At 68.0% G+C, this 52,429-nt stretch carries 67 protein-coding genes and 1 tRNA gene (1 of these 68 cut by a window edge); 50 read left to right on the plus strand and 18 right to left on the minus strand.

Features of this window, described 5'->3' with window-relative positions; translation table 11 throughout:
- The 33 genes from MWN33_RS18210 to MWN33_RS18370 form a co-directional block, all read left to right on the plus strand.
- A partial coding sequence (locus MWN33_RS18210) for an EF-Tu C-terminal domain-related protein (protein ID WP_343313588.1) occupies nt 1-411 on the plus strand: 411 nt, incomplete at its 5' end.
- A 98-nt stretch (nt 412-509) separates the two neighbouring features.
- Nucleotides 510-818 (plus strand): 30S ribosomal protein S10, encoded by a 309-nt coding sequence (gene rpsJ / locus MWN33_RS18215; protein ID WP_013166261.1) that lies wholly within the window; start codon nt 510-512, stop codon nt 816-818.
- 22 nt (nt 819-840) lie between these two features.
- Nucleotides 841-1,578, plus strand: a complete 738-nt coding sequence (gene rplC, locus MWN33_RS18220) for a 50S ribosomal protein L3 (RefSeq protein WP_247202487.1) — start codon at nt 841-843, stop codon at nt 1,576-1,578.
- On the plus strand, nt 1,578-2,201 hold the full coding sequence (gene rplD / locus MWN33_RS18225) for a 50S ribosomal protein L4 (protein ID WP_247202488.1): 624 nt from the start codon (nt 1,578-1,580) through the stop codon (nt 2,199-2,201). Before rplC ends, rplD begins: the two co-directional genes overlap by 1 nt.
- A complete protein-coding gene (locus tag MWN33_RS18230) occupies nt 2,198-2,494 on the plus strand; it encodes a 50S ribosomal protein L23 (RefSeq protein ID WP_247202489.1) in 297 nt (98 codons plus the stop codon). The genes rplD and MWN33_RS18230 overlap by 4 nt, the downstream gene beginning before the upstream one ends.
- 23 nt (nt 2,495-2,517) lie before the next feature.
- The gene (gene rplB / locus MWN33_RS18235; RefSeq protein WP_247202490.1) at nt 2,518-3,351 is read left to right on the plus strand and encodes a 50S ribosomal protein L2; all 834 of its coding nucleotides are present in this window, start codon (nt 2,518-2,520) and stop codon (nt 3,349-3,351) included.
- Nucleotides 3,352-3,368: 17 nt separating this feature from the next.
- Complete coding sequence (gene rpsS, locus MWN33_RS18240) at nt 3,369-3,647, plus strand: 30S ribosomal protein S19 (protein WP_247202491.1); 279 nt, start codon at nt 3,369-3,371, stop codon at nt 3,645-3,647.
- 9 nt (nt 3,648-3,656) lie between these two features.
- Nucleotides 3,657-4,037: a 50S ribosomal protein L22 gene (rplV, locus tag MWN33_RS18245; RefSeq protein WP_247202492.1), complete on the plus strand. Its 381-nt coding sequence runs from the start codon at nt 3,657-3,659 to the stop codon at nt 4,035-4,037.
- Entirely contained in the window at nt 4,037-4,744 is a 708-nt protein-coding gene (gene rpsC / locus MWN33_RS18250; RefSeq protein WP_247202493.1) for a 30S ribosomal protein S3, read from the plus strand. Before rplV ends, rpsC begins: the two co-directional genes overlap by 1 nt.
- Nucleotides 4,745-4,773: 29 nt before the next feature.
- Complete coding sequence (gene rplP / locus MWN33_RS18255; protein ID WP_247202494.1) at nt 4,774-5,187, plus strand: 50S ribosomal protein L16; 414 nt, start codon at nt 4,774-4,776, stop codon at nt 5,185-5,187.
- Between the two features lie 11 nt (nt 5,188-5,198).
- On the plus strand, nt 5,199-5,408 hold the full coding sequence (gene rpmC / locus MWN33_RS18260) for a 50S ribosomal protein L29 (protein ID WP_247202495.1): 210 nt from the start codon (nt 5,199-5,201) through the stop codon (nt 5,406-5,408).
- A 10-nt stretch (nt 5,409-5,418) separates the two neighbouring features.
- On the plus strand, nt 5,419-5,667 hold the full coding sequence (rpsQ, locus tag MWN33_RS18265) for a 30S ribosomal protein S17 (protein WP_152301889.1): 249 nt from the start codon (nt 5,419-5,421) through the stop codon (nt 5,665-5,667).
- A 73-nt stretch (nt 5,668-5,740) separates the two neighbouring features.
- Nucleotides 5,741-6,109 carry a 50S ribosomal protein L14 gene (gene rplN, locus MWN33_RS18270; RefSeq protein ID WP_018390610.1) on the plus strand — a complete coding sequence of 123 codons (369 nt, stop codon included), beginning with the start codon at nt 5,741-5,743 and terminating at the stop codon, nt 6,107-6,109.
- A complete protein-coding gene (gene rplX, locus MWN33_RS18275; protein WP_013166273.1) occupies nt 6,109-6,426 on the plus strand; it encodes a 50S ribosomal protein L24 in 318 nt (105 codons plus the stop codon). The genes rplN and rplX overlap by 1 nt, the downstream gene beginning before the upstream one ends.
- Nucleotides 6,419-6,976, plus strand: coding sequence for a 50S ribosomal protein L5 (rplE, locus tag MWN33_RS18280; protein ID WP_247202496.1), 558 nt, complete (start codon nt 6,419-6,421; stop codon nt 6,974-6,976). Before rplX ends, rplE begins: the two co-directional genes overlap by 8 nt.
- Nucleotides 6,977-7,035: 59 nt before the next feature.
- Nucleotides 7,036-7,341: a 30S ribosomal protein S14 gene (gene rpsN / locus MWN33_RS18285; RefSeq protein WP_247202497.1), complete on the plus strand. Its 306-nt coding sequence runs from the start codon at nt 7,036-7,038 to the stop codon at nt 7,339-7,341.
- 13 nt (nt 7,342-7,354) lie between these two features.
- Entirely contained in the window at nt 7,355-7,753 is a 399-nt protein-coding gene (gene rpsH, locus MWN33_RS18290) for a 30S ribosomal protein S8 (RefSeq protein WP_247202498.1), read from the plus strand.
- 20 nt (nt 7,754-7,773) lie between these two features.
- Complete coding sequence (gene rplF, locus MWN33_RS18295) at nt 7,774-8,307, plus strand: 50S ribosomal protein L6 (protein ID WP_247202499.1); 534 nt, start codon at nt 7,774-7,776, stop codon at nt 8,305-8,307.
- A 12-nt stretch (nt 8,308-8,319) separates the two neighbouring features.
- Complete coding sequence (gene rplR / locus MWN33_RS18300) at nt 8,320-8,682, plus strand: 50S ribosomal protein L18 (RefSeq protein ID WP_247202500.1); 363 nt, start codon at nt 8,320-8,322, stop codon at nt 8,680-8,682.
- A 42-nt stretch (nt 8,683-8,724) separates the two neighbouring features.
- The gene (gene rpsE / locus MWN33_RS18305; RefSeq protein ID WP_152301896.1) at nt 8,725-9,276 is read left to right on the plus strand and encodes a 30S ribosomal protein S5; all 552 of its coding nucleotides are present in this window, start codon (nt 8,725-8,727) and stop codon (nt 9,274-9,276) included.
- Between the two features lie 26 nt (nt 9,277-9,302).
- A complete protein-coding gene (rpmD, locus tag MWN33_RS18310; RefSeq protein ID WP_247202501.1) occupies nt 9,303-9,512 on the plus strand; it encodes a 50S ribosomal protein L30 in 210 nt (69 codons plus the stop codon).
- Nucleotides 9,513-9,529: 17 nt separating this feature from the next.
- Nucleotides 9,530-10,018 carry a 50S ribosomal protein L15 gene (rplO, locus tag MWN33_RS18315; protein ID WP_247202502.1) on the plus strand — a complete coding sequence of 163 codons (489 nt, stop codon included), beginning with the start codon at nt 9,530-9,532 and terminating at the stop codon, nt 10,016-10,018.
- Between the two features lie 55 nt (nt 10,019-10,073).
- A complete protein-coding gene (secY, locus tag MWN33_RS18320; RefSeq protein ID WP_247202503.1) occupies nt 10,074-11,405 on the plus strand; it encodes a preprotein translocase subunit SecY in 1,332 nt (443 codons plus the stop codon).
- The gene (locus tag MWN33_RS18325; protein ID WP_247202504.1) at nt 11,402-11,986 is read left to right on the plus strand and encodes an adenylate kinase; all 585 of its coding nucleotides are present in this window, start codon (nt 11,402-11,404) and stop codon (nt 11,984-11,986) included. The genes secY and MWN33_RS18325 overlap by 4 nt, the downstream gene beginning before the upstream one ends.
- Before the next feature lie 188 nt (nt 11,987-12,174).
- Nucleotides 12,175-12,543, plus strand: a complete 369-nt coding sequence (gene rpsM, locus MWN33_RS18330; RefSeq protein WP_247202505.1) for a 30S ribosomal protein S13 — start codon at nt 12,175-12,177, stop codon at nt 12,541-12,543.
- A 117-nt stretch (nt 12,544-12,660) separates the two neighbouring features.
- On the plus strand, nt 12,661-13,050 hold the full coding sequence (rpsK, locus tag MWN33_RS18335) for a 30S ribosomal protein S11 (RefSeq protein WP_152301902.1): 390 nt from the start codon (nt 12,661-12,663) through the stop codon (nt 13,048-13,050).
- Between the two features lie 129 nt (nt 13,051-13,179).
- The gene (locus tag MWN33_RS18340; protein ID WP_247202506.1) at nt 13,180-14,196 is read left to right on the plus strand and encodes a DNA-directed RNA polymerase subunit alpha; all 1,017 of its coding nucleotides are present in this window, start codon (nt 13,180-13,182) and stop codon (nt 14,194-14,196) included.
- Nucleotides 14,197-14,267: 71 nt separating this feature from the next.
- On the plus strand, nt 14,268-14,696 hold the full coding sequence (gene rplQ / locus MWN33_RS18345; RefSeq protein ID WP_247202507.1) for a 50S ribosomal protein L17: 429 nt from the start codon (nt 14,268-14,270) through the stop codon (nt 14,694-14,696).
- A gap of 148 nt (nt 14,697-14,844) precedes the next feature.
- On the plus strand, nt 14,845-16,281 hold the full coding sequence (locus MWN33_RS18350; protein WP_247202508.1) for a DegQ family serine endoprotease: 1,437 nt from the start codon (nt 14,845-14,847) through the stop codon (nt 16,279-16,281).
- 7 nt (nt 16,282-16,288) lie between these two features.
- A complete protein-coding gene (locus MWN33_RS18355; RefSeq protein ID WP_247202509.1) occupies nt 16,289-17,608 on the plus strand; it encodes a replication-associated recombination protein A in 1,320 nt (439 codons plus the stop codon).
- 32 nt (nt 17,609-17,640) lie between these two features.
- Nucleotides 17,641-18,024, plus strand: coding sequence for a fluoride efflux transporter CrcB (crcB, locus tag MWN33_RS18360; RefSeq protein ID WP_247202510.1), 384 nt, complete (start codon nt 17,641-17,643; stop codon nt 18,022-18,024).
- A 48-nt stretch (nt 18,025-18,072) separates the two neighbouring features.
- A complete protein-coding gene (locus MWN33_RS18365) occupies nt 18,073-19,158 on the plus strand; it encodes an RluA family pseudouridine synthase (protein WP_247202511.1) in 1,086 nt (361 codons plus the stop codon).
- A gap of 154 nt (nt 19,159-19,312) precedes the next feature.
- On the plus strand, nt 19,313-20,107 hold the full coding sequence (locus MWN33_RS18370) for a polysaccharide deacetylase family protein (RefSeq protein ID WP_247202512.1): 795 nt from the start codon (nt 19,313-19,315) through the stop codon (nt 20,105-20,107).
- Between the two features lie 45 nt (nt 20,108-20,152).
- Here MWN33_RS18370 and MWN33_RS18375 read toward each other — a convergent pair whose 3' ends face one another.
- Together MWN33_RS18375 and MWN33_RS18380 are read right to left on the minus strand one after the other, a co-directional pair.
- Complete coding sequence (locus MWN33_RS18375; RefSeq protein WP_247202513.1) at nt 20,153-21,496, minus strand: hypothetical protein; 1,344 nt, start codon at nt 21,494-21,496, stop codon at nt 20,153-20,155.
- Nucleotides 21,497-21,788: 292 nt separating this feature from the next.
- Nucleotides 21,789-21,873, minus strand: a tRNA-Leu gene (locus tag MWN33_RS18380).
- A gap of 195 nt (nt 21,874-22,068) precedes the next feature.
- On the opposite strand from MWN33_RS18380, the gene lipB reads away from it, so the two are divergent.
- A complete protein-coding gene (lipB, locus tag MWN33_RS18385) occupies nt 22,069-22,797 on the plus strand; it encodes a lipoyl(octanoyl) transferase LipB (protein WP_247202514.1) in 729 nt (242 codons plus the stop codon).
- Here the strand turns inward: lipB and MWN33_RS18390 are convergent.
- Nucleotides 22,794-23,096 carry an acylphosphatase gene (locus MWN33_RS18390; protein WP_247202515.1) on the minus strand — a complete coding sequence of 101 codons (303 nt, stop codon included), beginning with the start codon at nt 23,094-23,096 and terminating at the stop codon, nt 22,794-22,796. The two genes, lipB and MWN33_RS18390, sit on opposite strands and share 4 nt — an antisense overlap.
- A gap of 176 nt (nt 23,097-23,272) precedes the next feature.
- Here MWN33_RS18390 and mgtE point away from each other — a divergent pair, with 176 nt between their 5' ends.
- From mgtE to MWN33_RS18405, 3 genes are all read left to right on the plus strand, one after another.
- Nucleotides 23,273-24,667: a magnesium transporter gene (mgtE, locus tag MWN33_RS18395; protein ID WP_247202516.1), complete on the plus strand. Its 1,395-nt coding sequence runs from the start codon at nt 23,273-23,275 to the stop codon at nt 24,665-24,667.
- 96 nt (nt 24,668-24,763) lie between these two features.
- Entirely contained in the window at nt 24,764-27,070 is a 2,307-nt protein-coding gene (locus tag MWN33_RS18400; protein ID WP_247202517.1) for a bifunctional diguanylate cyclase/phosphodiesterase, read from the plus strand.
- A gap of 14 nt (nt 27,071-27,084) precedes the next feature.
- Nucleotides 27,085-27,882 (plus strand): YdcF family protein, encoded by a 798-nt coding sequence (locus MWN33_RS18405; RefSeq protein WP_247202518.1) that lies wholly within the window; start codon nt 27,085-27,087, stop codon nt 27,880-27,882.
- Here the strand turns inward: MWN33_RS18405 and MWN33_RS18410 are convergent.
- A complete protein-coding gene (locus MWN33_RS18410; RefSeq protein ID WP_247202519.1) occupies nt 27,879-28,169 on the minus strand; it encodes a DUF3253 domain-containing protein in 291 nt (96 codons plus the stop codon). The genes MWN33_RS18405 and MWN33_RS18410 overlap by 4 nt on opposite strands.
- Nucleotides 28,162-28,842 carry a DUF599 domain-containing protein gene (locus MWN33_RS18415; protein ID WP_425532029.1) on the minus strand — a complete coding sequence of 227 codons (681 nt, stop codon included), beginning with the start codon at nt 28,840-28,842 and terminating at the stop codon, nt 28,162-28,164. The genes MWN33_RS18410 and MWN33_RS18415 overlap by 8 nt, the downstream gene beginning before the upstream one ends.
- A 606-nt stretch (nt 28,843-29,448) precedes the next feature.
- Here MWN33_RS18415 and MWN33_RS18420 point away from each other — a divergent pair.
- From MWN33_RS18420 to MWN33_RS18430, 3 genes are all read left to right on the plus strand, one after another.
- Nucleotides 29,449-30,123, plus strand: coding sequence for a glutathione S-transferase family protein (locus MWN33_RS18420; RefSeq protein WP_247202521.1), 675 nt, complete (start codon nt 29,449-29,451; stop codon nt 30,121-30,123).
- Between the two features lie 27 nt (nt 30,124-30,150).
- The gene (locus tag MWN33_RS18425) at nt 30,151-30,585 is read left to right on the plus strand and encodes a DUF1489 family protein (RefSeq protein ID WP_247202522.1); all 435 of its coding nucleotides are present in this window, start codon (nt 30,151-30,153) and stop codon (nt 30,583-30,585) included.
- 62 nt (nt 30,586-30,647) lie between these two features.
- Nucleotides 30,648-30,818 carry a hypothetical protein gene (locus tag MWN33_RS18430; protein WP_247202523.1) on the plus strand — a complete coding sequence of 57 codons (171 nt, stop codon included), beginning with the start codon at nt 30,648-30,650 and terminating at the stop codon, nt 30,816-30,818.
- 14 nt (nt 30,819-30,832) lie between these two features.
- On the opposite strand, the gene panC is transcribed toward MWN33_RS18430, so the two are convergent.
- Nucleotides 30,833-31,693: a pantoate--beta-alanine ligase gene (gene panC / locus MWN33_RS18435; RefSeq protein ID WP_247202524.1), complete on the minus strand. Its 861-nt coding sequence runs from the start codon at nt 31,691-31,693 to the stop codon at nt 30,833-30,835.
- A gap of 130 nt (nt 31,694-31,823) precedes the next feature.
- On the opposite strand from panC, the gene MWN33_RS18440 reads away from it, so the two are divergent.
- A complete protein-coding gene (locus tag MWN33_RS18440; protein WP_247202525.1) occupies nt 31,824-32,534 on the plus strand; it encodes a VWA domain-containing protein in 711 nt (236 codons plus the stop codon).
- Nucleotides 32,531-33,229 (plus strand): DnaJ domain-containing protein, encoded by a 699-nt coding sequence (locus MWN33_RS18445; RefSeq protein WP_247202526.1) that lies wholly within the window; start codon nt 32,531-32,533, stop codon nt 33,227-33,229. The genes MWN33_RS18440 and MWN33_RS18445 overlap by 4 nt, the downstream gene beginning before the upstream one ends.
- 9 nt (nt 33,230-33,238) lie before the next feature.
- Here MWN33_RS18445 and MWN33_RS18450 read toward each other — a convergent pair whose 3' ends face one another.
- Nucleotides 33,239-34,912: a D-alanyl-D-alanine carboxypeptidase gene (locus MWN33_RS18450; RefSeq protein ID WP_247202527.1), complete on the minus strand. Its 1,674-nt coding sequence runs from the start codon at nt 34,910-34,912 to the stop codon at nt 33,239-33,241.
- 369 nt (nt 34,913-35,281) lie between these two features.
- On the opposite strand from MWN33_RS18450, the gene MWN33_RS18455 reads away from it, so the two are divergent.
- The 5 genes from MWN33_RS18455 to MWN33_RS18475 all read left to right on the plus strand — a co-directional run bounded on the left by MWN33_RS18455 (nt 35,282) and on the right by MWN33_RS18475 (nt 39,962).
- Complete coding sequence (locus MWN33_RS18455) at nt 35,282-35,620, plus strand: phasin family protein (protein ID WP_247202528.1); 339 nt, start codon at nt 35,282-35,284, stop codon at nt 35,618-35,620.
- A 242-nt stretch (nt 35,621-35,862) separates the two neighbouring features.
- A complete protein-coding gene (gene clpS / locus MWN33_RS18460) occupies nt 35,863-36,234 on the plus strand; it encodes an ATP-dependent Clp protease adapter ClpS (RefSeq protein WP_425532027.1) in 372 nt (123 codons plus the stop codon).
- Between the two features lie 31 nt (nt 36,235-36,265).
- On the plus strand, nt 36,266-38,704 hold the full coding sequence (clpA, locus tag MWN33_RS18465) for an ATP-dependent Clp protease ATP-binding subunit ClpA (protein ID WP_247202529.1): 2,439 nt from the start codon (nt 36,266-36,268) through the stop codon (nt 38,702-38,704).
- Nucleotides 38,705-38,871: 167 nt separating this feature from the next.
- Entirely contained in the window at nt 38,872-39,618 is a 747-nt protein-coding gene (locus MWN33_RS18470; protein WP_247202530.1) for an AzlC family ABC transporter permease, read from the plus strand.
- The gene (locus MWN33_RS18475) at nt 39,615-39,962 is read left to right on the plus strand and encodes an AzlD domain-containing protein (protein WP_247202531.1); all 348 of its coding nucleotides are present in this window, start codon (nt 39,615-39,617) and stop codon (nt 39,960-39,962) included. The genes MWN33_RS18470 and MWN33_RS18475 overlap by 4 nt, the downstream gene beginning before the upstream one ends.
- 21 nt (nt 39,963-39,983) lie before the next feature.
- On the opposite strand, the gene MWN33_RS18480 is transcribed toward MWN33_RS18475, so the two are convergent.
- The 4 genes from MWN33_RS18480 to MWN33_RS18495 form a co-directional block, all read right to left on the minus strand.
- Complete coding sequence (locus tag MWN33_RS18480; RefSeq protein WP_247202532.1) at nt 39,984-40,406, minus strand: HIT domain-containing protein; 423 nt, start codon at nt 40,404-40,406, stop codon at nt 39,984-39,986.
- Between the two features lie 80 nt (nt 40,407-40,486).
- A complete protein-coding gene (locus MWN33_RS18485; RefSeq protein WP_247202533.1) occupies nt 40,487-41,782 on the minus strand; it encodes a GNAT family N-acetyltransferase in 1,296 nt (431 codons plus the stop codon).
- Nucleotides 41,783-41,891: 109 nt separating this feature from the next.
- Complete coding sequence (locus MWN33_RS18490; RefSeq protein WP_247202534.1) at nt 41,892-42,650, minus strand: glycerophosphodiester phosphodiesterase family protein; 759 nt, start codon at nt 42,648-42,650, stop codon at nt 41,892-41,894.
- Nucleotides 42,651-42,661: 11 nt separating this feature from the next.
- On the minus strand, nt 42,662-43,123 hold the full coding sequence (locus MWN33_RS18495) for a RidA family protein (RefSeq protein WP_247202535.1): 462 nt from the start codon (nt 43,121-43,123) through the stop codon (nt 42,662-42,664).
- 176 nt (nt 43,124-43,299) lie between these two features.
- On the opposite strand from MWN33_RS18495, the gene MWN33_RS18500 reads away from it, so the two are divergent.
- On the plus strand, nt 43,300-44,121 hold the full coding sequence (locus tag MWN33_RS18500; protein ID WP_247202536.1) for a cell envelope integrity EipB family protein: 822 nt from the start codon (nt 43,300-43,302) through the stop codon (nt 44,119-44,121).
- Here MWN33_RS18500 and MWN33_RS18505 read toward each other — a convergent pair.
- Both MWN33_RS18505 and MWN33_RS18510 read right to left on the minus strand, forming a co-directional pair.
- Nucleotides 44,075-45,451 carry a DNA polymerase IV gene (locus tag MWN33_RS18505; protein ID WP_247202537.1) on the minus strand — a complete coding sequence of 459 codons (1,377 nt, stop codon included), beginning with the start codon at nt 45,449-45,451 and terminating at the stop codon, nt 44,075-44,077. The genes MWN33_RS18500 and MWN33_RS18505 overlap by 47 nt on opposite strands.
- A 22-nt stretch (nt 45,452-45,473) precedes the next feature.
- On the minus strand, nt 45,474-45,776 hold the full coding sequence (locus tag MWN33_RS18510; protein WP_247202538.1) for a DUF3572 domain-containing protein: 303 nt from the start codon (nt 45,774-45,776) through the stop codon (nt 45,474-45,476).
- Between the two features lie 107 nt (nt 45,777-45,883).
- On the opposite strand from MWN33_RS18510, the gene MWN33_RS18515 reads away from it, so the two are divergent.
- Nucleotides 45,884-46,255, plus strand: coding sequence for a response regulator (locus tag MWN33_RS18515; protein WP_247202539.1), 372 nt, complete (start codon nt 45,884-45,886; stop codon nt 46,253-46,255).
- A gap of 295 nt (nt 46,256-46,550) precedes the next feature.
- Here the strand turns inward: MWN33_RS18515 and rpmG are convergent, their stop codons facing one another.
- From rpmG to rnr, 5 genes are all read right to left on the minus strand, one after another.
- Nucleotides 46,551-46,718: a 50S ribosomal protein L33 gene (gene rpmG, locus MWN33_RS18520; RefSeq protein ID WP_018390658.1), complete on the minus strand. Its 168-nt coding sequence runs from the start codon at nt 46,716-46,718 to the stop codon at nt 46,551-46,553.
- A 130-nt stretch (nt 46,719-46,848) separates the two neighbouring features.
- Nucleotides 46,849-48,006 (minus strand): MFS transporter, encoded by a 1,158-nt coding sequence (locus MWN33_RS18525; protein WP_247202540.1) that lies wholly within the window; start codon nt 48,004-48,006, stop codon nt 46,849-46,851.
- A 135-nt stretch (nt 48,007-48,141) separates the two neighbouring features.
- The gene (locus MWN33_RS18530; protein WP_247202541.1) at nt 48,142-48,882 is read right to left on the minus strand and encodes an NUDIX hydrolase; all 741 of its coding nucleotides are present in this window, start codon (nt 48,880-48,882) and stop codon (nt 48,142-48,144) included.
- Nucleotides 48,883-48,892: 10 nt separating this feature from the next.
- The gene (locus MWN33_RS18535; RefSeq protein WP_247202542.1) at nt 48,893-49,342 is read right to left on the minus strand and encodes a DUF983 domain-containing protein; all 450 of its coding nucleotides are present in this window, start codon (nt 49,340-49,342) and stop codon (nt 48,893-48,895) included.
- Between the two features lie 19 nt (nt 49,343-49,361).
- Complete coding sequence (gene rnr / locus MWN33_RS18540; RefSeq protein ID WP_247202543.1) at nt 49,362-51,605, minus strand: ribonuclease R; 2,244 nt, start codon at nt 51,603-51,605, stop codon at nt 49,362-49,364.
- 267 nt (nt 51,606-51,872) lie between these two features.
- On the opposite strand from rnr, the gene MWN33_RS18545 reads away from it, so the two are divergent.
- Nucleotides 51,873-52,429, plus strand: partial view of an MDR family MFS transporter gene (locus MWN33_RS18545; RefSeq protein ID WP_247202544.1) — the beginning only. Its footprint extends 922 nt past the window's final position; 557 of the gene's 1,479 nt are visible here — the first part of the coding sequence; it begins with the start codon at nt 51,873-51,875; its stop codon lies beyond the right edge, outside the window.

Raw genomic sequence — 52,429 nt, forward strand, 5'->3', positions numbered from 1 at the left:
GTCGAGATGTTCCGCAAGCTTCTGGACCAGGGCCAGGCGGGCGACAATGTCGGCATCCTGGTGCGCGGCACCAAGCGCGAGGACGTGGAGCGCGGCCAGGTCGTGTGCAAGCCGGGTTCGGTGAAGCCGCACACGAAGTTCAAGGCCGAGGCGTACATCCTGACGAAGGAAGAGGGCGGCCGCCACACGCCGTTCTTCACCAACTACCGCCCGCAGTTCTACTTCCGCACGACGGACGTGACGGGCGTGGTGACGCTGCCGGAAGGCACGGAAATGGTGATGCCGGGCGACAACATCTCGGTGGACGTGCAGCTGATCGTGCCGATCGCGATGGAAGACAAGCTGCGCTTCGCCATCCGTGAAGGCGGCCGCACCGTCGGCGCCGGCGTGGTGGCCGCGATCATCGAGTAAGACCCAACAATCCCGAGGGGCGCGGGATCGCTTGCGCCCCTTTTTCGTGGAGCTCGTTACAGAGCCCGACTGACGAGCCCTCTGGGAGCCTGAAGTCAATGAACGGCCAGAACATTCGGATCCGCCTCAAGGCGTTCGATCACCGCATCCTGGATGCCTCGACGCGCGAAATCGTCTCAACGGCGAAGCGCACGGGCGCCCAGGTCCGCGGGCCCATTCCGCTGCCGACGCGGATCGAGAAATTCACGGTCAATCGTTCTCCCCACGTGGACAAGAAGTCCCGTGAGCAGTTCGAGATGCGGACGCACAAGCGTCTGCTGGACATAGTCGACCCGACCCCCCAGACGGTGGACGCGCTGATGAAGCTCGACCTCGCCGCGGGTGTCGACGTCGAGATCAAGCTCTGAGAGAAGGCGAAGGGACACGGCCATGCGGTCAGGCGTCATCGCCCAGAAGGTCGGCATGACCCGCATCTTTAACGATGCAGGTGAACATGTTCCGGTCACTGTGCTGAAAGTCGATAATTGCCAGGTGGTTGCCCACCGTACGCTCGAGAAGAACGGCTACACCGCCGTCCAGCTCGGCGTCGGTAAGGCGAAGCCGCAGAACACCACCCGCGCCATGCGCGGCCACTTCGCCGTGGCCAGTGTGGAGCCCAAGCGCCGCCTCGCGGAGTTCCGCGTGGAGGAGGCCGAGATGATCCCGGTCGGCGCCGAACTGACGGTCGACCACTTCGTGGTGGGCCAGTTCGTCGACGTCACCGGTACTTCGATCGGCAAGGGCTTCGCCGGTGGCATGAAGCGCCACAATTTCGGCGGTCTGCGTGCCACCCACGGCGTGTCGGTCTCGCATCGTTCGATCGGTTCGACCGGCGGTCGTCAGGACCCCGGAAAGACCTTCAAGAACAAGAAGATGCCGGGTCACATGGGCGCCGAGACGGTGACCACCCAGAACCTCAAGGTCGTGCTGACCGACGTCGAGCGCGGTCTGATCGCGGTCGAGGGCGCGGTTCCCGGCAACAAGGGCGGCTGGATCCTGGTCGCCGACGCCGTGAAGAAGAAGCTGCCGGCCGAGGCGCCGAAGCCGGGCAAGTTCCGGCTGCCGGGCTCAGAGACCGTCGCCAGCGACGCGCCGGCTGCCGAGGCTCCGGTCGAGGAGAACGTGTGATGGTCGAGATCGCCGTTAAGACGCTCGACGGGGCCGAAGCCGGTTCCGTCACCCTGTCGGACGAGATCTTCGGTCTCGAGCCGCGCCAGGACATCCTGCACCGCATGGTGGTGTGGCAGCTCGCCCGCCGCCAGGCCGGCACGCATCAGACGCTGACGCGCTCGGAAGTCGATCGCACCAAGCGCAAGATGTACAAGCAGAAGGGCACCGGCGGCGCCCGCCACGGTGCGGCTTCCGCTCCGCAGTTCCGCGGCGGCGCCAAGGCCTTCGGTCCGGTTGCCCGCAGCCATGCGAGCGATCTGCCCAAGAAGGTCCGCGCACTGGCCCTGAAGCACGCGCTCTCGTCCAAGGCCAAGGATCAGCAGATCGTCGTCCTCGATGATGCCGTGCTGTCCGAGCCGAAGACCAAGCTGCTCAAGGAGCGGCTGGCGGGTCTCGGCCTGTCGAACGCGCTGGTCGTTTCCGGTGCCGAGGTGGACGCCAATTTCGGCCTCGCCTCGCGCAATGTCATCCATCTCGACGTGCTGCCCGTCCAGGGCATCAACGTCTACGACATCCTGCGCCGTCAGACCCTGGTCCTGACGAAGGCGGCTGTCGACGCTCTGGAGGCGCGCTTCAAATGAGTCTCGATCCGCGCCACTACGACGTGATCGTGTCCCCGGTCATCACCGAGAAGGCCACGGCGGCGTCCGAGCACAACAAGGTCGTCTTCAAGGTTGCTCTGTCGGCTACCAAGCCGCAGATCAAGGAGGCGGTCGAGAAGCTTTTCGACGTGAAGGTCGAGAGCGTCAACACGCTGGTCCGCAAGGGGAAGACGAAGTTCTTCAAGGGCCGCAAGGGCGTGCAGAACGACGTGAAGAAGGCGGTCGTGACCCTCGCCGAGGGGCACTCCATCGACATCACGACGGGTCTGTGAGCCGGAATTAAGGGACCAGAGACATGGCGCTCAAAACCTTCAAGCCGGTAACGCCGAGCCTTCGCCAGCTCGTCATCGTCGACCGCTCGGGCCTGTACAAGGGCAAGCCGGTCAAGACGCTGACCGAGGGCAAGTCCGAGGCGGGCGGCCGCAACAATACGGGCCGTGTCACCGTCCGCTTCCGCGGCGGCGGCCACAAGCAGGCCTATCGCCTCGTGGACTTCAAGCGCGCCAAGCGTGACGTTGCCGCGACGGTCGAGCGTATCGAGTACGATCCGAACCGTACGGCGTTCATCGCCCTCATCAAGTATGAGGACGGCGAGCTCGGCTACATCCTTGCACCGCAGCGCCTCGCCGTCGGCGACAAGGTGATCGCGTCGAAGAGCGTCGACGTGAAGCCGGGCAATGCGGCGCCGCTGGGCAACCTGCCGGTCGGCACGATCGTGCACAATGTCGAGCTGAAGATCGGCAAGGGCGGCCAGATCGCCCGTTCCGCCGGCTCCTACGCGCAGATCGTCGGCCGCGACCAGGGCTATGTGATCATCCGCCTCAACTCGGGTGAGCAGCGCCTGGTGCATGGCGAGTGCCTCGGCACGGTGGGCGCGGTCTCGAACCCCGACCACATGAACACCAATCTCGGCAAGGCCGGCCGCAAGCGCTGGCTCGGCCGTCGCCCGCACAACCGCGGTGTCACGATGAACCCGGTCGATCACCCGCACGGCGGCGGCGAAGGCCGCACCTCCGGCGGCCGTCATCCGGTCACCCCGTGGGGTCTCCCCACCAAGGGCAAGAAGACCCGGAAGAACAAGTCGACCACGAAGTTCATCGTGTCGAGCCGGCACGCCCGCAAGAAGTGAGCGAGGGAATCTGAACTATGTCTCGATCGGTCTGGAAAGGTCCGTTCGTCGACGGCTACCTCCTCAAGAAGGCGGAAGCCGCTCGTTCTTCGGGCCGTCACGACGTCATCAAGATCTGGAGCCGCCGCTCCACGATCCTCCCGCAGTTCGTGGGGATCACCTTCGGCGTCTACAACGGAAACAAGCATGTCCCGGTGTCGGTCTCCGAGGACATGGTTGGCCACAAGTTCGGCGAGTTCGCCCCGACCCGTACCTATTACGGGCATGCGGCGGACAAGAAAGCCAAGCGGAAGTGAGGCAGGGTCATGGGTAAGGCAGCTCGTCCGCGCACGCTCGCGGATACGGAAGCCAAGGCGGTCGCTCGCAATCTTCGCGTGAGCCCCCAGAAGCTCAACCTCGTCGCGGGCCTGATCCGCGGCAAGAAGGTTTCGGTCGCTCTCGCGGACCTGCAGTTCTCGCGCAAGCGGATTGCCGGCGATGTGAGGAAGTGCCTGGAATCGGCCATCGCCAATGCCGAGAACAACCATGAGCTGGACGTCGACGATCTCGTCGTCGCCGAGGCCCATGTCGGCAAGGGCCTGGTGATGAAGCGCTTCGCGGCGCGCGCCCGCGGTCGGGCGAGCCGTATCGAGAAGCCGTTCTCGCATATCACGATCGTGGTGCGTGAAGTCGAGGAGAAGGCCTGATGGGTCAGAAGGTCAACCCGGTCGGGCTGCGGCTCGGCATCAACCGCACCTGGGACTCGCGCTGGTTCGCCGGCAAGGGCGAGTACGGCCAGCTGCTGCACGAGGACATCAAGATCCGCGAAGTGCTTCAGAAGATGCTGAAGCAGGCTGCGGTGTCGAAGATCGTCATCGAGCGCCCGCACAAGAAGTGCCGCGTCACCATCCACTCGGCTCGTCCGGGCGTGGTGATCGGCAAGAAGGGCGCGGACATCGACAAGCTGCGCAAGAAGGTCTCCGAGATGACCAACTCGGAAGTCTTCATCAACATCGTCGAGATTCGGAAGCCGGAAATCGACGCGCGCCTCGTGGCCGAATCGATCGCCCAGCAGCTTGAGCGCCGTGTGGCGTTCCGTCGCGCCATGAAGCGCGCCGTGCAGTCGGCGATGCGTCTGGGCGCCGAAGGCATCCGTATCAACTGCTCGGGCCGCCTCGGCGGCGCGGAGATCGCCCGCCTCGAATGGTATCGTGAAGGGCGCGTGCCGCTTCACACCTTGCGCGCGGACGTGGATTACGGTACGGCCACCGCCTTCACGACCTACGGCACCTGCGGTGTCAAGGTCTGGATCTTCAAGGGCGAGATCCTGGAGCACGATCCGATGGCGCAGGACAAGCGCCTTTCGGAAGGTGAGCCGTCGGGTGGTCGCTCCTCGCGCCGCGACGCGGCGTGAGTTGAGACAGAAGGAATAAGAGGCGCGATATGCTGCAACCAAAGCGCACGAAGTTTCGCAAGCAGTTCAAGGGCCGCATCCACGGCGCTGCGAAGGGCGGAACTGACCTCAATTTCGGCCAGTTCGGGCTGAAGGCCGTCGAGCCGGAGCGCGTGACCGCGCGCCAGATCGAGGCCGCTCGCCGCGCGCTGACCCGCCACATGAAGCGTGCGGGCCGCGTGTGGATCCGGGTGTTCCCGGACGTGCCGGTCTCCTCCAAGCCGACCGAAGTCCGCATGGGCAAGGGCAAGGGCGCGCCGGATTACTGGGCCGCCAAGATCAAGCCCGGCCGCATCATGTTCGAGATCGACGGCGTGAGCCAGGACATCGCCCGCGAGGCCCTGCGCCTGGCGGCTGCCAAGCTGCCGATCAAGACCCGCTTCGTCGAACGTATCGCCGAGTGATGGAGGGAAGTATGACCAAGATTTCCGACATTCGGACGAAGACCGTCGACGAGCTGCAGGACAACCTGCTGGGCCTGAAGAAGGAGCAGTTCAACCTGCGCTTCCAGAAGGCGACGGGCCAGCTCGAGAACACGGCGCGGGTGCGTCAGGTCCGCCGCGACATCGCGCGGGTCAAGACCGTCCAGGCGCAGAAGGCCGCGTCTGCGGCCAAGGCTAAGTGAGGAGAGGGCGATGCCGAAGCGTATGCTGCAGGGCGTCGTGGTGAGCGACAAGCAGGACAAGACCGTCGTGGTCCGCGTCGAGCGCCGTTTCACCCATCCGCTGCTGAAGAAGACCGTCCGCCGGTCCAAGAAGTACCATGCCCATGATGAGGGCAATGTGTGGAAGGAAGGCGACACCGTCTGGATCGAGGAGCACCGCCCCTTGTCCAAGCTCAAGAACTGGATCGTGGTCCAGGGCGAGAAGCGGGCTGAAGTCTGAGCGCCCGGAAACGGGATTGAGGGGCGCGCACCGGTGACGGTTGCGCGCGGTTTTTGCGAGAAATAGGTGCGTCATGATCCAGATGCAGACCAATCTCGACGTGGCGGACAATTCCGGTGCGCGTCGCGTCATGTGCATCAAGGTGCTTGGCGGTTCGAAGCGCAAGTATGCCCATGTCGGTGACATCATCGTGGTGTCGGTGAAGGAAGCTATTCCGCGCGGCCGCGTGAAGAAGGGCGACGTGATGAAGGCGGTCGTGGTTCGCACGGCCAAGGACATCCGCCGCGTCGACGGTTCGGTGATCCGCTTCGACCGCAATGCGGCCGTGCTGATCAACAACAACAAGGAGCCGGTCGGCACGCGTATCTTCGGGCCGGTTCCGCGCGAGCTTCGCGCGAAGAACCACATGAAGATCATCTCGCTGGCGCCGGAGGTGCTGTGATGGCCGCCAAGATTAAGAAGGGCGACAAGGTCGTCGTTCTCGCCGGTCGCGACAAGGGTCGCTCGGGCGAGGTGTTCGAGGTGCTTCCGAAGGAGGGGACCGCCCGCGTGCGCGGCGTCAACCTCGTGAAGCGCCACCAGCGGCAGAGCGCGAACCAGGAAGGCGGGATCATCTCCAAGGAGGCCCCGATCGACCTGTCGAACATCGCGATCGCCGATCCGAAAGACGGCAAGCCGACGCGCGTCGGTTTCCTTGTGCAGGCGGACGGCACCAAGGTGCGCGTCGCCAAGCGCTCGGGGGAGAAGATCGATGGCTGAGGCCAATTACACGCCGCGACTGAAGTCCTTCTATGAGGACGTGGTCCGCAAGAAGTTGATCGAGGAGTTCGGTTACGCGAACCCCATGGAAGTGCCGACCATCGAGAAGGTCGTCATCAACATGGGCGTGGGCGAAGCCACCGCCGACACCAAGAAGGTCCAGAACGCTGCAGGCGACCTGGCGCTGATCGCCGGCCAGAAGCCGGTTGTCACCCGGGCCCGCCAGGCGATCTCGAACTTCCGTCTGCGCGAGAACCAGCCGGTCGGCGCGAAGGTCACCCTTCGCAAGGTGCGTATGTACGAGTTCGTCGATCGGCTCGTGAACATCGCGCTGCCCCGCGTGCGTGACTTCCGTGGCCTGAATCCGAAGAGCTTCGACGGCCGCGGCAACTATGCCCTCGGCATCAAGGAGCACATCGTGTTCCCCGAGATCAACTACGACAAGGTTGATCAGGCGTGGGGCATGGACATCATCGTCGTGACGACGGCAAAGACGGACGACGAGGCGCGCGCGCTTCTGAAGGCCCTCAATTTCCCGTTCCGTCAGTAAGCATCCCCTTCCGGCAGTGGGGCGAAGGCCCCAAACGCGGAGACTAGGAGCAAGATCATATGGCGAAGAAGAGCGCGGTCGAGAAGAACGAACACCGCCGGAAGCTCGCGAAGAACTATTCCGGCAAGCGTTCGCGTCTCAAGGCCCTGGTGAGCAACAAGGAGCTGCCGATCGAGGAGCGCTTCGCGGCGGTCCTCAAGCTCGCGGAGCTGCCCCGTAATTCGGCGAAGGTGCGCATCCGCAACCGGTGCGAAGTCACCGGTCGTCCGCGTGCGTATTATCGCAAGCTTAAGATGAGCCGCATTGCGCTCCGCGAACTCGGTTCGCAGGGCCAGGTGCCCGGCCTCGTCAAGTCGAGCTGGTGAGGAGGGTCGACCCATGTCCACGTCTGATCCCATCGGCGATCTCATCACCCGTATCCGCAACGCCCAGATGCGTCGCAAGGAAAAGATCAGCACTCCCGGCTCGCGCTTGCGCGCCAGCGTGCTGGACGTCCTGACGTCCGAGGGCTTCATCCGCGGCTACACCGCCGGCGAGCCCGTCAACGGGCGTACGGAGTTCGAGATCGAGCTCAAGTACTATGACGGCGAGCCGGTGATCCGCGAGATCTCCCGCGTGTCGAAGCCGGGCCGCCGCGTCTACTCGTCGGTCAAGACCCTTCCCCGCGTCGCCAACGGCCTTGGCGTCGCTGTCGTCTCCACGCCGCAGGGCGTGATGGCGGACCACGAAGCCCGCGATAAGAACGTGGGCGGCGAGGTCCTCTTCACGGTCTTCTGATCGGGGAGGAGAGAGAGCACATGTCCAAGATCGGTAAAGCACCCGTCTCTATTCCCGCCGGCGTCACCGCGACGGTCGACGGCCAGACGGTGAAGGTCAAGGGCCCCAAGGGCGCCCTGGAAGTGAAGGTCGTCGACGAGATCGGCGTGAAGCTCGAGGACGGGGCCATCCTGTTCTCGCTCAACGGCGAGACCAACCGCCACAAGGCGATGTGGGGTCTTTCCCGCACGCTGGTGTCGAACCTTGTCGAAGGCGTCACCAAGGGCTTCGAGAAGAAGCTCGAGATCAACGGCGTCGGTTATCGCGCCGCGGTGCAGGGCAAGAATCTGAGCCTGGCGCTCGGCTTCAGCCACGACGTGAACTACCCGATCCCGGAAGGGATCCAGATCGTCACCCCGAAGCCGACCGAGATCGTCATCTCCGGCATCGACCGGCAGAAGGTCGGTCAGGTTGCCGCCGAGATCCGCGATTACCGTGGCCCCGAGCCCTACAAGGGCAAGGGCGTCAAGTACGCCGGCGAGTTCATCTTCCGCAAGGAAGGCAAGAAGAAGTAACGGACCCGAACCATGGCTCAGTATCAGGACGCTACCGAGCGCCGCAAGGCGCGTGTCCGTCGTGCACTCCGCTCGACGGCGAACGGGCGGCCGCGCCTCTCGGTGCATCGCTCGTCGAAGCACATCTATGCGCAGATCATCGACGACGCGCGCGGCGTGACCCTCGCGGCCGCCTCGACGCTCGAGAAGACCCTGCGGGACAGCCTCAAGACCGGCGCGGACATCGCGGCGGCCGAGGCGATCGGCAAGCTCGTGGCGGAACGCGCCGTCGCGGCCGGTGTGAAGGACGTGGTGTTCGACCGCGGCGCCTTCATCTATCACGGCCGCGTCAAGGCGCTCGCCGAAGCCGCCCGCGAGGGCGGTCTCAACTTCTGAGATCACGAGCGGGATCCCCCGCAGAACGACGAGGATAAGATCATGGCTCGTGAACGTGAGCGTGAACGCGAAGATCGCGACAACACGTTCGTGGACAAGCTGGTCCACATCAACCGTGTCGCGAAGGTTGTGAAGGGTGGCCGTCGCTTCGGCTTCGCGGCGCTGGTCGTCGTGGGCGACCAGAAGGGCCGCGTCGGCTTCGGCCACGGCAAGGCCCGTGAAGTGCCGGAAGCCATCCGCAAGGCCACGGAAGCCGCCAAGCGCGCGCTGATCCGCGTGCCGCTGCGCGAGGGCCGCACGCTGCATCATGACGTGCACGGCCATCACGGCGCCGGCAAGGTCATCCTGCGCGCCGCCCCGGCCGGTACCGGCATCATCGCTGGCGGCCCGATGCGCGCCGTCTTCGAGACGCTCGGCATGCAGGACGTGGTGGCGAAGTCGTTTGGCTCGTCCAACCCGTACAACATGGTCCGCGCGACCTTCGATGCGCTGAAGAACCAGGACAGCCCCCGCCTCGTGGCTGCCCGCCGCAGCCTGAAGGTGTCGCAGCTTCAGTCCCGCCGCCGCGTCGATGACGCGGAAGCGACCGACTGAGCCGCCTGAGAGGTAGGAAGCTAATCATGGCGAAGAGCACCCAGAAGGCCGCTGCGAAGACCACCGTCACGGTGGAGCAGACCGGCAGCCCGATCCGCCGTCCCGACGATCAGCGCGCGACGCTGATCGGCCTCGGCCTCAACAAGCTCGGGCGTCGTTCGACGCTCGAAGACACCCCGGCGGTGCGTGGCATGATCTATAAGGTCCGCCACCTCGTCCGCGTCGTCGAAGCGTGACGGCAAGGAGACTGGCGATGAGCCTGAACGAGATCAAGGACAACGAAGGCGCCCGCAAGAAGCGGATGCGCGTCGGCCGCGGCATCGGCTCCGGCAAGGGCAAGACCGCCGGCCGTGGCGTGAAGGGTCAGACCTCGCGCACCGGCGTGGCGATCAAGGGCTTCGAGGGCGGCCAGATGCCGATCCATCGTCGCCTGCCCAAGCGCGGCTTCCACAACATCTTCGCGCTGGACTGGAACGAGGTCACCCTCGGTCGCATCCAGGCCGCCGTCGATGCCGGCAAGCTGGACGCCAAGGCGGTCGTGACCCAGGCGACGCTCGTCGAGGCGGGCGTGCTGCGCCGCGCCAAGGACGGCGTGCGCGTGCTGGGCGGCGGCGAGCTGACCGCGAAGGTCAAGCTCGAAGTCGCGCATGCCACCAAGTCGGTCGTCGAGGCGGTCGAGAAGGCCGGCGGCACCGTGACGCTGCTCGTCTCGAAGGCCGAGACTGGCGAAACGGCGGCCTGACGCTTAAGTCAGGCCTTACCGAACTTACAGGGCACAGACGAGGAGCGGAGCCACCATGGCCTCGGCAGCAGAACAGCTCGCGGCAAACCTCAACTTCGGTGCTCTGGCAAAAGCCGACGAACTGAAGAAGCGCATCTGGTTCACCCTGGGTGCGCTTCTCGTTTATCGGCTGGGCACCTACATCCCGATGCCGGGAATCAATCCCGACGCGCTCGCCGACGTGTTCCGCACGGCGCAGCAGGGCATCATCGGCCTGTTCAACATGTTCTCGGGCGGCGCGGTCTCGCGCATGGCGATCTTCGCCCTGAACATCATGCCGTACATCTCGGCCTCCATCATCATTCAGCTCCTGACCACCGTCTCCCCGACGCTGGAAGCGCTGAAGAAGGAAGGCGAGTCCGGCCGCAAGCAGATCAACCAGTACACGCGCTACCTCACCGTGGTGCTCGCCGTGTTCCAGTCCTACGGCATCGCCGTGGGCCTCCAGGGCTCGGGCGCCGTGGTCTCGGATCCCGGCTGGTTCTTCATCATCTCGACGGTCATCACCCTGACCGGCGGCACCATGTTCCTGATGTGGCTCGGCGAGCAGATCACCTCGCGTGGCATCGGCAACGGCATCTCGCTGATCATCTTCGCCGGCATCGTGGCGGAGCTGCCCTCGGCGATTGCCAACACGCTGGAGCTCGGCCGTCAGGGCGCGCTGTCGACCGGCATCATCCTGGCGGTGATCCTGATGGCCGTCGCGGTCATCATGTTCATCGTGTTCATGGAGCGCGCGCAGCGCCGACTGCTGATCCAGTATCCGAAGCGCCAGGTCGGCAACAAGGTGTATGAGGGCCAGTCCTCGCACCTGCCGCTGAAGCTGAACACGTCGGGCGTCATCCCGCCGATCTTCGCCTCCTCGCTGCTGCTCATCCCGACCACGGTCGCGAGCTTCATGCAGGGGCAGGGGCCGGGCTGGCTGACCACCGTCACCACGCTCATCGGCCACGGCCAGCCGCTGTTCATGCTGCTCTACGTGCTGCTGATCGTGTTCTTCTGCTTCTTCTACACCGCCATCGTATTCAACCCGACCGAGACGGCGGACAACCTGAAGAAGCACGGCGGCTTCATCCCCGGCATCCGGCCCGGCGAGCGCACCGCCGACTACATCGACTATGTGCTGACTCGCATCACCGTCATCGGTGCGGCTTACCTTGCGATTGTGTGCCTGTTCCCCGAGATCCTGATCTCGTATGCGGCGGTCCCCTTCTACTTCGGCGGCACCTCGCTGCTGATCGTGGTGAGCGTGACCATGGATACGGTGGCTCAGGTCCAGGGGCATCTGCTGGCGCATCAATATGAGGGGCTGGTCAAGAAGGCCAAGCTCAGGGGGAAGCGCCGATGAGGCTCATACTGCTCGGCCCGCCGGGGGCGGGGAAGGGCACGCAGGCGCAGCGGCTGGTGGCGCGGCACGGCATCGTGCAGCTCTCGACCGGCGACATGCTGCGGGAGGCGGTTCGCAACGGCACGCCGGTCGGCCTCAAGGCCAAGGCGGTGATGGATGCGGGCCAGCTCGTCTCCGACGACATCGTGATCGGCATCATCTCCGATCGCATCGACGAGCCGGACGCCGCCAAGGGCTTCATCCTCGACGGCTTCCCGCGCACGGTGGCCCAGGCCGAGGCTCTCGACGCCATCCTGACCGAGAAGGGCCTGAAGCTCGACGCCGTGATCGAGCTCAAGGTCGATCAGGACAAGCTGGTCCATCGCATCATGCAGCGTGCCAAGGAGACCGCCGCGCGCGGCGAGCCGGTGCGCAAGGATGACGACCCGGAAGTCTTCAAGACGCGTCTGGAAGCCTTCAACCGGGACACCGCCGTGGTCGCGCCCTACTACTCCGGGCGAGGGCTGCTGGTGGCCATCGACGGCATGCAGCCGATCGACGACGTGACGAAGGCGATCTCGGACGTTCTCGAAACCGTCTGAGTCTCGCTACTGCGGCTTGACATGTGGGCGGAATCGCTCTATGTGCCGCGCTTCACTCAAGCGGGTGCCGCGCATCGACATCATGTGCTGATGTCGCGCGGCCTCGTGCGTATCTCCGCAAGGGCCGGCCTCCACCGGACGCGGGGTTTCAAACTTCCGGCTCTGCCGGAGCAGATGGAGAAGACGACGTGGCTCGTATTGCAGGCGTTAACATCCCGACCAACAAGCGCGTCATCATCGCGCTTCAGTACATTCACGGCATTGGCGCGAAGAACGCGGCTGATATCGTCGAGAAGGTCGGCATTCCGCTCGAGCGTCGCGTGAACCAGCTCACCGACCAGGAAGTGCTGCAGATTCGCGAGACCATCGACCGCGACTATCTGGTCGAGGGCGACCTGCGCCGCGAAGTCTCGATGAACATCAAGCGCCTGATGGACCTGGGCTGCTATCGCGGCCTGCGTCACCGTCGCGGCCTGCCGGTGCGCGGCCAGCGCACCCACACGAATGCCCGCACCCGCAAGGGTCCGGCCAAGCCGATCGCCGGCAAGAAGAAGTAATTCGCGGCGGGCTTCGGCCCGCCGGACAGCGCCGGCGCCCCGTGCGGCCGGCGCATTCGCTGCGAGTATCGTCCCGAGCGCCTGGAATGACGGGCGCGCCTGAAGGATCAAGGGTCTATGGCTAAAGAAGTTGCCCGCATCAAGCGCCGCGAGCGCAAGAACATTGCCTCCGGCGTCGCGCATGTGAATGCGTCGTTCAACAACACCATGATCACCATCACCGACGCGCAGGGCAACACCATCGCCTGGTCTTCGGCCGGCGCCATGGGTTTCAAGGGTTCGCGCAAGTCGACCCCTTACGCCGCGCAGGTCGCCGCCGAGGATTGCGCCCGCAAGGCCGCCGATCACGGCATGCGCACCATCGAGGTCGAGGTGTCGGGTCCGGGTTCCGGCCGCGAGTCGGCGCTGCGCGCCTTCCAGGCCGCGGGCTTCACCGTGACGTCGATCCGCGACGTTACGCCGATCCCGCACAATGGCTGCCGTCCGCGCAAGCGTCGGCGCGTCTGACGCTATTCATCCAGCGGCGCTCCGTGCGCCGCAGGGGCCACTGCGTTTGGCATTACCTAACCGGCCGAGGCCGGGGACGGAGCTGCCGGCCAGGGTGTCCGGGGCACCGTCGAAACCAAGGGTGACGTCGTGATTCAGAAGAACTGGCAAGAGCTGATCAAGCCCGAGAAGCTTGAGGTCGCGGTCGGCAGCGATCCGAAGCGCCTTGCGACCGTGGTCGCCGAGCCGCTTGAGCGTGGCTTCGGCCAGACGCTCGGCAACGCGCTACGCCGCATCCTGCTGTCCTCGCTCCAGGGCGCGGCGGTGACGTCGGTGCACATCGACGGCGTGCTGCACGAGTTCTCCTCGATCCCGGGCGTGCGCGAGGATGTGACCGACATCATCCTCAACATCAAGGACATCGCCATCAAGATGGCCGGCGACGGCCCCAAGCGCATGGTGGTGAAGAAGCAGGGTCCGGGCGTCGTCACCGCCGGTGACATCCAGACCGTGGGCGACGTGCAGGTGCTGAACCCCGAGCTCGTGCTCTGCACGCTCGACGACGGCGCCGAGATTCGCATGGAGTTCACCGTCGACACCGGCAAGGGCTATGTCGCGGCCGACCGTAACCGTCCCGAGGACGCGCCGATCGGCCTCATCCCGGTCGATAGCCTCTACTCGCCGGTCAAGAAGGTCTCCTACAAGGTCGAGAACACCCGCGAGGGACAGATCCTCGATTATGACAAGCTGACCCTCACCATCGAGACCAACGGCTCGGTGAGCCCCGAGGATGCGCTGGCCTATGCCGCGCGCATCCTGCAGGACCAGCTCGAAATCTTCGTGAATTTCGAGGAGCCCAAGCGCGAGACCGAGAGCCCGGCCATCCAGGAGCTGCCCTTCAACCCGGCGCTGCTGAAGAAGGTGGACGAGCTCGAACTGTCGGTGCGTTCGGCCAACTGCCTGAAGAACGACAACATCGTCTACATCGGCGACCTGATCCAGAAGACCGAGGCGGAGATGCTCCGTACCCCGAACTTCGGCCGCAAGTCGCTGAACGAGATCAAGGAAGTTCTCGCTTCCATGGGCCTGCACCTCGGCATGGAAGTGCCCGGCTGGCCGCCCGAGAACATCGAGGATCTCGCCAAGCGGTTCGAAGATCACTATTGAGCATTGAACGCGGCATCGAGCCGTAATCGCAACTCTCGGCTCGAAAGCCGTCGCACGACAGGAAACTCGCCATGAACCACGGCAAAGCTTATCGCCGGTTCAACCGGACCGCGGAACACCGCAAGGCCATGTTCGCCAACATGGCGCAGGCGCTGATCACCCATGAGCAGATCATCACGACCCTGCCGAAGGCGAAGGATCTTCGCCCGGTGGTCGAGAAGCTGATCACTCTCGGCAAGCGTGGCGGCCTGCACGCCCGCCGCCAGGCGATCGCCGAAGTGCGCGACGTCGCCGTCGTGCGCAAGCTCTTCGACGTGATCGGCCCGCGCTACAAGGAGCGCAACGGTGGCTACACCCGCATCATCAAGGCGGGCTTCCGCCACGGTGATTCGGCCGCCATCGCCGTGATCGAGCTGGTGGATCGCGACGAGAGCGCCAAGGGCGCCGCCGATCTCGCCCGCCTCGAGGCCAGCAAGGCCGAAGAAGCCGCCGCGGCCTGATCCGCGACGGCAGCGAATGACGGAACGAGGGGCGGTTTCACCGCCCCTTTTCTTTTGCGCCGGTGCTTCGGCGCGGGCGGAGATAATCAACCGCCGTGATGGGGCACTTGCCCTTTTTCGGCCGGCGCCCGGGGGCTATATCTGGGGCATGAAACGCTTCGCCCTCCTTGCCGCCGCGCTGCTTCTCGCCACTCCCGCCCTCGCACAGGCTCCCGCGCCCTCCGCCGGCGGGCCGCGCGTGCCGGCCTCGCGCGCCGAGATCGGCCTGAGCTTCGCACCGATCGTGGCGCGTACGGCGCCGGCCATCGTCAACGTCTACGCGATGAAGACGGCGCCGCGCGCCAGCAATCCGCTCCTCGACGATCCGTTCTTCCGCCGCTTCTTCGGCGACCGTGGCAGCCCGGACGTGCCGGGCCTCGACATGCCGCGCGAGCGCATCCAGCGCTCGCTGGGCTCGGGCGTGCTGGTCGATCCCTCCGGCATCGTGGTGACCAACAACCACGTCATCGACGGCGCCGACGAGATCCGGCTTTCGCTCGCCGACAAGCGCGAATACGACGCCGAGGTGGTGCTGCGCGACCCGCGCACCGACATCGCCATCCTGCGCATCAATGGCGCTAAGGGAGCATTTCCTTCGGCGACGCTGGGTTCCTCCGACGACCTCCAGGTCGGCGACATCGTGCTCGCCATCGGCAACCCGTTCGGCGTCGGCCAGACGGTGACGCAAGGCATCGTTTCCGCGCTCGCCCGCACCCAGCGCGGCATCACCGATTACGGCTTCTTCATCCAGACCGACGCCGCCATCAATCCCGGCAATTCCGGCGGGGCGCTGGTGGACGGGGCCGGGCGCGTGGTGGGAATCAATACCGCCATCTTCTCGCGTTCGGGCGGCTCGCAAGGCATCGGCTTCGCCATTCCCGCCGACATGGTGCGGGTGGTGCTGCAGTCGGCGCTCTCCGGCAGCAAGGTGGTGCGGCGGCCCTGGCTCGGCGCCGACTTGCAGGAAGTGACTTCCGACATTGCAGAGGGGCTGGATGTCGGCCGCCCGACCGGCGCGCTGGTGCAGAACGTGCTGCCCGGCAGCCCGGCCGCCAAGGCGGGCCTGAAGGCGGGCGACCTCATCGTCGCCGTCGCCGGGCAGGAGGTGGACGATCCCGACGCCTTCGGCTTCCGCTTCGCGACCCGCCCGCTCGGCGGCTCGGTGGAGATCGGCATCGTGCGGCAGGGCAAGCCGGCGGCGTTGAGCGTCGGGCTGGAGGCGGCGCCGGAGACGGTGCCGCGCAACGAGCTGACGCTGAAGGGCCGCTCGCCGCTGTCGGGCGCCACGGTGGTGAATCTGTCGCCGGCGGTGATGGAGGAGATGCGCACCATGGGGGCGACCAAGGGCGTGGTGATCACCTCGGTGGACGAGGGCTCGCCGGCCGAGCGCACCAGCTTCCGGCCGGGCGACGTCATCCTCGACATCAATGGCAGCCCGATCACCACCACGGACGATCTCGAGCGCATCACGCGCGTGCCATCGCGGGCGTGGCGGGTAACGCTCCAGCGCGGCGGGCGGGTGATCTCCGCGCTGCTGCCGGGCTGAGGCATAGGTGAGCGATCTTTTCGCCAGCGCCGGAATGGAAGGGCAGGCGCCGCGCCCGCTGGCCGACCGGCTGCGCCCCCAGCGCCTCGCCGAAGTGGTCGGGCAGGAGCACCTGACCGGGCCGGACGGCATGCTGACCCGCATGCTGGCCAACCGCGCGCTCGGCTCGCTGGTCTTCTGGGGTCCGCCCGGCACCGGCAAAACGACCGTCGCGCGGCTGTTGGCGCGCGAGACGGACCTGCATTTCGAGCAGATCTCCGCCATCTTCACCGGCGTCGCCGATCTGAAGAAAGTGTTCGAGGCTGCGCGCGGGCGCCGCGCCATCGGGCAGGGCACGCTGCTCTTCGTCGACGAGATCCACCGCTTCAACCGCGCCCAGCAGGACGGCTTCCTGCCCGTCATGGAAGACGGCACCATCACGCTGATCGGCGCGACGACGGAGAACCCGTCCTTCGAGCTGAACGCCGCGCTGCTCTCGCGCGCGCGGGTTCTGGTGTTCAAGCCGCTCGACGCGGATGCTATCGAGGGCCTGCTGCGGCGCGCCGAGGAGACGGAGGGCCGCCGCCTGCCGCTCGATTCGGAAGCACGCGCGGCGCTCGCCGGCATGGCGGATGGCGACGGGCGCTATCTGCTTGGCCTCGCCGAGGAACTGCTCTCGCTGCCCGAGGGGCCGGACCTCGACGTGGAGGGCCTCGCCGCCACCATGCAGAAGCGGGCGCCGATCTACGACAAGGGGCAGGACGAGCATTACAACCTGCTGAGCTGCTTCCATAAGAGCCTGCGCGGCTCGGACGTGAACGGCGCCATGTACTGGGCCGCACGCATGCTCACCGGCGGCGAGGACCCCGGCACGGTGTTCCGCCGCCTGTGCTGCGCGGCGTCGGAAGATGTCGGCATGGCCGACCCGCAGGCGATGCCGCAGGTGGTGGCGGCGTGGACCGCCTTCGAGCGCGTGGGCTGGCCGGAAGGCCGGCTGTTCCTGGCACAGGCCATCGCCTATGTCGCGACGGCGCCGAAATCGAACGCCGCCTATTCCGCCTTCAACGCGGCGCTGGCGCTGGCGCAGAAGACCGGCTCGCTGCCGCCGCCCAAGCACATATTGAACGCGCCGACCAAGCTGATGAAGGAACTCGGCTACCATGCCGGCTACCGCTACGATCACGATTTTCCCGATGCCTATGCGGGACAGGAGTTCTTTCCCGAAGAGCTCGCCGGCGATCCCAGGGCAGACTTCTACGCGCCGAACGAGCGCGGCTTCGAGCGCGAGGTGAAGAAGCGTCTGGAGTACTGGGCGCGGCTGCGCGCGGAGCGCCGGAACGGCAAGTAGGTGAAACCGGACAGAAGGGCGAGGGCGCCGGCGTGTATGGATTCTTTCTGATCTTCGTCGGCGCCGGTATTGGCGGCGTGCTGCGCAACGCGGTCGGGCTGTTCGCCATGCGTCAGTTCGGCCTGGGGTTTCCCATCGGCACGATGGCGATCAACATCATCGGCTCCACGGTCATCGGGCTGGTCGCCGGCTGGCTGGCCTTCAAGGCGGATATCGCCTGGAGCATGTACGCCAAGGCCTTCATCATCACCGGCGTGCTCGGCGGCTTCACCACCTTCTCCTCCTTCTCGCTGGAGACGGCGATGCTGGTCGAGCGCGGGGAGATGGGGCTCGCCGCGCTCTATGTCGGCGGCTCGGTTGTGCTGTCCCTCGTCGGCGTGTTCGCCGGCCTCGCCCTGATGCGCGCTCTCGCGTGACGGCGGCCTCCGTCTCGGCTATGTGCTGGGGCGAGGAGTAACCGATCCATGGCCGTTGAGACACGCCGCGTCGACCCGGACGAAGAGGGCATGCGGCTCGACCGCTGGTTCAAGACGCACTACCCGGACCTATCCTTCGGCCATCTGCAGAAGCTGCTGCGCAGCGGGCAGGTGCGCGTCGATGGCGGGCGGGTGAAAACCAATTCGCGCCTTGAAGCCGGCCAGAGCATTCGCATCCCGCCGCTGGAGGAGAAGCCGCAGCTTTCCGCCGCCGATCATATGGAGGCGGAGGAGGCGAGGGCGCGCGGCGAGGCGCCGCCGCGGCCCCGGCGCCCGGCAGGCGAGGGCGAGGAAATCGCTGCCCCCGCGGTGTTGCGTGCCAGCTCGGACGACAAGGATTTCCGCGCCCTCAAGGACATGATGCTGTTCGAGGACCGCGACGTGCTGGTGCTCAACAAGCCGTTCGGCCTCGCGGTGCAGGGCGGCTCGGGCACCTATCGCCACGTCGACGGCATGCTGGAGGCGCTGCGCGGCGCGGACGGGCAGAAGCCGCGCCTCGTGCACCGCATCGACAAGGACACGTCCGGCATCCTGCTGGTGGCGAAGTCGCGCCTTGCCGCCTCGACGCTGGCCAAGACCTTCCGCTCGCGCGCGGCGCGGAAAATCTACTGGGCGCTGGTCCCCGGCGTGCCGCGCCCGGCGCAGGGGCGCATCTCCACCTATCTCGCCAAGGACGAGGCCGCCGAGAAGATGCGCGTCGCCCGCCACGGCGACGACGAGGCGAGCCACGCCATCTCCTACTACGCCGTGGTCGACCACGCGGCGCAGAAGCTCGCCTGGCTCTCGCTCAAGCCGGTGACGGGGCGGACCCACCAGCTTCGCGCCCACGCCGCCCATATCGGCCACCCCATCGTCGGCGACCCGAAATATTTCAACGTCGAGAACTGGCCGCTGCCGGGCGGGTTGCAGAACCGGCTGCACCTGCTGGCGCGGCGCCTTGTCATCCCACATCCGCGCGGCGACCGGCTGATCGACGTCTCCGCGCCGCTGCCCCCGCACATGCAGCAGAGCTGGAGCGTGCTCGGCTTCGACGCCACGCAATACGACCCCATCGTCGACGCGCCGGAAAGCTGACGTCGCGGCGGCCATAGGGACGCCAGAGGGACGCGACGTCAATCATGCGGCGCGCGGGAAGCTGGCGCGCGCCGGGCGCGGGTGAGCCCGGATGGCGCGCCGGCCGGTGATGGGCTAGGCAGATGCCGACTGCCACGACACCGGATTCCCGACCATGCCGCGCCTTCTCCGCCTTGCCCTCCTTGTGGCGGTGTGCACGGCGAGCCTGCCCCTGTCGGCTCCCGTCAGGGCCGCCGACTGCGCCGGGCGGCTCGGCACCTCCCGCGTGATGGAGGTGGACCCGAACGGGCTGGAGGTCGGCACCAAGCATTTCCCGCAGACGCTGGACCTCGCCGACCGGGAGGTCGTGCTGACCTTCGACGACGGTCCGCTGCCGGCGACGACGCCCGGCGTGCTGAAGGCGCTGTCGAAGGAATGCGTGCGGGCGACCTTCTTCGTGGTCGGTCGCAACGCCGCCGCCCATCCCGATCTCGTCCGCCGCGAGATCGCCGAGGGTCACACGGTCGGCCATCACAGCATGACGCATCCGATGACGCTGGCCGATATGCCCTATGACAAGGCCATCGCCGACATCGAGAAGGGGCTGAGGGCAGACGACAGGGCGGCCTACGGTGAGGCGGGCGTGCATCCGCGCGTGCCGTTCTTCCGCTTCCCCGGCTTCGGCTCCTCGCCGACGCTGCTGGATTACATGAAGCAGCGCGGCATCGGCGTGTTCGGCGCCGATCTGTGGGCGTCGGACTGGAACCCGATGAGCCCGCAGGAGCAGCTCGATCTGGTGATGGCGCGGCTCGACCATGTGGGGCGCGGCATCATCCTGTTCCACGACACGCGCGGCCAGACGCTGAAGATGCTGCCGGACTTCTTTGCCGCGCTGAAGGAAAAGGGCTACCGCGTCGTGCACATCGTGCCGGCCCCGCCCCGCACCGCCGCCGCGCCGGCGGGCAACTGAACGCAGGCGCCCCCAGCGCCATGCTCGGGCTGCGCGTGGCGCCGGCTACTTGCACTCCGAAATCGGGCGACCGATCGCGGCTGTCTTGCTGCCGCTCCTGAAGCAGCCATTGCGCCAATTGCCGCGAAACCAGCCGTCCTGGGTGCTGTAGTAGGCGCCCTGACCGTGCGGCCGGTTGTTGCGGTAGGCACCCTCGTAGCGGTCGCCATCGATCCACACGAACACCCCGTGCCCGTGCCGGTCGTCATCGCGGTACTCGCCCTCGTAGCGGTTCCCGTTCGGCCAGTAATAGCTGCCTTGCCCGTTCCGCTTGTTGTCGCGATACGCGCCTTCATAACGCTCGCCATTGGGCCAGACGTAGACGCCGCGCCCGTTTCTCTCGCCGTTCCGGTACTCGCCGTCGTAGCGTTCGCCGTTGGCCCAGACATAGACGCCGCGCCCGTGCCTCTCGTCGTCGCGGTACTCGCCATCGTAGCGGTCGCCATCGGCTTCGACGAAGCGGCCATAGCCGGTGCGCTTGTCGTCCTTGAAGTCACCTTCGTAGTGATCGCCGTCGGCCCAGTCGAAGACGCCCCGGCCATTCAGCGCGCCTTTAAGGAAGTCGCCCTCGTAGCGGTTGCCGTTGGCCCAGACATAGATGCCCCGGCCCGTGCGCTCGCTGTCCCGAAAGTCGCCCTCGTAGCGATCGCCATTGGCCCAGACCAGAACACCCCGGCCGGTGCGCTTGCCGCCGCGAAAATCGCCCTCGTAGCGGTCGCCATTCGCCCATGAGAGCACGCCTTGCCCGTCGGGCTTGTCGTCACGGTGCTCGCCTTCATAGCGCAGGCCGTCGGCGCCGACGAAGACTCCGTGGCCGCTCTTCATTCCGTCCCGATACTCGCCCTCGAATCGATTGCCGTTGGCCGACGCATAGACGCCGCGCCCGTGCAGCTTGCCGTCGCGATACCCGCCTTCATAGCGCGAGATGTTCGGCTTTCCGTCCTCGACGAATTGCCATTCGAGGACACCTTCGCCGTCAACGCGGCCCTCCTTGCAGCCGCCGCTCCACTGGACGGTCTCGTCGACCTGCGGGACCGGATTCCACACCCAGCACCCCGAAGGCTCGCTCACGCTCCAGCCGGGATGGCCTGGCCTGGCCGATTGTTCCTCCGTCGGCGGCGGCGGACGGCTCGTGCCGGCGCCCCATGCCGCGTTGGCGACCGCGATGAGCCCGCCATCCTCGGCAAGCGCGCGGGCGGGCAGGCTCAGCAGAAGGACGGCTGCAAGAAGGAGAAGCGTGCGCGGCATGGTGCGACCTGACAAGGCAACGGTGGGCGGCTGACGCTGGCGGAAATAATCTGCATCCGGTTCCCCGGTGACGCCAGCACAGATGCGGCCATGGCCATCCATGCCGTGCAGATGTCCGCGCGGTCGACGGAGGGGCAAGGCAGCAGGATTGTCGCCACCCCCGCAGGATCGCCAACCCACATATGTGGGCTACCCGCTGCGGGATTCCGGCGCGGCTTTCACGTGCGGCACGGTCCGCCGACAGGACTGGCGCTCTCGCCACCAGCTATCGGCCCAAGGGGGGGGGGCGTCGGTCGGATCAAAGTCGGGAAAGGGCCGGCTGCCGCCATTCGTGCCGCATCAGCGGCGGCGGCCTTCGATGTCAACGCTCTGCTGACAGGGCACCAGAAGAAAATGGTGCGGTCGAGAGGACTCGAACCTCCACGGTGTTACCCACTGCCACCTCAAGGCAGCGCGTCTACCAATTCCGCCACGACCGCATCGCTGACTGCCGAAAGCCCGAGGGCGGCCGGCGCGAGCGGGGATCGTCTAACAGATCGAATGAGCGTCCACAAGGCCCGCGCATGCGCGCCGCCGCGCCGCGACCGGGGCTGTGGACAGCCTTGCCCGTCGCGCATGGCCGCGCGGGCCCCGGTGCAGGAGACAGAAGCCGGGGCCGTGCTTATGTAGGAGCCATGAACGACGCCACCGCTCCCGCCATCGCCCGCGACGCGCTGTCGCCCGTGCTCCTCGCGCGGCCCGGCAATCCGCCGGTGCGCTGGCGTGTCTCGCGCGCGCCGGTCGCCTATCCCGACGCGCTGGCGGCGATGGACGCGCTGGCGGAAGATATCGCCTCCGGGCGTCAGGACGAACTGGTGTGGCTGCTGGAGCATCCCCCGCTCTACACCGCCGGCACCAGCGCGCGGCCGGAGGATCTGGTCGATGCCGGTCGATTTCCGATCTTCGAGACCGGGCGGGGCGGGCAGTTCACCTATCACGGCCCCGGCCAGCGGGTGGCCTATGTGATGCTGGACCTCAAGCGCCGCGAGCCGGACCTGCGCCGCTACGTGGCGGCGCTGGAGGAATGGCTCATCCGCGCGCTCGATTCGTTCAACATACGCGGCGAGCGCCGCGAGGACCGCGTCGGCGTCTGGGTGCGCCATCCCACGAAGGCTGGGGAGGGCGAGGACAAGATCGCCGCCATCGGCATCCGCGTGCGCCGCTGGGTGACGATGCACGGCATCTCGCTGAACGTGGAGCCGGACCTGTCGCATTTCTCGGGCATCGTGCCCTGCGGCGTACGCGAGCACGGCGTCACCAGCCTCGTCGATCTCGGCCTGCCGGTGTCGATGGAGGATGCGGACCTCGCGCTGCGCGGCGCCTTCGAGACGGTGTTCGGCCCGGTGGTCGACGAGGCGGACTAGCGCCGCCACGCCGTCGGCCGCACCTCGAAGCCGTCGGGTACTTCGCCGTCGCGGAGCGTTCCCTCGTCGAACTGAATGTCGGTGACCGCCGCCGCCGGTGGGCCCCGGCGGGCGGCGAGGACCAGTTCCTCCAGCGCGGCGGCGGGTGCCGCGACCAGCGCCTCGACCGACCCGTCCTGCCGGTTGCGGACCCAGCCCTTCAGCCCGCGCCGGCTCGCCTCGCGAGCGAACCAGACGCGGTAGCCCACGCCCTGCACGCGGCCGCTGACGACGAGGCGGGTGGCGGTGGTCTCGTCCATGGTCGTCTCCGTAAAAGCCGGTGCGGCAAAGCGAACCGGATCGCCGCACAAGGCGTTGGCGACGGTGGAAATGTGCCGCCGCCGACGCTTCATTAACAAGAATCCCCCTAAATAGGACGAGGGCAGTCGCAAGGCGGCGATGGCGTCTTCGGCCCTTCACCCGCACCGGAGAACGCATGCGCGAAGAGACCGATCTCGTCGCCCCGCCGCGCGGGCCCGAACACGACGCCGATCCCATCGAGACGCCGGGCTTCGTGGAAGCGGTCGCCGGCGCCATCGAGAGGCGCGACGTCGCCACGCTGAAGACCATCGTCGCCGACCTGCACGAGACCGACCTCGCCCGCCTGCTGGAAGCCCTGCCCGCTCCCGACCGGCCGGCGATGATCGAACTGCTCGGCGCCGACTTCGACTTCACCGCGCTGACCGAGCTCGACGAGACGGTGCGCCTACAGATCCTTGAGGAACTGCCGCGCCAGACCGTCGTCGAGGGCATGCGCGACCTCGAATCCGACGATGCGGTCTACATTCTCGAAGACCTCGACGACGCCGAGAAGCAGGCGATCCTCGCCGACCTGCCGATTCCCGAGCGCGCCGCGTTGCAGCGCAGCCTGGACTACCCCGAAGAGAGCGCCGGCCGGCGCATGCAGACCGAGTTCATCGCGCTGCCGCCCTTCTGGACGGTCGGGCAGGCGCTGGACTACATCGGCGAGACCGAGGGGCTGCCGGACGTCTTCTTCGAGGTCTTCGTCGTCGATCCCTCCTACCGCCTCGACGGTTCGGTGCCGCTCGACCGGCTGCTGCGCACCAAGCGTGGCGTGAAGCTCGGCGAGGTGGTGACGCCCGACCGCCACGTGGTGAAGGCGACCGACGATCAGGAGAACGTCGCCCGTGTCTTCGAGCGCTACAACCTGATCTCCGCCCCGGTGGTGGACGAGGGCGGACGTCTCGTCGGCGTGCTGACCATCGACGATATCGTCGACGTCATTCAGGAGGAGGCCGACGAGGACCTCAAGGCGCTCGGCGGCGTGGCCGGCGACGAGGAACTGTCCGACAGCTTCTGGTACATCGCCAAGAGCCGCTTTTCCTGGCTGCTGCTGAACCTGATCGCCGCCAACATCGCCTCTTTCGTCATCTCGCTGTTCGAGGATGAACTGCACCGCATGGTGGCGCTGGCGGTGCTGATGCCCATCGTCGCCAGCCAGGGCGGCAATGCCGGCACCCAGACCATGACGGTGGCGGTGCGCGCGCTCGCCACCCGCGAGCTGCGCCCGAGCAACGCGCGGCGCGTCGTCGCCCGCGAATTGCTGGTCGGCCTGTTCAACGGCGTGGTGTTTGCGGTCATCATGGCGGTGGTGGTGTTCGCCCGCTTCGGCATCGCCGATCTTGGCTTCGTCATCGGGCTGGCGATGATCATCAATCTCGTCGCTGCGGCACTTGGTGGTATTTTGATCCCGTTATTGCTTGATCGTCTGAAGGTCGATCCGGCAGTATCTTCCGGTCCCTTCGTCACCACGGTGACGGATGTGGTCGGCTTTTTCGCCTTTCTCGGAATCGCGTCGCTGTGGTTTTGAACGCCGGGACCAAAATGTGGTTTCATTACCGGAACGGATTGAACGGGCGGCATCCTGGCATGCGCCGTGACTGACGGACCCCGGTCGGAGGAGCGGATGGGGACGCCCGAGAGGGATCGTCTGGCCTTCCAGTTGAAGGAAGAGGCGGCGGACGCGGTGCCGGTGTCCGTGGTACCGCGCCGCCGCATCCTGGCCGGCGACGGCATGATCGTCGCGGTGGCGATGGTCATACTGGCGGCCGTGCTCGTCATGGGGGCCTTCGCCCTCGTCGCTGCCGAGCGCATCGACGCTGCCGCCCGCGAGCGCGGCGACCGGCTGGTGACGGACGCCCTCCAGCGCCGCGCGGCGCTGCTGGAACGCGACCTCTCCAGCTTCGCGCACTGGGACGAGTCGGTGCTGCGCACCGCCTATTTCCTCGACGAGGAATGGGTGCACGAGAATTTCGGCAAGTGGCTCTACAACACCCAGCGCCACGACCGCTCCTACATCGTGCTGGAGACCGGCCCGGCCTATGCCTCGATCGACGGCGTCGCGACCGACGTCGCCTCCGCCCCCTACGACGCGGAAGCCATCGCGCCGCTCGTTCAGGGCGTGACGGCCGCCTTCCGCGACCAGCTTCAGGCGGTGCGCACGCTCCAGCAGGGCGAGCCGCGCGGACGCGACAACCCGCCGGTGTTCAGGGCCGGCTATATGCGGGTGGAGGGGCGGCCGGCGCTGGTCGCCGCCATCAGCATCCTGCCCGACTATGGCCGCGTGGTCTCGCCCTCCCGCGTCCCGCCTGTGGCGGTGACAGTGCTGTTCCTCGACCGGCGCTTCCTCAGCGATCTGGTCGGCGAACTGCATGTGGTGATGCCGCGCGTGTCCGACGAGCCGCCGGAGCCGGGTCGGCAGGGCGTCGCCATCCCGTTCCAGGACCGCCAGACGCGGGCCGCCTGGCTGACCTGGGAGCCGCAGAACCCCGGCAGCGATCTTCTCTCGGCGCTGCTGCCGGCGCTGATGGGCACGGCCGCCCTGCTGCTGGCCGTCGCGGCCATCGTGCTCTGGTACGCCCGGCGCGCGACCAAGGAGCTGACCGAGAGCGAGGAGCTCGCGTCGCGTCTCGCCTACACCGACCCGCTCTGCGGCCTCGCCAACCGCGCCATGCTGATGCGGACGCTGGACGAGCGGCTGCGGCGGGTCGATTCCACCCACCGGCTGGCGCTTCTCTTCCTCGACCTCGACGGCTTCAAGGACATCAACGACACGCTGGGCCACCATGTCGGGGACCTGCTGCTGGCGGAGATGGGCCAGCGCCTCGCCCGGCTGCCGTTCCGGGACGCGCTGGCCTCGCGGTTCGGCGGCGACGAGTTCGTCATCCTCATTTCCGCCGAGACCGATGCCGAGATTTCCGAGGCCGGCGAGCGCATCCTCGACGCGATCCGCCAGCCGGTTTGCGTGGGCGGGCAGACGCTTGTCGTCAACGGCTCCATCGGCTGCACGGTGGCGCCCGACCACGGTGTCGACGCCATCGAGCTGATCCGCCTCGCCGACATCGCGGTCTACCGCGCCAAGGCCGAGGGGCGCGGCAATGTGCAGATCTTCGCGCCCAGCATGGAGCGCGAGGTGATGCGCCGGCGCGACCTCGAGGTCGATCTGCGCCGGGCGCTCGCCGAGGGCGAACTGACCATCTACTACCAGCCGCAATTCGCCGTCGACGGCGAGGTCGTGGTGGGCTTCGAAGCGCTGGTGCGCTGGCTCCAGCCGGAGCGGGGCATCGTTTCGCCGGGCGAGTTCGTGCCGATCGCCGAGCAGACCGGCCTCATCACCGAGCTCGACATGTGGGTGCTGCGCAACGCCTGCGCGCAGGCGCGCGACTGGGGCGGGGTAAAGTTGGCGGTGAACCTCTCGCCGGTCGATTTCCGCCGCCGCGACCTCGACCAGCAGGTGAAGCAGATTCTCGACGAGACGGGTTTCCCGGCCGACCGGCTGGAGATCGAGATCACCGAGAACCTGCTGTTCGGCAACCAGCCCGAGGCCTTCGCCTCGCTGGCGGCGCTGCGCCGCATGGGCATACGGGTGGCGCTGGACGATTTCGGCAGCGGCTATTCCTCGCTCGGCTACATCAGGCGCTTCCGCGTCGACACCATCAAGATCGACCGCAGCTTCACCCAGAATATCGGCCAGAGCGACGACGCGGCGGCGATCATCGACTGCGTGGTGCGCCTCGCGCGGGCGCTCGCCATCACGGTGACCGCCGAGGGCGTGGAGACGCGCGAGCAGCTGCGCTACCTGCAGTCGGTCGGCTGCCATCACGTTCAGGGCTTCCTGCTGGCCGGGCCCGTGCCGCTCGGCAGCATCGACCGCTATCTCGAACGCGCCGTTTCCGCAGCCGCACCGCCGGTGCGCACCCGCGTGCGTCTTTGACGGGTCCGGGCGGGATGTTCTTCGCCGCCTCCAAGCTCGTCTGGATGGTGGCGGTGCCCTCGACTTTCCTGACGCTGCTGGCCGCCCTCGGGCTGCTGCTCGCGCTGCGCTGGCGGCGGGTCGGCCTTGCGATCGCCGCGCTCGGGGGCGCCGGGCTGCTGCTGGCCGGGCTCGGCCCGTTCGGGCGCGTGCTGCTGGTCGAGCTGGAGAACCGCTTCCCGGCCTATGCCGACGATGGTGGGCGGGTCGATGGCGTCATCGTGCTCGGTGGCGCGGAGCTGCCCGTCATCACCGCCGCGCGTGGCCAGCCCTCCTTTCAGGAATCGGCCGAGCGTATCCTCGCCATGGGCGAGCTGGCGCGCCGCTACCCGCAGGCGCGGCTCGTCTTCGCGGGCGGCGGCGGCAGCCTGTCGCCGCAGGCGATGCAGGAGGCGGAGGTGGTGCGCCTCGCTTTGCCGCAGATCGGCGTCGAGGAAAGCCGGGTGGAATTCGAGCGCGCCTCGCGCAACACCGCCGAGAATGCGCGCCTCGCCCGCGCGCTGCTCCAGCCGAAACCGGGCGAACGCTGGTTGCTGGTGACGTCGGGCTACCACATGCCGCGCGCGGTGGGCTGCTTCGAGGCAGCGGGCTTTCCGGTCGTGCCGTATCCCGTCGACTTCCGCACCGCCGGCGAGGCGGGATGGCTGCGCCCCTTCGATTCGGTGGCGCAGGGACTCGGCTTCTTCGATCTCGCGGTGCGCGAATGGATCGGGCTCGCCGCCTATTACCTCACGGGACGCATCGCCAGCCCGTTCCCGGCTCCGGCCGGTTAATCCTGCGGCGGCAGGCCGAGCCGGTAGACGCCGCGCAAATCGGCCGGATCGACCGGCTTGCCCTTGCGGTAGATGACGAGGCGGCCACTCTCCGCCAGCCGGATCGCCGCGCGCCGCACGAGGGGAAGCAGGCTCTGCCAGTCCGGCCCGGTGGCGAGGCTGCGGGCGACTTCCTCCGGCGCTACGCTGCGCCCGGCATCCGGCCGGCCGGCGACGGCAAGGATCGCGGCCTCGGCAGCTTCCTCGGAGGGGCGGGCGGCGCGCTCGCCGGTGGAACTGTCACTCACTGTCGAGCACCCAATGCGAATCCGGCCCGAACTGCCGGTTGACCATGACGAGGAAGATGGCGGCGGTCGCCGCCATCAGCGCCCAGCCGTTGATGTACCAGCCGAGATAGGCGATGGCGAAGAAGAAGGAACGTTGCCCCCGGTTGAAATGCCGGCCCGCGACGGTCGCCATGCGGGCGAGGCGGATGACATGCGCCTGCGCCTGCGGCGTTGCCGCCTCGGAGGGGGGCGGCGTCGAGCCGAGCAGGATCGTCGTGTAGTTGAACAGCCGGTAGGCCCAGGCGAACTTGAAGAAGGCATTGGCGAAGATCAGCGCCAGTCCGAGCGTCTTCAGTTCCCACGCCGAACGGTTCGATTCCACGAAGGGGAGGTCGCGGAAGATCGCCATCACCGCGTCGGTCGATTGCAGGATCGCCAGCGAGGCGCCGATGGCCAGCAGCGAGGTCGAGGCGAAGAAGGCGGTGCCGTTCTGCAATGCAGCGACGATCTGGGCATCGACGATGCGGTTCTCGCGCGCCAGCATGCGCTGCATCCACTGGGTGCGGAACAGGTCCATACGCCGGTTGAGCGAGCGTGTCTCGGCCCAGCCGCCTTCCATCATGCCGTGATAGGTGAGCCAGGCGGCGGCGAACACCCCAAAGGCGAGCGCATCGATATAAGTGAAGCCGAACATGATCTTGACTGGAGCGCCCCGCATCGCCGGACCCGCTGCGGCGGCCCGGAAGCGGCATGGTGGGGCCGGGCCGGCCGGCTTTCAATAGGCAGCTCCGCCGAAGAGCGCGGACTGTCATTAACCCGTCATGCGCGCGAGGCTGGTCTGCCCTGCGTCGCACATCGGCGAATGTGGCGTTTTCGCGATTGCGAAATCGGTAACGTTTCATTAAGTATTGTTTCGAGCCAGCGCTTGCGGGATTCGAGATCGCGGGGCTGCGCGGCGAACGAAACGTTCCGAGGATCAACATGCATTCGGTATCCGGGCACTCCTGTTGGGGAGTTGCGCGTTGGGCCGTTGTCGCCTTTCTGGCCGGCGTCGCCCTTGTCTACCTGTTCGGTGGTTTCCAGGCGGCCCAGACGGTCGCAAGCTGAGAAATCCCTCCGCGACCTACATGGCGTGTGAGACGACGACATGACGGCTCGGCCCGCAAGGCCGGGCCGTTTGTTTTTCGGTTTCTCGCCGGGACCCGATCACGTGGATTGATCGCCGCCATCAGCGTCATGCGTTTGCGCCGGCGGCGCATTTGGCCGAACCTGCCGCGACCCCTTCGCACGGAGACGCACGGTGGCGCTTAGGCTCATCATCGGCAACAAGAACTACTCCTCCTGGTCGCTGCGGCCCTGGCTGGCGTTGACGGGTCTCGGCATTCCGTTCGAGGAAATCCTCGTCCCGCTCGACGCGCCGGACTTCAAGCAGCGCGTGCGCGCGCATTCACCGGCCGGCAAGGTGCCGGTGCTCATCGACGGCGAGGCGGTGGTGTGGGAATCCATCGCCATCCTCGAACATCTCGCCGAGCGTTTCCCCGACAAGGGCGTGTGGCCGACGGATCCGGCGGCGCGCGCGCATGCGCGTTCGGTGGCGACCGAGATGCATGGCGGCTTCGGTGCGCTGCGCGGCGCGGCGCCGATGAATCTGTGGCGCCCCATCGAGCCTCTCGCCCTCTCCGAGCCGGCGGCGAAGGACGTGCGAAACATCGCCCGCCGCTGGGGCGAGGCGCGCGAGCGTTTCGGCGCCGGCGGCGATTTCCTCTATGGCGCCTTCAGCGGAGCGGACGCCATGTACGCTCCCGTGGCGACGCGGCTGCGCACCTATGGCGTCGAACTGGACCCCGTGTCGGCCGCCTATGTCGAGGCCATCCACGCGCACCCCGCCTTCGTCGCCTGGAAGGAGGCGGCGCTGAAGGAAACCGGGGTACTGCCGGAGGACGAGGTCGACTGGCCGACCGTCAAGCGCGTATAGAGGGGCGTTCCGCCACAAGGCCGTGCCATGCCGCTCCACCTGCTGAAACTCTGCGTCGGCGCCGAGTCCATCGAGGACCTCGAAGAGTGGATCGGCGAGAGCCTCGCCGGCAAGGCGGCGCGCGGCGAGACGGCGGAACAGGTGCACACCACCCGCATGGTGCCCACGCGCCTTGCTGAGCTGCTGGACGGCGGCTCGCTCTACTGGGTCATCAAGGGCGAGGTGGCCTGCCGGCAGCGCCTGCTGGCCATCCGCCCCTTCGTCGATAGCGACGGCATTCGCCGCTGCCATCTGGTGATGGAGCCGGTGGTGCACCGGGTGATGCCGCGGCCGAACCGGCCCTTCCAGGGCTGGCGCTACCTTGTCGACAAGGAGGTGCCGGCCGATCTCGCAGCGGCGGGCGAGGCGCCGACCCTGCCGGACAATCTGCGCCGCGAACTGCGCTCTCTCGGCCTCATCTGAGCCGGCGGGGACCCGAACCGCATCCTGTGCGTTGTCGTCGAAACTGACGATAGGAGAGGCACATGGTTCAGGATTCGGACGATCATCGCGTTGTGGAAGACGGCGAGGTCGTGGTGAAGGCGAACACCGAGGAACGGCAGGCCGCCGAGGTGCGCCCGATGCGCTACGTGCTCGGCATCGGGCTGGCGCTCGTCATCGTCGGCATGGCGGTCAGCTATTTCGGCGTCGTCTGACGCCCATCTAGCGATCAGTCCGGCACGGCGAGGTTGTCGATCAGCCGCGTCGTGCCGATGCGCGCAGCGACGAGAAGCCGGATCGGACCGTCCGCGCGCGAGGCGACGGGCGCCAGCGTCGCGGCGTGGCGGGCTTCCAGATAGTCGAGCGCGAAGCCGGCGGCGGCGACCGCGCGGCGCGCCGCCTCGATGCTTTCCGCGATATCGGCGCCGCCGGCGATGGCGGCGGCGGCCGTGGTGAGCGCGCGGTGGAGCGCCGGCGCGGCGGCGCGATCCTCGGCCGAGAGATAGACATTGCGCGAGGAGAGGGCGAGGCCGTCCGCTTCGCGCACCGTCGGCACGCCGAGGATGCGCGCCGGCAGGTCGAGATCGCGCGCCATGCGGGTGACGACCTGAAGCTGCTGGTAGTCCTTCTCGCCGAACAGGGCGACGTCCGGCGCCGCCTGGTTGAGCAGCTTGGCGACGACGGTGGCGACGCCGGCGAAATGGGTGGGCCGGAAATCGGTCTCCAGCCCGAGCGCCGGGCCGGCGAGCGAAATCGTGGTGGCGAAGCCTTCCGGGTACATCTCGTTGACATCAGGCACGAAGGCGAGAGCGACTCCGGCGCCGTCCGCCTTGTCGAGATCGGCTTCCAGCGTGCGGGGGTAGCGGCCGAGATCCTCGGTCGGGGCGAACTGCGTCGGATTGACGAAGATCGTCACCACCGTCCGCTCCGCATGGGCCTTCGCCGCCTCCATCAGCGCGACATGGCCGACATGAAGCGCGCCCATGGTCGGCACCAGTGCCACCCGTTCGCCGCCGGCGCGCCACGCGCCCACCTGCTGGCGCAGCTCCGCGACGGTGTGGACGGTGCGGATGGCGCGCGGCGTGGTCATGGCGGGGCTCCCTGTCGGTCGGGCGGCGGAAGCTAGCAGAGCGGGAAGGGGGGTCAACCATTGGCGAGGGCCCCTGTTCGCCGGCCCCGCCGGCCCGCTACACTTGCCGCGAATCCGCACGGGCATCGCAATGGCCATCGAAAAACGCAGGGACACCGCACCCGCCGCCTCCGGCAAGGTCGCCGACTTTCTGGCGGAGCTGGAGCAGCGCGCCCCGCTGACCGCCGAGCGGCGCGGCCGGCTGATCTTCGCGCTCGACGCCACGATGAGCCGGCAGCCGACCTGGGACATGGCTTGCGGCCTTCAGGGCGAGATGTTCGACGAGGCGGCCAGCATCGGCGGGCTCGACATCCAGCTCGTCTATTATCGCGGCATCGACGAATGCCGTGCCTCGCCCTGGATGGCGGACGGGACGAAGCTCGGCGCACTGATGGCGCGTATCGCCTGCCAGGGCGGGCGCACCCAGATCGCCCGCGTGCTGCGCCATGCGGAGGCGCAGGCCGGCAAGGGGCCGGTCGGCGCGCTGGTGTTCGTCGGCGACGCGCTGGAGGAGCCCATCGACGCGCTGTGCGCCGAGGCCGGGCCGCTCGCCTTGCGCGGAGTGCCGGTCTTCATGTTCCAGGAGGGCCGCGATCCGGCGGTGGAGCGCGGCTTCCGCGAGATCGCCCGGCTCACGCGCGGCGCGTGGTGCCGCTTCGATGCCGGCGCGGCGGCCGAACTCAGGGCGCTGCTGCGGGCGGTGGCGAGCTATGCCGCCGGCGGCGGCACGGCGCTCGCGGCGCTGGCCGGCACCTCGCCCGGCGCGCGCCGGCTGATCGCGGCGATGCAGGACAGCCAATGATCAATCTGCTGATCGGGGCGGCCATCGTCGCCTTTCTCTATTACGGGCTCAAGACGTTCGGCCGGGCCGATGCGCAGGCGCTGGCGCGGCTGGGGCGCCGGGTCGGCGGCTTCGCGCTGGTCGCCATTGCCGGCTTCCTCGGCCTGCGCGGCCATTTCGAGACGGCGCTGCCGCTCGGCCTGTTCGGGCTGTCGCTGGTCGGCTGGGACATACGCGGCGCGCTGCCGTGGTCGCGCGGCAAGGCCTCGCCCGGCCGTGCCTCGAAGGTGCGCACCGCCGCGCTCGACATGGAGCTCGACCATGACAGCGGACGCCTGACCGGCAAGGTCGTCGCCGGCCCGCTCGCCGGCACCGCGCTCGACGTGCTCGACGTGCCGACGCTCGCACGGCTCGCCCTCGACGTGGACGCCGAGAGCCGGCAGCTACTCGAAGCTTATCTTGACCGCCGGTCGCCCGGTTGGCGTGAACACGCGGACGGCGACGCGGGCCGGCGGCGCACTGATCCGGCGCGCCGTGGCGCGATGACGGAAGAGGAGGCCTACCAGATCCTGGGGCTTCAGCCGGGGGCGGGGGCGGACGAGATCCGCAAGGCCCACCGATCCCTTATGAAGAAACTCCATCCCGACCAGGGCGGGTCGAACTATCTCGCCGCCCGGGTGAACGAAGCCAAGGATATCCTGCTCGACGGGCATTGATCCCTCCCGTCAGTTCCGGAAGACCATGCAGCCGAAGTCGCTGCGCTTCAGCGCCTGGCAGGCCTTGCGCGCGGCGGCCTCCTGGTCGAAGCCGGCGAAGCGGGCGCGCACGATCTTCGTCGAGCCCTTCACGGCCTGCTCGGTGTAGGCGTCGACCTTGGAGAGGGCGCCGGGGGCCTTCTGCTGCGCCTTGGCGATTTGGGCGCGGGCGTCCGCCTCGCTGCCATAGGCGCCGATCTGGATCGCCCAGCCGGCGCGCGGGGCGGCCGACTGCTCGGCCTGCTCGGCTTCCTGGCGGGGGATTTCGGTCGGGCCGGCGCTGGCGAGCTGCACCTGCTTGATGGCGCGCTGGGCGGGCGCGGCCTGCGCCTGCGTCGCGCCGGCGGCCTGACCGTTGGAGAAGGACAGCGTGCCGAGGATGCCGGGCTGGTTGGAGAAGCTGGCGGTCGGCGCGGCGGGGCGGGCGATGGCGACAGTCTTCACCGCCACCGGCACGATGGGAGCCGCTGGATTTTCCATGGCCACCGGCGGCGCGGCGCGGACCGGGGCGGGCGCCGGCGTGGGCACCGAGGCGGTCACGTCGATATCGGACGCCACCGAGGCCATGGCGACGCGCGGATTGGCCGCCGGCACCGGAATGACGGCGCGGGCCTCCGTCGGCGCGGCGACGGGTGCGGGAATCGGGACAGGAGCGGCGGAGGCGAGGGAGATCGGCGCGCCGACCGGCTCGTCGGCGACTGCGCCCGAGGGAGCGGTGTTCATGCGGGCGACGGTCTGCCGGCCGGCAGCGGCGCGCGGCAGGTTCTCGTTGATCAGCGCGACCATCTTGTTGTCGCGCGAGGCACCGCTGGTGCCGCCGAGCACGACGGCGATGACGTAGCGGCCATTGGTCTTCACGCTGGTCAGCAGGTTGAAGCCGGAGGCCGAGGTGTAGCCGGTCTTGATGCCGTCGACGCCTTCCACCCGCCCGAGCAGGCGGTTGTGGTTGCGGATGGCGACGCCCCGATACATGAAGCTGCGCTCCTCGAAGTAGCCATAGTACTTCGGGAAGCGCTCCTGCACCGCGCGGCCGAGGACGGCGAGGTCGCGCGCCGTCGTCACCTGCTGCGGGTTCGGCAGGCCGTTCGGGTTGCGGAAGGTGGTGCGCGACATGCCGAGCTGGCGAGCGCGGCGGGTCATGAGCTGGGCGAAGGTGGAGGCGTCGCCCGAGATATTCTCGGCGATTACCACGGCGACGTCGTTGGCCGAGCGCGTGACCAGCGCCTGGATGGCGTCCTCGACCTCTATGGTGCTGCCGGCCTTGACGCCGAGCTTGGAGGGCTGCTGCGAGGCGGCATAGGCGGAGACGCGCAGCGGCGTGTTGAGGCGCATCTTGCCGGATTCGAGCTGCTCGAAGAGCAGATAGAGCGTCATCACCTTGGTGACGGAGGCGGGATGGCGCAGGGCGTCGGCATTCTCGGCGTCGAGCACGCGCCCGCTATTGGCGTCGACCACGATGTGGGAGTAGCCGCGCTGCCAGACGCCGCTGGGGGCGGCGGCGGTGCGTGTGACGGCGGCCTTGCTGCGCGCCGTCTTCTTTTTCTTCGGCGCCGCTTCCGAGACACCTATCCCGACGAGGGAAACCGCCAACACCGCCACGGCGGCACGCATGACAAGCGTGCCGACAATCCCCGGAACTCGCATCTACCTGTCCCGCTACTCTAGCCGGCCTGCGCCGGAACCCAACGCGCCCGGCAGGGCCATCCGATCGCCCCGGCTCCGCTGGCCGCGCGGAGACCCCGACCGGTTAAGGAACCCTGCCGAACCATGACTTCCCAAAACTTAAGAAGGGTGCAGTTACGAACTCGTAAAGAACCGCTTTCAACCCTGTGGATGTGGCGACAAGAAGGGGCGGGGATGGCGTCGGCGCGATTCGGGCTTATGTTGCACCGCACAAAATCGCTTGACGGGCCATGGTGCGCCGCAGTACAAAAGGCTCAGGGAGAGTTCCCGGGCGGGCGTGCGGCTGAAAAAGAGCGCAACGCGCGTGGCGACACGACAGGAGTTGGCTCAATGGCTCAGAATTTCGACGACATCCAGAAACTCGGCAAGGACAATCTCGATCTCGCGGTGAAGAGCTTCGGCACGGTGTCGAAGGGCTTCCAGGCGATCGCGGTCGAGGTGGCCGACTATTCCAAGAAGTCTTTCGAGGAAAGCTCCGCGGCGGCCGAGAAGCTGTTCGGCGCCAAGACCCTCGACAAGGCCTTCGAAATCCAGTCCGACTATTTCAAGAACGCCTATGAGGGCTTCGTGGCCCAGGCGACCAAGATGGGCGAGCTCTACGCCGATCTCGCCAAGGAAAGCTACAAGCCCTACGAGGGCGTGATCGGCAAGATCCCCGGAGCCAAGTGAGCGCGTCCGACGCCTCGTAGTTCCGCTTGATCGAAGGCCCGGCCGCAACGCCGGGCCTTTTGCTTTTCCGGCTCCTGCGCGCGGTCGGCCCCCGACGGTTCCCCGCCGTGCCTATGGGCAATTGTCACCGGATTGCGACAGGGGCGGGCCGGCTGCCCTCTGGCGTCGCCGGGAGGGCGTACATATTATAACCTCCAACAAACCTCCAAGAACCGGTGCGCCGGTTTGGGGAAAGCCTGAGAATGTCCGACCTGACCGAATTCGACACGCGTGAGCGGATGATGGCCGACGACGAGCGTCGCCGGCGCGGGGACAATGCGCCCGGCACCGCCGTGATCACGCGCACCAAGCCGCAGGCAAAGCGGCCCAATCTCTACCGGGTGCTCCTGCTCAACGACGACTACACGCCAATGGAGTTCGTCGTGCACGTGCTGGAGCACTTCTTCACGAAAAATCGGGAGGAAGCCACCCAGATCATGCTGCATGTGCATCAGCATGGCGTTGGGGAGTGCGGCGTCTACACCTACGAGGTGGCCGAGACAAAGGTCACGCAGGTTATGGACTTCGCGCGCAAGCACCAGCATCCTTTGCAGTGCGTCATGGAGAAGAAGTGACGCTCCGCGACGGCTAAACGAAGAGGTCCCGATGCCCACCTTCTCCCGCAGCCTCGAGCAGTCGCTTCACCGGGCCCTCGCGCTCGCCAATGAGCGCCACCACGAATACGCGACCCTTGAGCACCTGCTGCTGTCCCTGGTCGACGACCAGGACTCGGCCGCGGTGATGCGCGCCTGCAATGTTGACCTCGACAAGCTCCGCCGCAACCTGGTCGAATATATCGACACCGAGCTGGACAATCTGGTGCAGGATGGCGGCGAAGATTCCAAGCCGACCGCCGGCTTCCAGCGCGTCATCCAGCGCGCGGTGATCCATGTGCAGTCCTCCGGCCGCGAGGAAGTGACCGGCGCCAATGTGCTGGTCGCCATCTTCGCCGAGCGCGAGAGCCATGCGGCCTATTTCCTGCAAGAGCAGGACATGACCCGCTACGACGCGGTGAACTACATCTCTCACGGCATCGCCAAGCGCGCCGGCATGTCGGAAAGCCGCCCCGTGCGCGGAGCCGAAGAGGAGACCGAGACGAAGACCGGGGAGGAGACCAAGAAGAAGGCCGATGCGCTCGAAGCCTATTGCGTCAACCTCAACAAGAAGGCGCGCGAGGGCAAGATCGACCCGCTGATCGGCCGTGACGGCGAGATCCAGCGCACCATCCAGGTGCTGTGCCGCCGTTCGAAGAACAACCCGCTCTTCGTGGGCGATCCCGGCGTGGGCAAGACCGCCATCGCCGAGGGCCTCGCACGCCGCATCATCAACGGCGAGGTCCCGGACGTGCTGAGGAAGGCCACCGTCTTCTCGCTCGACATGGGCGCGCTGCTGGCCGGCACCCGCTACCGCGGCGATTTCGAGGAACGCCTCAAGCAGGTGGTCAAGGAGATCGAGGCCTATCCTGACGCCATCATGTTCATCGACGAGATCCACACGGTGATCGGCGCCGGCGCGACCTCCGGCGGGGCGATGGATGCCTCCAACCTGCTCAAGCCTGCCCTCGCTTCGGGCACTCTGCGCTGCATCGGCTCGACCACCTACAAGGAGTACCGCCAGTATTTCGAGAAGGACCGGGCGCTGGTGCGCCGTTTCCAGAAGATCGACGTACCCGAGCCGACCGTGCCGGATGCCATCGAGATCCTGAAGGGGCTCAAGCCCTATTTCGAGGACTATCACCGGCTGCGCTACACCAACGACGCCATAAAGGCGGCGGTGGAGCTCTCCGCCCGCTACATCCACGATCGCAAGCTGCCGGACAAGGCGATCGACATTATCGACGAGTCCGGCGCGGCGCAGATGCTGCTGCCCGAGGGCCGGCGCAAGAAGACCATCGGCGTGAAGGAGATCGAGGCGACCATCGCCACCATCGCCCGCATCCCGCCGAAGACGGTCTCCAAGTCCGACACCGAGATCCTCGCGGCGCTGGAGACCACGCTGAAGCGCGTCGTCTACGGGCAGGACAAGGCCATCGAGGCGCTGTCCTCGGCGATCAAGCTGGCGCGGGCGGGTCTGCGCGAGCCGGAGAAGCCCATCGGCTCCTACCTGTTCTCCGGCCCCACGGGCGTCGGCAAGACCGAGGTGGCCAAACAGCTTGCCTCCTCGCTTGGCGTCGAGCTGCTGCGCTTCGACATGTCGGAATACATGGAGCGGCACACCATCTCGCGTCTGATCGGCGCGCCTCCCGGCTATGTCGGCTTCGACCAGGGCGGCCTGCTGACGGACGGCGTCGACCAGCACCCGCACTGCGTGCTGCTGCTCGACGAGATCGAGAAGGCGCATCCCGACCTGTTCAACATACTGTTGCAGGTGATGGACCACGGGAAGCTGACCGACCATAACGGCAAGCAGGTGGACTTCCGCAACGTCATCCTCATCATGACGACCAATGCGGGCGCCGCCGACCTGTCGAAGTCGGCCTTCGGCTTCACGCGTTCGAAGCGCGAGGGCGACGATGTGGAGGCGATCAACCGCCTCTTCGCGCCGGAGTTCCGCAACCGCCTCGACGCCATCATCCCCTTCGCGCATCTCACCAACGAGGTCATCGCGCTGGTGGTGGAGAAGTTCGTGCTCCAGCTGGAAGCCCAGCTCGCCGACCGCAACGTGACCATCGAGCTCTCCGACGAGGCGACCGCCTGGCTGGTGGAGCGTGGCTACGACCAGCAGATGGGCGCCCGCCCCATGGGCCGGGTGATCCAGGAGCACATCAAGAAGGCGCTGGCCGACGAGGTGCTGTTCGGCAAGCTGCGCTCCGGCGGGCATGTCCGCGTCGTGCTGAAGACCGACGAGGACGGCGACACCGATCTGGCCTTCGAATTCCCGGAAGGCCCGATCACCCCGAAGCCGGAGAAGATCGCACCGGCCAAGCCCAAGCGCGCCCCGCGCCGCAAGGCGGCGGCGCCCAAGGCCAAGAAGCTGGCCGGTGCGACCGGCCGCTCGAAGCCCGGCACCTCGCGTGTGCCGAAGGTGCCGCTCGTGAAGGCCTGAACCGCTGGCGGCCCCGGCCGCCCGCACTCGCGAACGAGACAGCCCCGCCCGTGCATCCGCGCCGGCGGGGCTTTTCGTTTGAGGCTTCTCGCCGCCGTCCGACCAAAGGAGCGGCTTGACGCCCGTGCCATCGGGGTCGATGTACGTGGGGTATCGAGACTCCCCGCATGACGCATCCCCCCCGGCCGCCCGCCGACGCCTCCGACAGTCGATCCGCCTACTGGTTCCTGCGCGGCATGCTCGCCTCGCTGCAGGTGCCGGGCCTTGTGCTCATCGTGACCTTTGTCGGCTTCGGCGGCCTGCTGCACGATCTCGGCTTTCCCGTCGGGGCCGGCATACTCTCGACCGTGCTGGTCTGGGCGCTGCCGGCGCAGGTCATCCTCATCGGCGGGCTGGCGGCCGGCTCCTCGCTGCCGGCGCTGGCGCTGGCCGTGTGCCTGTCGGGAGTGCGGCTGCTGCCGATGGTGGTGTCGCTCATGCCGCTGATGCGCGGCCCGCGTCCCAGCCTGTGGCGCGAACTCGTCTGCGCCCATTTCGTCGCGGTGACCCTGTGGGTGGAAGGTTTCCGCCTGCTGCCGAAAGTCGACGTAGCCGGCCGCCCGGCCTTCGCCGTGGGCCTTGGCCTCGGGCTGTCACTGCTGTCGGCTTTCGGCACGGCGATTGGCTTCTTCCTCAGCCACATGCTGCCCGGCCCGCTGGCGGTCGCGCTGCTGCTGCTGACGCCGATCTCCTTCACCATCCTCCTCGTGCGCAATGCGCGTCATACGGTGGACTGGCTGGCTATCGGATTCGGCACCGCCATCATCCCGCTGGCCGCCGACGCGCCGGGCGGGCTCGACCTGTTCTGGGCCGGCGTGGGCGGGGGGACGCTCGCCTTCCTGATCGACCGCTACCGGCCGGGCCGCGCCTCATGAGCGGTCTCAACGAATGGACTGCGGCGCTGATCGTGATCTTCGTCGGCTTCCTGCCCAACGAGGTCTGGCGCGTGCTCGGCGTGCTGTTCGGCCGGCGCATCGACGAGGACAGCCTCGGCATGCGCTGGGTGAAGGCGGTGGCGACCGCGCTGCTCGCCGCCGTGGTGGCGCGCCTCGTGCTGGTGCCGAGCGGCGCGCTGGTGGCGTTGCCGCTCTGGCTGCGGGCCGGCGCTGTGGCCGGCGGCATCGTCGGTTTTCTCGCGGTGCGCCGCTCCGTGCTGGCCGGCGTGCTCGCCGCCGAGGCGATCCTCGTCGTGGGCGCGTGGTGGCTGGGCGTGGCCTGAGCCGGTGTCGCCCGCTCGCCTTCAGCCTTCCAGCGCCGCCTTGAGCGCGGCGGCCTGCTCGGCCAGCACCTCCGGTGTCTCCTTGTAGGAGAGCGGCGCGCGCAGCTCGACGCCGGTCTGGCGCGGGATCACATGGACATGCAGGTGAAACACTTCCTGCCCGCCCGCCGGCTCGTTGTGCTGGGTCACGGTGATGCCCTCGGCGCCGAAGGCCTTCACCTGCGCCCGGGCGATGCGCTGGGCGGCGGCGGCCACCGCGGCGAGGTCGGCCGACTCGACATCCAGCAGGTTGCGCGAGGGCGCTTTGGGAATCACCAGCGCATGGCCGGGCGCGCGCGGGAAGATGTCGAGGAAGGCGAGCACCTTGTCGTCCTCGTAGACCTTGAAGGCGGGCAGCTCGCCGCGCAGGATCTTCGCGAAGATGTTGCCGGGATCGTAGGTCATCTCGTTCCTCCCTGTCGGCCTGTGCGGGCTCCTCGACCGTGCACGCTGATCGCAAGCGGCGCGGCGCCGGTCAAGGGCGGCTAGGGTTCGTCATCGGCGCGCGTGCCCGCATGGCGGAAGGGGCCGAGCTCGCTCAGCTCCTCGCCGGCCTCGGCGACATAGCGGCGCTCGCGCTCCAGATAATGCGCCACGGCCGCGCGCAGCTGCGGGTCGGCGATGTAATGCGCCGAGCGCGTCGTCACAGGCATGTAGCCGCGCGCCAGCTTGTGCTCGCCCTGCGCGCCGGCCTCCACCGTGGAGAGCCCGCGCGCGATGGCGAAGTCGATGGCCTGATGGTAGCAGACCTCGAAATGCAGGAAGGGGTGGTGCTCGATGGCGCCCCAGTGCCGGCCGTAGAGCGTATCCGAGCCGATGAAGTTGATGGCGCCGGCGATCCAGCGCCCGTCGCGCTTCGCCATCACCAGCAATATGTCGTCGGCCATGCGCTCGCCGATCAGCCGATAGAAGGCGCGGTTCAGGTAAGGCCGGCCCCATTTGCGCGAGCCGGTCTCCATGTAGAAGGCGAAGAAGGCGTCCCACACTTCTTCGGTCAGCTCGGCGCCGGTGAGGGGGTGGATGGTGATGCCGGCCTCCAGCGCCTCGCGGCGCTCGCGACGGAGCTGCTTGCGCTTGCGCGAGGAGAGATCGGCGAGGAAGGCGTCGTAGTCGCCATAGCCGCGATTGTGCCAGTGGAACTGCTGGTCGGTGCGCGGCAGGAAATCCTGCGCCTCCAGCGCCGCCGCATCCTCGTCGGTGAGGAAGGTGGCGTGCACGGAGGAGGCGTTGCGCAGGTTGGCGAGCGCCAGCAGCCCGCCCGCCAGCGCCACGCGCACGGCCTCCGCCTCCGCGCCGGGCGCGGCCAGCAGGCGCGGGCCGGTGGCGGGGGTGAAGGGCACCGAGACCTGAAGCTTGGGGTAATAGCGCCCGCCGGCCCGCTCATAGGCCTCCGCCCAGCCATGATCGAACACGTATTCGCCCTGCGAATGCGATTTCAGATATGCCGGGCAGACGCCGACAAGCTTGCCGTCGGGGTCTTCCAGCACGAGGTGCTGCGGCAGCCAGCCGGTCTTGGCGGAGACCGAGCCTGATTCTTCCAGCGCCGAAAGAAAGGCGTGGCTGACGAAGGGATTATAGGCCTGCCGTTGAAGTGCCGGACAACCGGATTGAGGCGCCGCGCGAGCTTCTTCGCGCGCAACGCGAGCTTCATCGATCAAGGACTTAGAGGGAGACGCTGAGCTGAAACGCGAGGCGCGTGGATTGGCGCAGGCATCCCAGAGATCGGCCGAGAGCGCGGTAATGTCGCTTTCGACGCGGAGGCGGAAATTCTCGTCGGACATGGGCGGATGAGGCTCGGCGGGGACGGCGGAGGGCTGCCCCAATGTGCGCGCGCGAGGGCCGGAGCGGAAGGGTGCTCACGCATTCGCGACGGCAGATGTCGCCCACCCGTCAGGGCACGAAACCCTCGAAGATCATCTGGTCGGCATGGCGGGCGGCGACGGCGCGATCTTCCGGCGTGCGAACGGTCCAGGTGAGCAGCGGCAGGCGGATCGCGCGCCGCGCGAGCGAGACGGCGGTCGCCGGCAGCTCCTTCACATAATGCGCCACGAAATCCGGGCGGGTGCGCGGGAAATGCAGCAGGTTGCCCCAGGCGAATTTGGTCGCGGGCGAAAGAAAATCCCATTCGGGATCGTCGTAGCGATGTTCCATCGTGATGCCGCGCGGAATATGCGGGGCAAGGCGGCGCACGGCGGCGACGAGATCGGGATCAAAGGACATCAGCGCCGCCGGCCCGCCATAGCCGGCCAGCACCTCGACCGCGCGGACGGCGACGGCGGTATCACCGTCGAAACGGCTCTTCAGCTCGATCACCAGCGGTACCCGGCCGCCGACGCGCGCCAGAAGCTCCGCCAGCGTCATCATCCGGTCGCTGGTCCCGCGCAGCTCCAGCCCCTTCAGCGCGGCGGCGGTGAGCGCGCCGGCCGGCCCGCTGGCGGTGGTCAGCCGCTCCAGCGTGTCGTCATGAAACACCAGCGCCTCGCCGTCGGCGGAGAGCTGGATGTCGACCTCGATGGCATAGCCGCCCGCCAGCGCCGCATCGACGGCGGAAGGCGTGTTTTCGATCACGCCGCGCGCCGCGTCGTGCAGCGCGCGGTGGGCGACCGGCCGCGCCGTCAGCCAGGCGGGGGCGTTGGGGGCGAGCGCCACGGCAAAGCGTCTCAGGCGAACTCGATCACCGCCTCGACCTCGACGCTGACGTCGAAGGGAAGCGAAGCCACGCCCACCGCCGAGCGGGCATGCCGGCCGGCGTCGCCGAACACCTCGACGAAGAGGTCCGAGGCGCCGTTGACCACCTTGGGCACGTCGGTGAAGTCGGGCGCGGCGTTGACGAAGCCGACCAGCTTCACCACGCGCTTCACCCGGTCGAGATCGCCCAGCGCCGCCTTGATCTGCGAGATCAGGTTGATGGCGCACTGGCGGGCAGCGGCGCGGCCGGCCTCGATGTCGGCCTCGCCGCCGAGCTTGCCGGCGAGGAACTTGCCGTTGACGACGGAAATCTGGCCGGAGATCCACAGGAGATTGCCGCTGGTGACCGAGGGCACATAGTTGGCGACCGGCGCGGCAGCGACGGGAAGCACGATGCCGAGGGCCGCGAGCTTGGCCTCAACCGTTCCAGACATGGGGTTCTCCTGCTATCGTGACGGATGCGTGTGCCGGCCTGCGCCGGGCGCCGCCCGTCGCGCATTTGCCATTTTCGATGGGTGATGTTTGGCGGATCGACCGGCTGTTCGCAAGCCGCGTGTAGTTTATCGCCTGTAGCGTCTGGCCTGTCAGGTCTTCTGGGAGCCGAATGATAATGCCTTTCGTCCTGTCCGTCCGCTCCGCCGCCGTTCTCGCGCTGCTCGCCGGAACGTCCCTGCCGGCCGCCGCCCTCCAGCTCACCCCGCACCGCGCCACCTACGACATCTCGCTGGACGCCTCGAAGCCCGCGACCCGCGTGGCAGGCGCCGACGGCCGCATCGTCTATGAGCTGCGCGGCAATCCGTGCGCGGGCTATTCGGTGCAGCTCAGCCAGAACACCCATCTCGTGACCGAGGGCGGCCGCGTGAACAGCGCCGTCTCCACCGCGACCTGGGAGGACGGCGACGGCAATGCCTACCGCTTCCGCGTCACCAATACGCTGAACGGCGAGACACCCGACGAGGCGGACGGCGTGGCCGAGCGCAAGGACGGCCGGCTGGTGGTCAAGGCGACCAAGCCGGAGGTCGACACGCGCCAGCTCGGCACCGACATATTGCTGCCGACCCAGCACGTACTGAGCCTGATCGACAGCGCCCAGAAGGGCGATTCGGTTTTCGAAGCCAAGGTGTTCGACGGCTCGCCCGACGCCAAGAAGGTCTACGACACGCTCTCGGTGATCGGGCGCGGGGTGAGCGACGCCAAGGGGCTGGAGGATGCCGCGACGACCGGCGACCTCGCCGGGCGCACCCGCTATCCCGTGACGATCAGCTATTACGAGCGCGGCGCCGCCAGCCAGACGCCGGACTACATCATCAGCTTCGACATGTTCGACAATGGCGTGAGCCGGAACCTGAAGCTGGACTATGGCGAGTTCGCCCTGCGCGGCCGGCTCACTTCCTACGAGGCGCTGCCGGCGGAGGAGTGCGCGAAGAAATAGGCGCACCCTCTTCGCCGTCCGGCTCGTCCGGCCGGTTGCGATGCGGCTGCTTGCCCCCGCGCCGGCCCGGTGCGTCGAGCGCGATGCCGCGGTCGATGATCTCCTTGCCGAACCGCGCGCGCAGCGCATCGGTGGCGAGTTCCGCTCGCCCCCGCTTGGTCGCCAGGGTGTCGATGAGGTCGTCGGGGTCGGCCAAAGCGGGATCGGCAAGTTCCGACACACCGACGCCGATCAGCCGGAAGCGTCGCCCGTCGCTCTCGCGCGCCAGCAATTCGCGGGCGTGGTCGAAGATGCGGTGGGCGAGGCGGGTCGGGTCCTCCAGCGAACGGGCGCGGGTGACGAGCCGGAAGTCCGAGGTCTTCAGCTTCAGCGTCACCGTGCGCCCCGCCAGCCCCGCCGCCTTCAGCCGGTCGGAGAGCTTGCGGGTGAGGCGGTAGAGTTCCTGCTCCAGCGCGCGGAAATCGGCGATGTCGGTGTCGAAGGTGGTCTCGGTCGACACGCTCTTGGTCTCGCGCTCGGGGTTCACCGGCCGCTCGTCGATGCCGCGCGCCAGCCGGGCAAGGCGCAGACCCTCATTGCCGAAGCGGCGCATCAGCGTCGTCTCGTCCGCCGCCTGAAGGTCGGCGATCAGGCGGAAGCCCTCGCGGGCGAGGCGTTCTTGCGTCGCCTTGCCGACGCCCCAGATGGTGCCGACGTCGCGCGGGGCGAGAAAACCGACCGCCTCGGCGCGGCCGATCACCGCGAAGCCGCGCGGCTTGTCGAGGTCGGAGGCGATCTTGGCGAGGAACTTGTTCGGCGCCAGCCCCACCGAGAGGGTGACGCCGATCTCGCTTTCCACGCCGCGCGCCAGACGGGCGAGGGCGCGCGCCGGGCTTTCGCCGTGCAGGCGCTGCGTGCCGGCGAGGTCGAGGAAGGCCTCGTCGATGGAGAGCGGCTCGACGAGCGGGGTGAGGCGCAGGAAGCGCTCGCGTATCTGCCGGCCGACGGAGACGTACTTCGCCATGTTCGGCTTCACCACCACGGCTTCGGGGCAGAGCGCCAGCGCCTTGAACATCGGCATGGCCGAGCGTACGCCCTTCACGCGGGCGAGGTAGCAGGCGGTGGAGACGACGCCCCGCTTGCCGCCGCCGATGATGACCGGCACGTCGCGCAGCGCCGGGTCGTCGCGCTTCTCCACGGCGGCGTAAAAGGCGTCGCAGTCGATATGGGCGATGTGCAGCGCGTCGAGCTCGGCATGGCGCAGCACGCGCGGACTGCCGCAATGCGGGCAGCGCGGCGCCTCGCCCGCGTCGTGCAGGCAATCGCGGCAGAAGGCGGGAAGCCGGGCCATGGCCCCGTTCTCCGAAGCGCCCTCAGTCCTCGCCGGTGCCGGCGTGGGCGAGGATCTCGCGCGCGGCCACGACATGGCCGGGGTCGATGCCTGCGCCGCCGGCATAGTCGACCAGCAGGTCCTGGCGGTTGATCAGATAGTCGAGCAGCGCCACATGGAAGGCCGTCGAGCCGGCCACGCCGCGCAAATCCGCCGGCGAGAGGCCGCTCTCGGCCAGGAACGGCCCGATCCTTTCGGGATCGCCGGCGAGGAAGCCGAGCGCGCCGAGGCTGACCTCGCGGGCGGCGCCGACGGTGGAGAGGGAGCGGGAGCTGCGGCTTCTCATTTCCGGTTCCGTAAGGAATGCATGCGTAAAGCTAACCCATCGGCGGCGGATGCGTGAGCGAATCCGCCGGCAGGCCTGCCGCCGTCGATCCGAGGATCCAGCGACCCATGCCCAAGACCGTTCTGATCGTTGAAGACAACGAGCTCAACATGAAGCTCTTCAACGATCTGCTCGAAGCGCACGGCTATAGCACGGTCGGCACCCGCAACGGCGTCGAGGTGCTGGGTCTGGCGCGCCGGCACCGTCCGGACCTGATCCTGATGGACATCCAGCTTCCCGAAGTGTCGGGGCTCGACGTCACCCGCGCGCTGAAGGCCGATCCCGAGCTGAAGGCGATACCCGTCATCGCCGTCACCGCCTTCGCCATGAAGGGCGACGAGGAGCGTATCCGCGAGGGCGGCTGCGAGGCGTACCTCTCCAAGCCGATCTCGGTTTCCAAGTTCCTCGAAACGGTCCGCCAGTTCGTCCCGGTCGGCTGAGGCGGCGCCGGCGAATCGCCGGGGCTATTCCACAATCCGATTGCTTTCCGGAAGGGTTGGGATAGCTTTCCAGCCGGGTAACCGCTTGCCCTACGGAATGCTCGGGTCCGCCGCATCTCCTGGGCCCGTGGGGTTGGTCGGCGGGCGATGGCTGCGGAAGGCCTCTCCGCTCATCGCCCGCCGATTCCATTGCTTCCGCACGCGACCCGAACGCATTGATCCAAAACGAAAAAAGGCGCCTCGCGGCGCCTTTTGCGTCTTCCGGGCCGGGCGTGCCGGCCGGCGTCGGCTCAGATCACTTGATCTTGCCTTCGCGGAATTCGACATGCTTGCGCGCGACCGGGTCGTACTTCTTCACGACCAGCTTGTCGGTCATGGTGCGCGAGTTCTTCTTCGTCACGTAAAAGAAGCCGGTGTCGGCGCTCGACACGAGCTTGATCTTGATGGTCGTTGCCTTGGCCATGACCGGGTCTCCTGGGAGCGTGGCATTCGAACGTGGACGGCCACGCCGAAGAAATCATGATCGCGCGGCATTCCTGCCGCTCGTTGGCGTCCGTATCCGTGATCGGCGCGCGAATGTCAAGGAACGCCGCTCAGCGATCGCGCCATATCTGGCCGGCGGCCACCAGCACATAGACCAGCAGGAAGACGCCCATGGTCCAGGCGAAGCCGTGCGGCTCCAGCATCTGCATGCCTCCGCCCACCGCTGTCGGGCCCACCGTGAGGCCGATGGAATAGAGCATGACGAAGGCGGCGTTGGCGGTGGCGAGCGCGGCGCCGTTGAAGCGGGCGCCCAGCAGGGCGAGGCCAACCGTGTAGAGGCCGGCGACGATTCCCGTGGTGAGGAACACCGTTCCCCACATCGCCCAGCCGTCGATGGCGAGATGGGGGATGAGGAAGGAGCCGACGACGCCCACCGTGCCGCAGGCGAGCAGCAGCCGGCGCCGGTCCACCCGGTCGCTGAGCAGCCCGAGCGGGAGCTGGAGCGCGACATTGCCGAGTTCGGCGACGGTGAGCAGCAGAGCCGCCTGCCCCTCGTCGAGCCCGCGCCGCAGGCCGTAGAGCGGCAGGAAGTTGATCATGCCGGTCTCCACCGTGCCGAAGATGAAGGCGGCGAAGGTGGCGGCGGGCGCCACCAGCATGAGCGTCCACACCCCGCGCGAGCTCTCCTTCTCAATGGCCGGCGCACCGGCGGCGCCGATCATCACGGGGATGGCGGCCAGCCCGAAGAGCGCGGCACCGACCAGATAGGGCGCCCAGCCATGCGTGCCGACCAGGCTGAGCACGGCCGGCCCGCCGGCGAAGCCCATGGACAGCACCGTGCCGTAAATGCCGATGACGAGGCCGCGCCGGTCGTTCGGCGCCGCCGCGTTGATCCAGAACTCGCTGACCACGAACAGCACGCACAGTGCCGCGCCGAAGATGAAGCGCAGCGGGAACCACAAAGCGAAGGAGCCGGTGACCTTGAACGCCAGCAGGCTCGCCGCCGCGCTGAGGATGGCGGCGAAGAGCAGCGGCCCGGCGCCGACCCGGCGCACCAGATCCGGCAGGAAGGGCGCCACCGCGATGGTGGCGATGCCGCCGACCGCCGTGTTGAGACCGATCCAGGTGCTGGAGATGCCGCGGTCGTGCAGCTCGAAGGCAAGCAGGGGGATCGACAGGGCGAGGCCGAAGCCGACCGCCGAGATGGCGCCGATGGCGGCGGCGATGGACGCGATATTCGTGCCGCTGCGGGCGGCGGGGGCATGCATGACGTTCATCCGGACTGCCGGGACGGAAGGTCCCGTGCCGATGCCTCTAGCCGATGGGTGGCGAAAGTCGAATGACTTTTCCCAATGATCGCATGACGGGGATTTGTCGGAGCCCGGCAGCGGGCAGGCGCGTCCTTAGGCCAGCGCCTCGCGATACACGCGGCCGCGCCGAGTGTAGTAGAACGGCACCGGCTGCCAGGGCCGGTTGCCGCCCTTCAGCCGGGCCTCGACCTCTTCCAGCATCGCCGCCGTGATGCGTGGCACCGGCGCCTTCTTCGCCTCATCGAGGGTGAACCAGCCGGTCTCGACGAATTCGCTCTCAGGTCCCACCACGCCGTCCACGCGATGGGCGACCGCGCTGGCATCCGCCATGAAGAAGCGCGTGTCGAAGCGGCGGGGCAGGCGGGGCGGGGTGATGGCGCGGGCGACGAAGGTCAGCGCCTCCAGATCGGGGAACAGCCCGGCCTCGCCGAAGGCGGCCCACGCCGCCGGCAGCCGCTCGGGCGTGCCGGCCTCGTGCGTGCCGAGCAGAAGCCCGGTTTCCTCGAAGGTCTCGCGTATGGCGGTGAGCGCCAGAGCCCGCGCGCGGGTGACGCTCGGCCGGGCGACGCGGGCGAGCAGGCGGCGCTCGCTCTCCGCGTCGAGCATGCCGTAGACCGGCACGTGACGGTCGGTGGCATCGACCCGTCCGCCGGGGAAGACGAACATGTCCGGCATGAAGCGCAGCGCCGGGTTGCGGCGGCCCAGCAGCACGCGCGGCGTGCGTTTCGAGCGGTCGACCAGCACCAGCGCGGCGGCGTCGACCGGTCGGATGACCGGATGCGCCAGATCGCGCGTCCTGTCGGCGAAGCGGTCGGAGACGTCGGTCAGGGTCATGATGGGTCGGTCAGCGCGTCGTCGCGCGGGAGGCGGCGAGGTCGAGCGCGTCGCGCCGGCTCGGGGGCATGTCGTCGCGCTCGGAATCGGTGGGGTCGAAGCCGTGCATGCGCAGCGCCCACTGGTAGCCGATCAGCGCGCCCTTCACCGGCGGCAGCAGCAGCAGCGAAAGCGCCAGCGTCATCGGCAGCCAGATCACGAGGTGGATCCACAGCGCCGGGTGCAGCGCCATCTCCACCGCCAGCAGCAGCGGCACCACGATGTGACCGACGATGGTGATGACCATGTAGGGCGGCGCGTCGTCGGCGCGGTGGTGCCACAGCTCTTCGCCGCAGGCCGGGCAGTGCTCGTTCACCTTGAGATAGGAGGAATAGAGCGCGCCCTGTCCGCAGGCCGGGCAGCGCATGCGCAGGCCGTTCATGAAGGCGGGGCCGACGGCCCGCTCGGGCTTTGCGTTCATCTCGTCGCGCCTCCGGCGCCTATCTGCGTTTGCCGCCGCGGGCCGGGCCGCGCGGGCGCTCGTCCGGCCGGCGGAAGCGGTTGCGCCCCGGGCCGCGCGGGCGGCGCTTGTCGCCCGTTACATAGGAACCCTCGGATATAAGCTCAAACCGCAGAGCGCCAGCCACGGGTGCGGCTTCGACGAGCTTCACTTCGACGCGGTCGCCGAGCCGGTGCATCTCGCCGCTCTGGTCGCCGATCAGCGCGTGGCGGGCCTCGTCATAGCGGTAATAGTCCATGCCGAGCGTCGCCGCCGGGATAAAGCCGTCGGCGCCGGTGTCGTCGAGCGCCACGAACAACCCGGACTTGGTGACGCCGGAGATGCGCCCCCTGAAGGTGGCGCCGATCTGCTCGGCCATGTGATGGGCGATCAGCCGGTCGATGGTCTCGCGCTCGGCCGACATGGCCCGCCGCTCGCTGGCGGAGATGCGGGCGGCGATCTCGGCGAGCTGTTCGGGCGTCACGGTCTCCGGCAGGCCGTCGCGGCCGAGGTCGAGCGCGCGCACCAGCGCGCGGTGCACGATGAGGTCGGCGTAGCGGCGGATCGGCGAGGTGAAATGCGCGTAGCGGCGCAGGTGCAGGCCGAAATGGCCGTAATTCTCCTGCGCGTATTCCGCCTGCGCCTGGCTGCGCAGGATCACCTGATTGACCAGCGGCGCCATCTCGGAGCCCTCGACGCGGGCGAGAATGTCGTTGAACTGGGCGGGGCGCACCGTCTCGGTCTTCGGCAGCTTGATGTCGAGGGTCTGCAGGAACTCGCGCAGCCCCGACATCTTCTCCAGCGAGGGCTGGTCGTGCACGCGGTAAACGAGCGGCGTGCGCTTCTCCTCCAGCGTCTCGGCGGCGGCGACGTTGGCGAGGATCATGAACTCCTCGATCAGCTTGTGGGCGTCGAGGCGCTCGGGGACGATCACCTTGTCGACCGTGCCGTCGGCTTTCAGCAGGATCTTGCGTTCGGGCAGGTCCAGCTCCAGCGGCGCGCGGGCGTCGCGCGCCTTCTTCACCGCCGCGTAGGCCGCCCAGAGCGGGCAAAGCACACCGTCCAGCAGCGGGTCTGTGGTCTCGTCGGTACGCCCGTCTATCGCCGCCTGCGCCTGCGCATAGGCGAGCTTGGCGGCCGAGCGCATCATGATGCGATGGAAGCTGTGGCGCTTCTTGCGCCCGTTCGCCCCCACCACCATGCGCACCGCGATGGCCGGGCGGTCCTCGAGCGGGCGCAGCGAGCACAGGTCGTTGGAGATGCGCTCGGGCAGCATCGGCACCACACGGTCGGGGAAATAGACCGAATTGCCGCGCACCAGTGCCTCACGGTCGAGCGCGGTTCCGGGGCGGACATAGGCGGCAACGTCCGCGATGGCGACGGTGAGCACGAAGCCGCCCTCATTGTCAGGGTCGAGGTCCGGCACGGCATGCACGGCGTCGTCATGGTCCTTGGCGTCGGGCGGGTCGATGGTGACGAGGGGAAGGTCGCGCCAGTCCTCGCGATGCGCCATGGTCGCGGGCTTGGCCGCCTCCGCTTCCGCCAGCGCCTCGCGGCGGAACACGCTGGGAATGGCATGCGCGTGGATAGCGATGAGGCTGATCGCCTTCTCGGTGGCGACCGAGCCGAGCCGCTCCTTCACCCGCGCGGTCGGCAGGCCGTAGGCATGGTGGCGCACCACCTCGACCGAGACGAGATCGCCCTCCTGCGCGTCGCCGGCGAAATCCGGCGGGATCGCGAACTCCCGGCCCATGTTGCGCTTGTCGATCGGCACCAGCCGGCCGCCGCCCTGCGCGTCCTTGCGGAAGATGCCGAGCGTGAGGGCGCGCGCCTTCTCGATCAGCTTGAGCACGCGGCCATTGTGGCGGATCAGGCCGTCCGCCTCGGGAATCTCCTCGGTCTTCAGCAGCACGCGGTCGCCGATGGTCGGGGCCGGCCCGGCGGTGCGTCCGCGCCGGGCGAGGCGCACGAGGATGCGCGGGGGCTCGCCATGCTCCTCCTCGTCCCAGTCGATGGGGGTGGCGATCAGCTCGCCGTCCTCGTCGCGCTCGATCACTTCGGCCATGACCACGGCGGGGAGCGCGCCCGGCACATGCAGCTTGCGCCGCTTGCGGCCGAGCAGCCCCTCGTCGGCCAGCTCGCGCAGCAGTTCCTTCAGCGCGATACGGTCGCCGCCGTCGAGCCCGAAGGCGCGCGAAATCTCCCGCTTGCCGACATCGCCGCCCTGCGCGGCGATGAACGCCATCAAATCCTCGCGACTGGGCAATCCCTTGGCGAGGCCCTTGGGAAGCGCGGGGCGGGCGGAGCGCGGAGACTTCGGTTTCGTTGGTTTACGCACGATTCACCGTTGCTGGGGTGGAAGCGCTGACGCTACCGGGATCGCGGCGCGGCGTCGACCGCACAGGCGCGTTACGGAGCGGGAGCCTGCCAAAGCTCTCTTGCAATCGCGTCCCGATGCGCCGAATTTGCGCCGCTCTTGCGGCGGGATGCCCGCCGAGTCTGGATTCTCCCGATGGATGCCCGTTCGCCGGAGGTGGCCGATGCCCCTCTGTCACATGCCGAGATTCGCGTCATCGTCACCGGCGTCATGGTGGCGATGTTCCTCAGCGCGCTCGACCAGACCATCATCGCCACCGCGCTGCCGACCATCGGCTCGCAGTTCGGCGATCTCGAAAGCCTGTCCTGGATCGTCACCGCCTATCTGCTCACCGGCACCGCGGTGACGCCGCTGGTCGGCAAGCTGGCGGACATACACGGGCCGCGCCCGGTGCTGCTGTGGTCCATCGCGCTGTTCCTCGTCGGCTCTGTCGCCTGCGCGCTGGCGCCGGGCATGATGTGGCTGATCGCCGGGCGGGCGGTGCAGGGGCTGGGCGGTGGCGGGCTGATCGCGCTGGCGCAGACCATCATCGGCATATTGATCGCCCCGCGCGAGCGCGGCCGCTATCAGGGCTATTTCGCCATCGTCTTCATCACCTCCTCCATCGCCGGGCCGATCCTCGGCGGCTTCTTCGCCGAGCATCTGCACTGGTCGCTGATCTTCTGGATCAACGTGCCGCTCGGCCTCGTCGC

The organism is Ancylobacter koreensis, assembly GCF_023016525.1.
GTDB lineage: Bacteria > Pseudomonadota > Alphaproteobacteria > Rhizobiales > Xanthobacteraceae > Ancylobacter > Ancylobacter koreensis.

What these genes read in the sequence shown, in the direction of transcription:
- MWN33_RS18415 (WP_425532029.1), bottom strand. Translation starts at nt 28,842, where the DNA reads ATGTTCGGCTTCACTTATATCGATGCGCTCGCCTTTGGGGTGTTCGCC.
- rpmG (WP_018390658.1), bottom strand. Translation starts at nt 46,718, where the DNA reads ATGGCCAAGGCAACGACCATCAAGATCAAGCTCGTGTCGAGCGCCGAC.
- MWN33_RS18480 (WP_247202532.1), bottom strand. Translation starts at nt 40,406, where the DNA reads ATGACCTACGATCCCGGCAACATCTTCGCGAAGATCCTGCGCGGCGAG.
- MWN33_RS18425 (WP_247202522.1), top strand. Translation starts at nt 30,151, where the DNA reads ATGCCGCTCCACCTGCTGAAACTCTGCGTCGGCGCCGAGTCCATCGAG.
- rpsC (WP_247202493.1), top strand. Translation starts at nt 4,037, where the DNA reads ATGGGTCAGAAGGTCAACCCGGTCGGGCTGCGGCTCGGCATCAACCGC.
- rplQ (WP_247202507.1), top strand. Translation starts at nt 14,268, where the DNA reads ATGAACCACGGCAAAGCTTATCGCCGGTTCAACCGGACCGCGGAACAC.
- MWN33_RS18390 (WP_247202515.1), bottom strand. Translation starts at nt 23,096, where the DNA reads ATGGACGAGACCACCGCCACCCGCCTCGTCGTCAGCGGCCGCGTGCAG.
- rplN (WP_018390610.1), top strand. Translation starts at nt 5,741, where the DNA reads ATGATCCAGATGCAGACCAATCTCGACGTGGCGGACAATTCCGGTGCG.
- MWN33_RS18400 (WP_247202517.1), top strand. Translation starts at nt 24,764, where the DNA reads ATGGGGACGCCCGAGAGGGATCGTCTGGCCTTCCAGTTGAAGGAAGAG.
- MWN33_RS18535 (WP_247202542.1), bottom strand. Translation starts at nt 49,342, where the DNA reads ATGAACGCAAAGCCCGAGCGGGCCGTCGGCCCCGCCTTCATGAACGGC.
- rplR (WP_247202500.1), top strand. Translation starts at nt 8,320, where the DNA reads ATGGCTCAGTATCAGGACGCTACCGAGCGCCGCAAGGCGCGTGTCCGT.
- rplF (WP_247202499.1), top strand. Translation starts at nt 7,774, where the DNA reads ATGTCCAAGATCGGTAAAGCACCCGTCTCTATTCCCGCCGGCGTCACC.
- clpA (WP_247202529.1), top strand. Translation starts at nt 36,266, where the DNA reads ATGCCCACCTTCTCCCGCAGCCTCGAGCAGTCGCTTCACCGGGCCCTC.
- rplV (WP_247202492.1), top strand. Translation starts at nt 3,657, where the DNA reads ATGGGTAAGGCAGCTCGTCCGCGCACGCTCGCGGATACGGAAGCCAAG.
- MWN33_RS18455 (WP_247202528.1), top strand. Translation starts at nt 35,282, where the DNA reads ATGGCTCAGAATTTCGACGACATCCAGAAACTCGGCAAGGACAATCTC.
- MWN33_RS18325 (WP_247202504.1), top strand. Translation starts at nt 11,402, where the DNA reads ATGAGGCTCATACTGCTCGGCCCGCCGGGGGCGGGGAAGGGCACGCAG.
- rnr (WP_247202543.1), bottom strand. Translation starts at nt 51,605, where the DNA reads ATGGCGTTCATCGCCGCGCAGGGCGGCGATGTCGGCAAGCGGGAGATT.
- MWN33_RS18485 (WP_247202533.1), bottom strand. Translation starts at nt 41,782, where the DNA reads ATGTCCGACGAGAATTTCCGCCTCCGCGTCGAAAGCGACATTACCGCG.
- rplE (WP_247202496.1), top strand. Translation starts at nt 6,419, where the DNA reads ATGGCTGAGGCCAATTACACGCCGCGACTGAAGTCCTTCTATGAGGAC.
- rpmD (WP_247202501.1), top strand. Translation starts at nt 9,303, where the DNA reads ATGGCGAAGAGCACCCAGAAGGCCGCTGCGAAGACCACCGTCACGGTG.
- MWN33_RS18495 (WP_247202535.1), bottom strand. Translation starts at nt 43,123, where the DNA reads ATGTCTGGAACGGTTGAGGCCAAGCTCGCGGCCCTCGGCATCGTGCTT.
- rplP (WP_247202494.1), top strand. Translation starts at nt 4,774, where the DNA reads ATGCTGCAACCAAAGCGCACGAAGTTTCGCAAGCAGTTCAAGGGCCGC.
- rpsS (WP_247202491.1), top strand. Translation starts at nt 3,369, where the DNA reads ATGTCTCGATCGGTCTGGAAAGGTCCGTTCGTCGACGGCTACCTCCTC.
- MWN33_RS18530 (WP_247202541.1), bottom strand. Translation starts at nt 48,882, where the DNA reads ATGACCCTGACCGACGTCTCCGACCGCTTCGCCGACAGGACGCGCGAT.
- rplD (WP_247202488.1), top strand. Translation starts at nt 1,578, where the DNA reads ATGGTCGAGATCGCCGTTAAGACGCTCGACGGGGCCGAAGCCGGTTCC.
- panC (WP_247202524.1), bottom strand. Translation starts at nt 31,693, where the DNA reads ATGACCACGCCGCGCGCCATCCGCACCGTCCACACCGTCGCGGAGCTG.
- rpsN (WP_247202497.1), top strand. Translation starts at nt 7,036, where the DNA reads ATGGCGAAGAAGAGCGCGGTCGAGAAGAACGAACACCGCCGGAAGCTC.
- rplX (WP_013166273.1), top strand. Translation starts at nt 6,109, where the DNA reads ATGGCCGCCAAGATTAAGAAGGGCGACAAGGTCGTCGTTCTCGCCGGT.
- MWN33_RS18405 (WP_247202518.1), top strand. Translation starts at nt 27,085, where the DNA reads ATGTTCTTCGCCGCCTCCAAGCTCGTCTGGATGGTGGCGGTGCCCTCG.
- MWN33_RS18525 (WP_247202540.1), bottom strand. Translation starts at nt 48,006, where the DNA reads ATGCATGCCCCCGCCGCCCGCAGCGGCACGAATATCGCGTCCATCGCC.
- MWN33_RS18375 (WP_247202513.1), bottom strand. Translation starts at nt 21,496, where the DNA reads ATGGATGGCCATGGCCGCATCTGTGCTGGCGTCACCGGGGAACCGGAT.
- MWN33_RS18515 (WP_247202539.1), top strand. Translation starts at nt 45,884, where the DNA reads ATGCCCAAGACCGTTCTGATCGTTGAAGACAACGAGCTCAACATGAAG.
- rpmC (WP_247202495.1), top strand. Translation starts at nt 5,199, where the DNA reads ATGACCAAGATTTCCGACATTCGGACGAAGACCGTCGACGAGCTGCAG.
- rplO (WP_247202502.1), top strand. Translation starts at nt 9,530, where the DNA reads ATGAGCCTGAACGAGATCAAGGACAACGAAGGCGCCCGCAAGAAGCGG.
- MWN33_RS18475 (WP_247202531.1), top strand. Translation starts at nt 39,615, where the DNA reads ATGAGCGGTCTCAACGAATGGACTGCGGCGCTGATCGTGATCTTCGTC.
- MWN33_RS18505 (WP_247202537.1), bottom strand. Translation starts at nt 45,451, where the DNA reads ATGGCCCGGCTTCCCGCCTTCTGCCGCGATTGCCTGCACGACGCGGGC.
- MWN33_RS18445 (WP_247202526.1), top strand. Translation starts at nt 32,531, where the DNA reads ATGATCAATCTGCTGATCGGGGCGGCCATCGTCGCCTTTCTCTATTAC.
- MWN33_RS18510 (WP_247202538.1), bottom strand. Translation starts at nt 45,776, where the DNA reads ATGAGAAGCCGCAGCTCCCGCTCCCTCTCCACCGTCGGCGCCGCCCGC.
- mgtE (WP_247202516.1), top strand. Translation starts at nt 23,273, where the DNA reads ATGCGCGAAGAGACCGATCTCGTCGCCCCGCCGCGCGGGCCCGAACAC.
- rplB (WP_247202490.1), top strand. Translation starts at nt 2,518, where the DNA reads ATGGCGCTCAAAACCTTCAAGCCGGTAACGCCGAGCCTTCGCCAGCTC.
- MWN33_RS18350 (WP_247202508.1), top strand. Translation starts at nt 14,845, where the DNA reads ATGAAACGCTTCGCCCTCCTTGCCGCCGCGCTGCTTCTCGCCACTCCC.
- MWN33_RS18365 (WP_247202511.1), top strand. Translation starts at nt 18,073, where the DNA reads ATGGCCGTTGAGACACGCCGCGTCGACCCGGACGAAGAGGGCATGCGG.
- MWN33_RS18470 (WP_247202530.1), top strand. Translation starts at nt 38,872, where the DNA reads ATGACGCATCCCCCCCGGCCGCCCGCCGACGCCTCCGACAGTCGATCC.
- secY (WP_247202503.1), top strand. Translation starts at nt 10,074, where the DNA reads ATGGCCTCGGCAGCAGAACAGCTCGCGGCAAACCTCAACTTCGGTGCT.
- clpS (WP_425532027.1), top strand. Translation starts at nt 35,863, where the DNA reads ATGTCCGACCTGACCGAATTCGACACGCGTGAGCGGATGATGGCCGAC.
- rplC (WP_247202487.1), top strand. Translation starts at nt 841, where the DNA reads ATGCGGTCAGGCGTCATCGCCCAGAAGGTCGGCATGACCCGCATCTTT.
- MWN33_RS18230 (WP_247202489.1), top strand. Translation starts at nt 2,198, where the DNA reads ATGAGTCTCGATCCGCGCCACTACGACGTGATCGTGTCCCCGGTCATC.
- lipB (WP_247202514.1), top strand. Translation starts at nt 22,069, where the DNA reads ATGAACGACGCCACCGCTCCCGCCATCGCCCGCGACGCGCTGTCGCCC.
- MWN33_RS18430 (WP_247202523.1), top strand. Translation starts at nt 30,648, where the DNA reads ATGGTTCAGGATTCGGACGATCATCGCGTTGTGGAAGACGGCGAGGTC.
- rpsQ (WP_152301889.1), top strand. Translation starts at nt 5,419, where the DNA reads ATGCCGAAGCGTATGCTGCAGGGCGTCGTGGTGAGCGACAAGCAGGAC.
- rpsE (WP_152301896.1), top strand. Translation starts at nt 8,725, where the DNA reads ATGGCTCGTGAACGTGAGCGTGAACGCGAAGATCGCGACAACACGTTC.
- MWN33_RS18500 (WP_247202536.1), top strand. Translation starts at nt 43,300, where the DNA reads ATGCCTTTCGTCCTGTCCGTCCGCTCCGCCGCCGTTCTCGCGCTGCTC.
- rpsK (WP_152301902.1), top strand. Translation starts at nt 12,661, where the DNA reads ATGGCTAAAGAAGTTGCCCGCATCAAGCGCCGCGAGCGCAAGAACATT.
- rpsJ (WP_013166261.1), top strand. Translation starts at nt 510, where the DNA reads ATGAACGGCCAGAACATTCGGATCCGCCTCAAGGCGTTCGATCACCGC.
- MWN33_RS18440 (WP_247202525.1), top strand. Translation starts at nt 31,824, where the DNA reads ATGGCCATCGAAAAACGCAGGGACACCGCACCCGCCGCCTCCGGCAAG.
- rpsH (WP_247202498.1), top strand. Translation starts at nt 7,355, where the DNA reads ATGTCCACGTCTGATCCCATCGGCGATCTCATCACCCGTATCCGCAAC.
- MWN33_RS18370 (WP_247202512.1), top strand. Translation starts at nt 19,313, where the DNA reads ATGCCGCGCCTTCTCCGCCTTGCCCTCCTTGTGGCGGTGTGCACGGCG.
- MWN33_RS18450 (WP_247202527.1), bottom strand. Translation starts at nt 34,912, where the DNA reads ATGCGAGTTCCGGGGATTGTCGGCACGCTTGTCATGCGTGCCGCCGTG.